The 51,305-nt window shown below is 45.5% G+C and carries 42 protein-coding genes and 1 tRNA gene; 23 read left to right on the forward strand and 20 right to left on the reverse strand.

The annotated features are described in order from the left end of the window. Positions 1 to 125: 125 nt before the first annotated feature. The gene (locus K0O23_RS17850; protein WP_219878819.1) at positions 126 to 1,511 is read right to left on the reverse strand and encodes an HTTM domain-containing protein; all 1,386 of its coding nucleotides are present in this window, start codon (positions 1,509 to 1,511) and stop codon (positions 126 to 128) included. Between the two features lie 291 nt (positions 1,512 to 1,802). On the opposite strand from K0O23_RS17850, the gene K0O23_RS17855 reads away from it, so the two are divergent. The 6 genes from K0O23_RS17855 (at position 1,803) to K0O23_RS17880 (ending at position 11,961) form a co-directional block, all read left to right on the forward strand. Next, positions 1,803 to 4,739, forward strand: a complete 2,937-nt coding sequence (locus K0O23_RS17855) for a WD40/YVTN/BNR-like repeat-containing protein (RefSeq protein WP_219878820.1) — start codon at positions 1,803 to 1,805, stop codon at positions 4,737 to 4,739. 449 nt (positions 4,740 to 5,188) lie between these two features. Beyond that, positions 5,189 to 7,912: a S8/S53 family peptidase gene (locus K0O23_RS17860; protein ID WP_219878821.1), complete on the forward strand. Its 2,724-nt coding sequence runs from the start codon at positions 5,189 to 5,191 to the stop codon at positions 7,910 to 7,912. A 456-nt stretch (positions 7,913 to 8,368) separates the two neighbouring features. Beyond that, the gene (gene dnaK / locus K0O23_RS17865; protein WP_219878822.1) at positions 8,369 to 10,300 is read left to right on the forward strand and encodes a molecular chaperone DnaK; all 1,932 of its coding nucleotides are present in this window, start codon (positions 8,369 to 8,371) and stop codon (positions 10,298 to 10,300) included. A 157-nt stretch (positions 10,301 to 10,457) separates the two neighbouring features. Continuing rightward, on the forward strand, positions 10,458 to 10,658 hold the full coding sequence (locus tag K0O23_RS17870) for a helix-turn-helix domain-containing protein (RefSeq protein WP_219878823.1): 201 nt from the start codon (positions 10,458 to 10,460) through the stop codon (positions 10,656 to 10,658). Next, positions 10,658 to 10,984 (forward strand): HipA N-terminal domain-containing protein, encoded by a 327-nt coding sequence (locus K0O23_RS17875; RefSeq protein ID WP_219878824.1) that lies wholly within the window; start codon positions 10,658 to 10,660, stop codon positions 10,982 to 10,984. The genes K0O23_RS17870 and K0O23_RS17875 overlap by 1 nt, the downstream gene beginning before the upstream one ends. Next, positions 10,981 to 11,961 (forward strand): HipA domain-containing protein, encoded by a 981-nt coding sequence (locus K0O23_RS17880; protein WP_219878825.1) that lies wholly within the window; start codon positions 10,981 to 10,983, stop codon positions 11,959 to 11,961. The genes K0O23_RS17875 and K0O23_RS17880 overlap by 4 nt, the downstream gene beginning before the upstream one ends. A 50-nt stretch (positions 11,962 to 12,011) precedes the next feature. On the opposite strand, the gene purE is transcribed toward K0O23_RS17880, so the two are convergent. Together purE and K0O23_RS17890 are read right to left on the reverse strand one after the other, a co-directional pair. Continuing rightward, positions 12,012 to 12,536 carry a 5-(carboxyamino)imidazole ribonucleotide mutase gene (gene purE / locus K0O23_RS17885; protein ID WP_219878826.1) on the reverse strand — a complete coding sequence of 175 codons (525 nt, stop codon included), beginning with the start codon at positions 12,534 to 12,536 and terminating at the stop codon, positions 12,012 to 12,014. A gap of 3 nt (positions 12,537 to 12,539) precedes the next feature. Then, entirely contained in the window at positions 12,540 to 13,670 is a 1,131-nt protein-coding gene (locus K0O23_RS17890; RefSeq protein ID WP_219878827.1) for a 5-(carboxyamino)imidazole ribonucleotide synthase, read from the reverse strand. 148 nt (positions 13,671 to 13,818) lie between these two features. Here K0O23_RS17890 and K0O23_RS17895 point away from each other — a divergent pair, with 148 nt between their 5' ends. From K0O23_RS17895 to K0O23_RS17910, 4 genes are all read left to right on the forward strand, one after another. Beyond that, the gene (locus K0O23_RS17895) at positions 13,819 to 14,442 is read left to right on the forward strand and encodes a MarC family NAAT transporter (RefSeq protein WP_219878828.1); all 624 of its coding nucleotides are present in this window, start codon (positions 13,819 to 13,821) and stop codon (positions 14,440 to 14,442) included. 278 nt (positions 14,443 to 14,720) lie between these two features. Further along, positions 14,721 to 15,338, forward strand: a complete 618-nt coding sequence (locus K0O23_RS17900; protein WP_219878829.1) for a MarC family protein — start codon at positions 14,721 to 14,723, stop codon at positions 15,336 to 15,338. A gap of 111 nt (positions 15,339 to 15,449) precedes the next feature. Further along, positions 15,450 to 16,490, forward strand: a complete 1,041-nt coding sequence (gene hemE, locus K0O23_RS17905; RefSeq protein ID WP_219878830.1) for a uroporphyrinogen decarboxylase — start codon at positions 15,450 to 15,452, stop codon at positions 16,488 to 16,490. 143 nt (positions 16,491 to 16,633) lie between these two features. Then, entirely contained in the window at positions 16,634 to 17,758 is a 1,125-nt protein-coding gene (locus tag K0O23_RS17910; protein ID WP_246597196.1) for a porin, read from the forward strand. Positions 17,759 to 17,918: 160 nt separating this feature from the next. On the opposite strand, the gene K0O23_RS17915 is transcribed toward K0O23_RS17910, so the two are convergent. From K0O23_RS17915 to K0O23_RS17935, 5 genes are all read right to left on the reverse strand, one after another. After that, entirely contained in the window at positions 17,919 to 19,718 is a 1,800-nt protein-coding gene (locus tag K0O23_RS17915; RefSeq protein ID WP_219878831.1) for a TrkH family potassium uptake protein, read from the reverse strand. After that, complete coding sequence (locus tag K0O23_RS17920) at positions 19,699 to 20,718, reverse strand: bifunctional heptose 7-phosphate kinase/heptose 1-phosphate adenyltransferase (protein WP_219878832.1); 1,020 nt, start codon at positions 20,716 to 20,718, stop codon at positions 19,699 to 19,701. The genes K0O23_RS17915 and K0O23_RS17920 overlap by 20 nt, the downstream gene beginning before the upstream one ends. After that, entirely contained in the window at positions 20,718 to 21,932 is a 1,215-nt protein-coding gene (locus K0O23_RS17925; protein WP_219878833.1) for a pyridoxal phosphate-dependent aminotransferase, read from the reverse strand. Before K0O23_RS17925 ends, K0O23_RS17920 begins: the two co-directional genes overlap by 1 nt. Positions 21,933 to 22,358: 426 nt before the next feature. Continuing rightward, the gene (gene recR / locus K0O23_RS17930; protein ID WP_219878834.1) at positions 22,359 to 22,967 is read right to left on the reverse strand and encodes a recombination mediator RecR; all 609 of its coding nucleotides are present in this window, start codon (positions 22,965 to 22,967) and stop codon (positions 22,359 to 22,361) included. Positions 22,968 to 22,980: 13 nt separating this feature from the next. Then, the gene (locus tag K0O23_RS17935) at positions 22,981 to 23,268 is read right to left on the reverse strand and encodes an ATP-dependent Clp protease adaptor ClpS (protein ID WP_219878835.1); all 288 of its coding nucleotides are present in this window, start codon (positions 23,266 to 23,268) and stop codon (positions 22,981 to 22,983) included. A 244-nt stretch (positions 23,269 to 23,512) separates the two neighbouring features. Between K0O23_RS17935 and K0O23_RS17940 the strand changes: the two genes are divergently transcribed. Together K0O23_RS17940 and K0O23_RS17945 are read left to right on the forward strand one after the other, a co-directional pair. Then, positions 23,513 to 25,696, forward strand: coding sequence for a S9 family peptidase (locus K0O23_RS17940; protein WP_219878836.1), 2,184 nt, complete (start codon positions 23,513 to 23,515; stop codon positions 25,694 to 25,696). Positions 25,697 to 25,946: 250 nt separating this feature from the next. After that, entirely contained in the window at positions 25,947 to 26,492 is a 546-nt protein-coding gene (locus K0O23_RS17945) for a hypothetical protein (protein ID WP_219878837.1), read from the forward strand. 320 nt (positions 26,493 to 26,812) lie between these two features. Here the strand turns inward: K0O23_RS17945 and K0O23_RS17950 are convergent, their stop codons facing one another. The 5 genes from K0O23_RS17950 to K0O23_RS17970 form a co-directional block, all read right to left on the reverse strand. Then, on the reverse strand, positions 26,813 to 27,577 hold the full coding sequence (locus K0O23_RS17950; protein ID WP_219878838.1) for a DUF6503 family protein: 765 nt from the start codon (positions 27,575 to 27,577) through the stop codon (positions 26,813 to 26,815). A 107-nt stretch (positions 27,578 to 27,684) separates the two neighbouring features. Beyond that, positions 27,685 to 28,350 (reverse strand): YceI family protein, encoded by a 666-nt coding sequence (locus K0O23_RS17955; protein ID WP_219878839.1) that lies wholly within the window; start codon positions 28,348 to 28,350, stop codon positions 27,685 to 27,687. 197 nt (positions 28,351 to 28,547) lie between these two features. Further along, complete coding sequence (locus K0O23_RS17960; protein ID WP_219878840.1) at positions 28,548 to 29,198, reverse strand: YceI family protein; 651 nt, start codon at positions 29,196 to 29,198, stop codon at positions 28,548 to 28,550. Between the two features lie 41 nt (positions 29,199 to 29,239). After that, positions 29,240 to 29,689, reverse strand: a complete 450-nt coding sequence (locus tag K0O23_RS17965) for a MarR family winged helix-turn-helix transcriptional regulator (RefSeq protein ID WP_219878841.1) — start codon at positions 29,687 to 29,689, stop codon at positions 29,240 to 29,242. 156 nt (positions 29,690 to 29,845) lie between these two features. Continuing rightward, positions 29,846 to 30,835: an enolase C-terminal domain-like protein gene (locus tag K0O23_RS17970; protein ID WP_219878842.1), complete on the reverse strand. Its 990-nt coding sequence runs from the start codon at positions 30,833 to 30,835 to the stop codon at positions 29,846 to 29,848. A 299-nt stretch (positions 30,836 to 31,134) separates the two neighbouring features. Between K0O23_RS17970 and K0O23_RS17975 the strand changes: the two genes are divergently transcribed. The 7 genes from K0O23_RS17975 (at position 31,135) to K0O23_RS18005 (ending at position 38,714) form a co-directional block, all read left to right on the forward strand. Next, positions 31,135 to 32,574, forward strand: a complete 1,440-nt coding sequence (locus K0O23_RS17975; protein WP_219878843.1) for a dicarboxylate/amino acid:cation symporter — start codon at positions 31,135 to 31,137, stop codon at positions 32,572 to 32,574. A gap of 208 nt (positions 32,575 to 32,782) precedes the next feature. Next, positions 32,783 to 34,141, forward strand: a complete 1,359-nt coding sequence (locus K0O23_RS17980; RefSeq protein WP_219878844.1) for a M16 family metallopeptidase — start codon at positions 32,783 to 32,785, stop codon at positions 34,139 to 34,141. A gap of 44 nt (positions 34,142 to 34,185) precedes the next feature. Further along, entirely contained in the window at positions 34,186 to 35,835 is a 1,650-nt protein-coding gene (locus K0O23_RS17985; RefSeq protein ID WP_219878845.1) for a M16 family metallopeptidase, read from the forward strand. Positions 35,836 to 36,016: 181 nt separating this feature from the next. Then, a complete protein-coding gene (locus K0O23_RS17990) occupies positions 36,017 to 37,018 on the forward strand; it encodes a c-type cytochrome (RefSeq protein WP_219878846.1) in 1,002 nt (333 codons plus the stop codon). 314 nt (positions 37,019 to 37,332) lie between these two features. Beyond that, complete coding sequence (locus K0O23_RS17995) at positions 37,333 to 37,482, forward strand: hypothetical protein (RefSeq protein WP_219878847.1); 150 nt, start codon at positions 37,333 to 37,335, stop codon at positions 37,480 to 37,482. Continuing rightward, positions 37,451 to 38,101: a T9SS type A sorting domain-containing protein gene (locus K0O23_RS18000; RefSeq protein ID WP_219878848.1), complete on the forward strand. Its 651-nt coding sequence runs from the start codon at positions 37,451 to 37,453 to the stop codon at positions 38,099 to 38,101. The genes K0O23_RS17995 and K0O23_RS18000 overlap by 32 nt, the downstream gene beginning before the upstream one ends. Positions 38,102 to 38,282: 181 nt before the next feature. After that, on the forward strand, positions 38,283 to 38,714 hold the full coding sequence (locus K0O23_RS18005) for an RDD family protein (protein WP_219878849.1): 432 nt from the start codon (positions 38,283 to 38,285) through the stop codon (positions 38,712 to 38,714). On the opposite strand, the gene K0O23_RS18010 is transcribed toward K0O23_RS18005, so the two are convergent. The 6 genes from K0O23_RS18010 to K0O23_RS18030 all read right to left on the reverse strand — a co-directional run bounded on the left by K0O23_RS18010 (position 38,711) and on the right by K0O23_RS18030 (position 44,897). Continuing rightward, positions 38,711 to 39,997: a DUF389 domain-containing protein gene (locus tag K0O23_RS18010; RefSeq protein ID WP_219878850.1), complete on the reverse strand. Its 1,287-nt coding sequence runs from the start codon at positions 39,995 to 39,997 to the stop codon at positions 38,711 to 38,713. The two genes, K0O23_RS18005 and K0O23_RS18010, sit on opposite strands and share 4 nt — an antisense overlap. Before the next feature lie 124 nt (positions 39,998 to 40,121). Continuing rightward, positions 40,122 to 40,709: a SixA phosphatase family protein gene (locus K0O23_RS18015; RefSeq protein ID WP_246597197.1), complete on the reverse strand. Its 588-nt coding sequence runs from the start codon at positions 40,707 to 40,709 to the stop codon at positions 40,122 to 40,124. A gap of 44 nt (positions 40,710 to 40,753) precedes the next feature. Next, positions 40,754 to 43,630 (reverse strand): tetratricopeptide repeat protein, encoded by a 2,877-nt coding sequence (locus K0O23_RS18020; protein ID WP_219878851.1) that lies wholly within the window; start codon positions 43,628 to 43,630, stop codon positions 40,754 to 40,756. Between the two features lie 158 nt (positions 43,631 to 43,788). Continuing rightward, positions 43,789 to 43,923, reverse strand: coding sequence for a hypothetical protein (locus K0O23_RS20345; protein ID WP_262902641.1), 135 nt, complete (start codon positions 43,921 to 43,923; stop codon positions 43,789 to 43,791). 65 nt (positions 43,924 to 43,988) lie between these two features. After that, positions 43,989 to 44,070, reverse strand: a tRNA-Leu gene (locus tag K0O23_RS18025). Positions 44,071 to 44,183: 113 nt separating this feature from the next. After that, positions 44,184 to 44,897 carry a phosphatase PAP2 family protein gene (locus K0O23_RS18030; protein WP_219878852.1) on the reverse strand — a complete coding sequence of 238 codons (714 nt, stop codon included), beginning with the start codon at positions 44,895 to 44,897 and terminating at the stop codon, positions 44,184 to 44,186. Between the two features lie 95 nt (positions 44,898 to 44,992). On the opposite strand from K0O23_RS18030, the gene thpR reads away from it, so the two are divergent. From thpR to K0O23_RS18050, 4 genes are all read left to right on the forward strand, one after another. Beyond that, positions 44,993 to 45,538 carry an RNA 2',3'-cyclic phosphodiesterase gene (gene thpR, locus K0O23_RS18035; protein WP_219878853.1) on the forward strand — a complete coding sequence of 182 codons (546 nt, stop codon included), beginning with the start codon at positions 44,993 to 44,995 and terminating at the stop codon, positions 45,536 to 45,538. A gap of 64 nt (positions 45,539 to 45,602) precedes the next feature. Continuing rightward, on the forward strand, positions 45,603 to 46,097 hold the full coding sequence (locus tag K0O23_RS18040; RefSeq protein ID WP_219878854.1) for a CinA family protein: 495 nt from the start codon (positions 45,603 to 45,605) through the stop codon (positions 46,095 to 46,097). Positions 46,098 to 46,132: 35 nt separating this feature from the next. Then, entirely contained in the window at positions 46,133 to 46,783 is a 651-nt protein-coding gene (locus tag K0O23_RS18045; protein WP_219878855.1) for a class I SAM-dependent methyltransferase, read from the forward strand. 576 nt (positions 46,784 to 47,359) lie between these two features. Next, positions 47,360 to 49,195 carry a M61 family metallopeptidase gene (locus K0O23_RS18050; RefSeq protein ID WP_219878856.1) on the forward strand — a complete coding sequence of 612 codons (1,836 nt, stop codon included), beginning with the start codon at positions 47,360 to 47,362 and terminating at the stop codon, positions 49,193 to 49,195. 560 nt (positions 49,196 to 49,755) lie between these two features. Here the strand turns inward: K0O23_RS18050 and K0O23_RS18055 are convergent. Next, the gene (locus K0O23_RS18055; protein ID WP_219878857.1) at positions 49,756 to 50,943 is read right to left on the reverse strand and encodes a hypothetical protein; all 1,188 of its coding nucleotides are present in this window, start codon (positions 50,941 to 50,943) and stop codon (positions 49,756 to 49,758) included. Between the last annotated feature and the right edge of the window lie 362 nt (positions 50,944 to 51,305).

Here is a 51,305-nt window from a genome sequence, read left to right on the forward strand (position 1 = left end):
CCTGGCTATTCAACTTTAGAAGAACATTGGTCAGGCATGAGCACAAGGCTGAAAACTATCTCGCCTTTGTCCTGCTAGCCTGCATGAAAATCATGCTAAGGTATTTTTGAGATAGCTTCTAGTGTTTATTTGCTTTTTGCATCAGGTACGGTTGTCTTATCTGCTACCCGTTTAGTCCAGGGCCAGCCGTCGGCTACAGGGCGCGGCGATACCCAGGCTTTTGCACCCCAGGTATACTTTACAGCGGCTAAATCTGTATTCGGGTCTACTATAGGATGCACAGGATATCCGTTTAAGCTTAAGTTAGAGAGTGCATACACCTTCGGGTTTTGGATTCCACGTCTTTGGTATTCTTCCTTCAGAAACTGTGCAAACTGCCAGATCATGTCGGGGTGCTTGGCCAGTTCTTTTACCTGGTCGCGGGTTAAGAAGGCTCTGGGGTTCACAAAATACTGCTGTTTCATTTCCGGGTCTGACACGGTATAGTAAGTGTTCCCGCTTTTGGTGCGCAGCATCATGCGCCACGAGAAACGATGCCCTTCTTCTGTCCAGTTTACATCGCCGGGAATAAAGAAATGGCGCAACGGAAATAGCAGCTGAAATGTAAGGTAAATCCAGAAGAAATTGGCAGCCAGCTGACGCTGCGGCATGGTCAGGTTTATACTTGCTTTAGCAATTGCCTCTTTATCAATCCTTACCCTAAAAAACCAGCGGGCAATTTGCTCAGGACTAAAGAAAAGCACATTGGCAGCAATCATAAAGTATGGAAACACGCCCACATGAAATACTGCCGAGTTAAAAATGTGAAATACAAAAGCTACCCAAAAAGCAAACATACGCGTGCGTGGCCACAACAACGCAAAACCTATCGTCAGATCAAACACTACCCCGCCCCAGCTTATCAGCCAGATTGTATAGTCTGTGTTTAAGTATGGCCCGATAAAATAGAAATGTGTTTTATGCGACATCCAGATACTTACCGACTTAGCTGCCAGCCAGTCGGGCTGAAGTTTGGCAATGCCCGCATAAAAGTATACCAGCACCAGCTGCGCCCTGAACAGCCACAGCGTCCATTGAGGTGCCACGTCCTGCTCCAATCCCGGTCTTCGTCGTACATCCCACGACAGCTTCCGGTGCGCCGGCATCAGCACCATCAGGCCACTTATCAGCCAGATCAGGTAGTGGTGGTTGAGGTAGTGTGTTTTTTCAGAGAAGAAGCTATAGCCAAAAGCCAGGAAGAACAGGAATGATGTAAGCTTATACCGCCAGCCTATCATTATCAAAAAGCCCAGCAGCGCCATCAGCAAGTATAAATAAACCATGCCCTGGCCTGGCAAAGGCTTAATCCACTCCAGACCAATGTACCCGAAGTTATAAGTTGTTTCGGTATAATGTTCCTGCACCCAGCCAATCAGCACTGCTCCTATTCCTTCGCAGAACATCAGCAAGCCGAAAAGTATACGAAAGTATACCAGCGGATAAATAGATATAGGTTTGAATAGCTGCTTCATCTACCAGCCTGAATAGGGAAGAATATATGCCATTGTTTACTCTCAGAGTATACTTTGGCGGGCTACCATTGTTCTGTTTATACCGGCTTATTTTGTGAGTGCTTGTTTGCTATGCTTAAATTATTTTCCATTGCATGCTGCAGTTGCATACCAGCAGTTAAACCTTCTTATGTATACTTTGTCAAATTGCCGAAAAAGACTTAGTCTCTATCATCTCTTTTCTAAATCCATCACAATTCATTAGCTTTAGACACATAATTACGAACCAACCTACTCACTAATAAACCAACTATGCATAAACGTATACTTTCAGTAGCACTGCTGGTGGCTCTTTCCGGATGCGCCGTGCAGGCTCAGAAGTCTTCTGCAAAGCAACCTGCGGCTACACCGGCCAAAGAAAGATTACAGGCCCACCAGACCAGACAGCAATTGCAGCAAACGTCGCTTGCCGGCAACCTGAAGCTCCGCAACATAGGTCCTACAGTGATGAGTGGCCGAATTTCTGACCTGGAGATATCACCTAAAGACCCAACTGTATTCTATGCGGCCTATGCCTCTGGCGGACTTTGGAAAACCACAAACAACGGTCAGTCGTTTGAGCCGCTTTTTGATGAGCAGGCCGTAATGACCATCGGTGACATTACCGTAGACTGGAATAACAATGAGACCATCTGGATAGGCACCGGCGAAAGCAACTCCAGCCGTTCTTCCTACTCTGGCGTGGGTGTGTATAAAAGCACCGACGGTGGTAAAACCTGGCAGCACATGGGCCTCGACGACACGCACCACATTGGCAAAATCCTTGTTCACCCAACAGACCCAAACACCGTTTGGGTCGCAGCTGTAGGCCATTTATATTCTCCAAACAAAGAGCGTGGCATCTACAAAACTACAGACGGTGGCAAAACCTGGAAAAAGACGCTTTACGTGGACGACAACACAGGAGCCATCGACCTGCAGGTAGACCCTAAAAACCCGAATAACGTGTATGCTGCTTTGTGGCACCGCGAACGCCGCGCCTGGAATTTTGTGGAAGGCGGCAAAACATCTGGTATCCATAAATCAACAGACGGCGGCAACACCTGGACTGACATCAGCACCTCCGGCAATGGCTTCCCTGACAATGAAAATGTGGGACGTATTGGTCTGAGCCTGTACCCTGGCAACCCGAACATAATCTATGCGCTTGTAGATAACTATGATCGCCGTCCGGTACAGAAGAAGGAAGATAAGCCCGAAATGCTGGACAACGACTTGTTTAAAGGCATGACAGGAGAAGAGTTCCTGAAACTGGATGACAAAAGCCTGAACGCGTTCCTGGACCAGAACCGTTTCCCGAGAGAGATCACTGCCAAAAGCATAAAAGCACAAGTAAAAAGCGGCGAACTAAAACCAGCTGCCCTGTACGATTACCTGACAGACCCGACTGCTGAACGCTATACTTCTGAAGTTAAAGGCGCTGAAGTATATCGCACCGATGATGGCGGTAGAAACTGGAAGAAAACCCACGACAGCTTTATTGACGACATGTACTCCAGCTATGGTTATTACTTTGGTGTAATTCGCGTATCGCCGCTTAACCCTGACAAAATTTACATACTTGGTGTACCATTGCTTACTTCTGACGATGGTGGCAAAACGTTCCGTAACATAGAAGGCGATAACGTGCACTCGGATCACCAGGCGCTGTGGGTGAGTCCTGATAAACCAGGTTACCTGATCAACGGTAACGACGGTGGCATTAACATTACTTATGACGATGGCAAGACATGGTTCTACGCCAACAACCCACCGGTAGCGCAGTTCTATTCTGTAGCCGTGGATATGGCTAAGCCTTACAATGTGTATGGTGGTTTGCAAGACAACGGCACCTGGATGGGCCCGAGCAACTACAAGTATAGCCTTGACTGGACAAGCCGTGGCAAGTACCCGTACGAGCGCATTGGCGGCGGCGACGGCATGATGGTGCAGGTAGACTGGCGCGACAACAACTTTGTATATTACGGTTCTCAGTATGGTAACTACACTCGCCTGAACAAAGCAACCGGTGAGCGTACATTCATCAAGCCAACACACAAGCTAGGCGAAACACCGCTGCGCTTTAACTGGGAATCCCCAATCCACCTGAGCCGCCACAACCAGGACATTTTATACTTTGGCTCCAACAAATTCCACCGCTCCATGAAAAAGGGTGAGGATATGGAAACGCTGTCCGGTGACCTGACCAACGGCGGCCGCAAAGGTGATGTGGGCTATGGCACCCTCACAAGTATAGATGAATCTCCGTTGCGATTTGGTTTGCTATACACCGGCTCTGATGACGGTGTGATTCAGACTTCTAAAGATGGTGGCTATACCTGGACGCGCATTTCAGACAAACTCCCTCAGAACCTTTGGGTGTCTACGGTAGTGGCCTCGGCGCACAAGCAGGACAGAGTTTATACTTCGCTGAACGGCTACCGCTACGACGACTTTACCCCATACTTATATGTAAGCGAAGATAACGGCAAAAAGTGGGAGCGCATCGGTGGCAATCTGCCAGCAGAGGCCATCAACGTAGTAAAAGAAGATCCGAAGAATCCGAACCTACTGTATGTTGGCACCGACCATGGTTTATACTTCTCCCTTGACAGAGGTAAAACTTTTATGGCCATGAGCAACGGTATGCCAGCTGTTGCCGTGCACGACCTGGTAGTGCACCCACGAGAAAACGACCTGGTGGTAGCCACGCACGGCCGATCGCTTTACATCGCGCCGGTAGACCACCTGCAGCAATTAACGCCACAGCTGATGCAGGAGAACCTGCACATCTTTGCCTTTAAGCCTGTAAACTACAGCGAGCGCTGGGGCAGCAAATGGGGTGCATGGGGCGAGGTAATGGAGCCAGAACTGGTCGTGCCATTTTATACTTCAGCAGCCGGTAACACAACCATCCGCATTAAAACTGATAAAGGCCAGGTGCTTAAAGAGCTGAAAGACCAAAGCGAAAAAGGACTAAACTATATAAGCTACAACCTGTCGGTAGATGAGGCTAATGCAAAAGCTTATGAAACTGCTTTGAATGCTGGCAAAAAGGAAGATGCTGAAAGTATAAAAGTTGCTCCTGTTGACAACAAGGTAATTTACCTGCAGCCGGGTAAGTATACTATAGAGGTAGAAACCGCCAATGGCACTAAGAAAACACAGGATTTTACTTTGAAAGCTCCTGAGAGACGAAGCAGAGGATAAGCTTTTCTTATTCTGCCAATTCACAAGAGACTGCTCTACCCGGGCAGTCTCTTTTAGTTTGCATAATCCCTATATACACTGCTTTGTATATTATTTTCTGGCAGATGTGCTAATTACTTTTGTTACTTTTTACATACATTTTTCCCTGGAATTTACTTAAGTAGTGCGTGCGAATCTGTCCATAACACCAGGTAAAGCCATAAAAAAGTTACATAAATTTAGTAAATGTAAATTTCCACAAGTTACTTTTCTTCAAGAACTTTCATTCTTTCTTCTGATCTAATTACAGACATTTACAAAACCAGAGAAGCGTAAGGCTGCTAAACGAGATCGGTATACTATCCTGTGTTAGTAAGGCAATAGCCCTAACTTAGCTGATTAAGATCTTATCCTCATACACTATTTATTACATATGTAACACGTTTAATTCTCACAAAACATCTCACCTTATGAAACAATTTTTAACTTTAATTACCGTCTTGTGCATCTTTGCTGGAAATGCTCTTGCACAGGTTACTATAGACCCTGAACTGCGCCAGGCGCTGCAGTCTGCAGTAGAACCTGTAGAGGTAGTAGTAACCTTCCATGGAGATAACGCTCCGACTGCTTCCAACATTCAGCTACTGAACAGCTTGGGTATTACTTCAGGTGTTACTTTCCAGACTTTGCCGATTGCCGGTGTGCTGGCAACAGCCCTGCAGGTTGATGTTCTGGCTCAAAACTCACAAGTGCGTTCGCTGTACCTTAACAAGCAGCTGACATACTACAACTACCACGATACTAATTTAACCGGTGTGCAGCGCCTTAGACTGGATATGGAAATGACTACTAGAAACGGTGGTTTTCCTGTTTCCGGAAAAGGCATTGCAGTTGTAATTAACGACAGCGGCATTGATGGCACGCACGAAGACCTGAAGCTAGGTAAAAACCTGAAGCAGAACGTATTGGGAACAACCAACCTCAGAGGTTTTACTACCCTATCTCCCCCTACCTGGGCTGAGAATGTTCCGAACACAGACACTAACTCAGGCCATGGTACACATTGCGCAGGTTCTGTAGGTGGTTTAGGCACTATGTCTAACGGCAAGTACGCAGGTGTGGCAAACGGCGCTGACCTGATTGGCTATGGTTCTGGAGGTGCGCTTTTCATCCTGGACGCTATAGGCGGCTACGATTATACTATCCTGAACCAGGCTCGCTACGGTATCAGAGTAATAAGCAATTCGTGGGGAACATCTGGTGCATTTAATCCCAACAACCCAGTTAACGTTGCCTCTCTTAAAGCATACAAAAACAATATCATCTCAGTTTTTGCAGCAGGTAACTCTGGCCCAGGCGCTGATACACACAATCCTTATGCTGTTGCCCCATGGGTTATTTCGGTGGGTGCCGGCGACAGATTCGGCAGGTTAGCAGGCTTCTCTTCAAGAGGCGTAAAAGATCACAAAGAGACGCTTAGCTATGACGGCAGAACTTGGACAGTTGAAAACAGACCGACCATCGTAGGTCCTGGCGTAGATGTGGTGTCTACCAGAGTACTTGCCCCTGTTTCTTCCTTGGCAGCGGAAAAAGATGCAGCAGTTTTATCTGCTTCTGAGTTACCGTATTACACACACATGAGCGGTACGTCTATGGCTACTCCGCATGTAGCGGGCATTGTGGCGCTTATGCTGGATGCGAATCCTGCCTTAACAGCTGAGCAGGTAAAAACCATTCTGCAGAAAACAGCCACTAACATGCCAGGCCGTGAGCCATGGGAAGTGGGTGCTGGCTATGTGAATGCTTATGCCGCTATTGATCACATCTTCAGAAATACCTCCTTTGGAGCTCAGTTGAATATGAGCAGAAACTTTAACAGCAATATCAACTCTTCTGTAGACGCAGCAACATACCGTATTGACTACAACCCTATTACAGCCTCTACTAATGAGAAAACATTTACTGTTGCACAGGGCATTACAGCTCTTGAAGCAAAGATGAATGCCTATGGCCTTTTAGGAGAGACTGGTAATCCTATTGGCCTGAGCCTTATTGACCCTAATGGAAAAGAATACAGATCTGGTATCTATCTAGCATTTACACTTTATACTGACCGTGTAGTTGCTGTTGCCAATCCAATACCTGGAACTTGGAAAGTTAGAATTTATGGCTTGAACGGAGTTGCTGTTCCTGAAACTATAAATGTAAAGGTTACTCAGTCTAAAATGTTAGGCTCTACAGGATTAAGTGATATCGCGAACCACCCTGCCAAGTCCTCTATAGAGTTAGCAGTTTCTTCTCGCTTAGCAGACGGCTTAAGCGATGGAACTTATAAGCCAGATGCTCTTCTGAAGCGTATTGAATTAGCTGATTACCTAATGATGGGACAGGGTGTACGTCAGTTTATACCTACTACTGGAGCTACTTCTTTTAGCGACGTAGCTACTGGCCAGGCATTGTTAGTAGAATCAGTTACTGCAAAAGGAGCAGCCCTTAGAGACAGATTCCACACTCTTAATGGATTGATGACTGCATCTGCCGGTAAATTCAACCCTGATGGAAGTGTGAATAGAGCCAGCCTTGCGTACTCTTTAGTACAGGCTCTTGGTCACCAGGAAGAAGCATTGAAAAGAAATGGCCAAACACCTACTGTAACTGTTAACGGCACCAAGTATGAGATTGAGGATGCAAAGAACATTCCTGCTGGTCTGGAAGGATTTGTAAGTGTCGCACTTGATCTGAATCTGATCAATGCGTACTATTCTTTAACACAAGGTCCGTATGATCTACAGCCAACACTGCACGCTACATTCAAACCGTTAACAAACGTTACCCGTGCTGACTTTGCTGTAGTTGCTACACGCACATTTGATAGCTGGAATGCAGCTACACCAATTTTTTCAGTTTCTTCCTCATCATCTATGCAAGTAGCTACTGAAACTAAGTCATTTAGCTATCCTAATCCATTCAATGCAACAACTACCATCACTTATTCGGTTGCTAACGATGGCCCTGTAGCCATAGAGGTGTTTGATATTATGGGTAAAAAAATCCAGACACTTGTTGCGGAAACTAAAAAAGCCGGCAATCACCTGGTTAGGTTCGACGGCAGCAGCCTGCCGAGCGGCACCTATCTGTACCGCATCAGCACAGGCAATCAGACTTATACTAGCAAGATGCTTATAGCAAGATAAGCTGCACTTCTTATAGACTAAACACACGAGGCTCTTCATATTGAAGAGCCTCTTTTTCATTAAAATAGCTAGTACTAAGAGAGTATTTTACGTGACGGCCTTAGTATCTAGTGTAGTTTGATGCCATTACCAGTATGGTCAACAAAAAGATTTACACCCTCTGTAAATACAAGCCTCGATCACTCTACTGTAATGAAGCCAGCAGATCTCTCTGCGAAAATACCCTCCCCTCAGGCAACTCTCATACAAAGCTTGCGGTAAACCAAAGATGTTGCCTTGCAATAATGTCGTGCTGGATTATAAAGTATGGTTCTTTATCAGACAAAAACCGGAAGTATAATCGCACCTTGTGACATAATGACATAAATAATAGCCTGAATTTGCCTTGGCACAAGGGTTGTTATACTACTGGCAACAGGAAAAAATTAAATAGGAACTATATAATAAAACTATAGAATGGGAAAAATAATTGGTATTGACTTGGGTACAACCAACTCTTGCGTTGCCGTAATGGAAGGTAACGAACCGGTGGTTATACCAAACAGCGAAGGCCGCAGAACTACTCCGTCCATCGTTGCTTTCTTGGATAACGGAAACGGCGAGCGTAAAGTAGGTGACCCGGCTAAACGTCAGGCGATCACAAACCCGCACAACACGATTGCATCTATCAAGCGCTTCATGGGCCATAGCTACAATGAAGTAAGCGAAGAGGCAAAGCAGGTATCTTACAAGGTACAGCAGGGCAGCAACAACACGGTACGTGTTCAGATCGGCGACAGAGAGTATACTCCGCAGGAGATCTCGGCTATGGTGCTTCAGAAAATGAAGGCTACTGCGGAAGACTACCTGGGCACAACTGTAACAGAGGCGGTAATTACCGTACCAGCTTACTTTAACGATGCGCAGCGTCAGGCTACGAAAGAGGCCGGCCAAATTGCAGGCCTTGAGGTAAAGCGTATCATTAACGAGCCTACAGCAGCAGCGCTTGCTTATGGTTTGGATAAAAAACACAAAGATCAGAAGATCGCAGTGTTCGACCTTGGCGGTGGTACGTTTGATATCTCTATACTTGAGCTTGGCGATGGTGTGTTTGAAGTACTCTCTACAAACGGTGACACGCACCTGGGTGGTGACGACTTTGACCAGAAGATTATTAACTGGCTGGCAGAAGAGTTTAAGAACGACGAGGGTATAGACCTGCGTAAGGACCCAATGGCGCTGCAGCGTTTAAAAGAAGCTGCTGAGAAGGCAAAGATCGAACTTTCTTCTTCTAACGAAACCGAGATCAACCTGCCATACATTATGCCGGTTGATGGTGTTCCAAAGCACTTGGTTCGTAAACTGACTCGTGCTAAGTTCGAGCAGCTGACGGACGATTTGATCCGTCGCTCTATGGAGCCTTGCAAGAAAGCGCTTCAGGATGCAGGACTTTCTACTTCAGACATCGATGAGGTAATTCTTGTGGGTGGTTCTACGCGTATCCCTAAGGTGCAGGAAGAGGTTGAGAAGTTCTTCGGTAAGAAGCCTTCTAAAGGTGTAAACCCGGATGAGGTAGTTGCAGTTGGCGCCGCTATCCAGGGTGGTGTGTTGACTGGTGAAGTTAAAGACGTACTTCTACTGGACGTAACGCCGCTTTCACTTGGTATCGAGACAATGGGTGGTGTGATGACTAAATTGATAGAGTCTAACACAACTATCCCTACCAAAAAGTCTGAGACTTTCTCTACGGCATCTGATAACCAGCCGTCTGTGGAGATCCACGTACTGCAGGGTGAGCGCCCAATGGCGAAGGACAACCGTACCATTGGCCGCTTCCACTTGTCAGACATTCCGCCAGCGCCACGTGGTGTTCCTCAGATCGAGGTAACATTCGACATCGACGCCAACGGTATTCTGCATGTAACGGCACGTGATAAAGCTACAGGCAAAGAGCAGAAGATCCGTATCGAAGCTTCTTCTGGTTTGAGCGAGCAGGAAATCGAGAAAATGCGCCAGGAAGCAGAAGCCAACGCAGAAGCTGATAAGAAGGCGAAGGAAGAGATCGAGAAGCTGAACACAGCCGATTCTATGATCTTCCAGACCGAGAAGCAGCTAAAAGAGTATGGCGATAAGCTATCTGCTGGTAACAAGTCTAACATTGAGAACGCATTGGCAGAACTAAAAACTGCGCATGGCTCTAAAGATGTAGCCGGAATCGACAAAGCTATCGAGAACCTGAACAATGCATGGAGTGCAGCCTCTCAGGAGATGTACAACGCAACGCAGGGTCAGGGAGCTGATGCAGGTGCAGGTGCTACTGGCGGCAACGGCCAGCCAGGCGGCCAGCAGCAAGCTGACGACAGCGGTGTAACTGATGTTGACTACGAAGAAGTAGACGGCAATAAATAAGCTGAATAGAATAAAGTTTAAAGTATAAAAAAATCCCCTATCGATTTCGACAGGGGATTTTTTTATTAGTAGAACAGGCAAAATATTGCCCATTATACATAATATCATGAGAAATAAAGTATATCTTTACTAAAATAGGCAATATATTACCTGTATTATGAATTTAAATGAGCTTGCTATAACTCTAAAACACCGGCGAAACATACTGCAGCTTCGTCAGGAAGATGTAGCCGAAATAGCGGGCATATCCTTAAGAACACTTCGGGCTATAGAAAACGGAACCGCAAACCCCTCTATAGAGACATTGCAAAAATTACTGGAGGTGTTGGGACTGAAGTTTAAAATAGAACCTAAATAATGGGCAGAAAGGGCTTTGTATACAACAACAGTACTCTGGCAGGCATCTTAGAGGAAACGCCGGAAGGCTATACTTTCACTTATGATAAAAGTTATTATCTAGATGTTAAGCAGCCTGCCATAAGTTTATCTTTGCCTAAAACAGCAGTAGTGCATCAAGCAACGGTTCTGTTCCCTTTTTTTAACGGGCTTCTTTCTGAAGGTATAAATAAACAGACTCAATGCAGGCTATTACAAATAGATGAGAACGATGCATTTGGTTTGTTACTTAAAACCGCTCACACAGAAACCATCGGAGCAATTACTGTTAAAGAAATAAGAGAATGAAGTGCCTTGGTTGTTTAAAGGAAGTAGCACATGAAGGATACTGTAAAAAATGCCAGCGGGAGCTTTTTGGTGGTGCTAAGGTGCAGCCTCACTTGTCTTTCCCATCACCACATTCATTAGATCCAAGCCACTATCAGCAGCAAACCACACGCATATCCATTTCAGGTGTTCAGGTAAAGTATAGCTTAAAATTAGAAGCTGACAAGCTTATACTTAGTGACTCAAATGGGCAATTCATTTTAAAACCAACCCCTTTCGGAGTGTTTCAGAACCTTTCTGAAGCCCCTGCTAATGAGCATTTAACCATGCAACTTGCTCGCCAGGTTTATAAACTGCCTATACCGCCTAATGCCCTTGTTCGCTTCTTAGATGGCTCTCTGGGGTATATAGTAAGGCGTTTCGATGTTCAGGAGAATGGCACTAAATTATTACAGGAGGATTTTGCCCAGATCTCCCAACGATCAGAACAACTGCACGGCAAAAACTACAAGTATGATTTTTCTTATGAAGAGATTGGAGAACTTATAAAACACATAATACCCACCTACCAGGTTGAGTTGGAAAAGTATTTCAAGCTAATCCTGTTCAATTATCTGTTCTCGAATGGTGATGCGCACATCAAGAACTTTTCTGTAATGCACAAAAACGAAATAGGGTATGTGCTCACACCATTCTATGACCTGTTATGTACCAGAATTCACTTACCCCATGAAAGCGACATGGCGCTGATGCTGTTTAAAAATAACAGATTTAGCAGCACGTATGAGAACTACGGTTTCTATACTTACAGGGATTTTGAGGAGTTTGCAGATATTTTGGGCATCAGACCAAAACGTTTTCAGAAAATAGTGGAAAGCATGCTAAGCAACGAAAAAGCAATTATTGCCATGGTAAATGCTTCCTTCCTAAACCAGGATATTAAAGAGCTATATATACAATCATACTTTGACAAGAAAAAACGGATGGTCATGTACTAAAAAAGCCGCTACCTTTATTGGCAGCGGCTTCTATACTTTATGGAAGATTACTAATCCATATCCCTATCCCCTCTTTTCAGCTCCTCCACAGAGCGCATCACTTTATCTTTCAATCCAGTTTTATACTTCTCCAGTTTATCAGCCACAGCAGCGTTTGATGTACCAATAATCTGAGCTGCAAGTATACCCGCATTCAAAGCGCCATCCAGAGCAACTGTAGCAACAGGCACACCACCCGGCATCTGAAGTATAGATAGCACCGAATCCCAGCCATCAATAGAGTTGCTAGATTTTACAGGAACGCCAATTACAGGAAGTGTAGTGATGGAGGCCACCATACCTGGCAAATGTGCTGCACCCCCGGCTCCGGCAATAATTACTTTCAGTCCGCGCTTTTTAGCATTTTCAGCATACTCGAACATGCGATGCGGCGTGCGGTGTGCCGACACGATTGTAAGCTCATAGGGCACTCCAAGTGTTTCAAGTATTTCGGCGGCGGCGTCCATTACTTTAAGGTCGGACTGGCTGCCCATAATAATGCCAACTAAAGGCTGTGTTGATGTTTGCTCGGCCATGGTTTATGCTTTTACTTTTATTACGTCTTTAACCTGATCGGCACGTTGCTGCGCCTCTTCTAAATCTTTACCCAACACAGTAATGTGTCCCATTTTTCGGGCAGGGCGTGTGTATTTTTTACCGTACAGGTGAATGTATACGCCCGGCACTGCCAGAGCTTCCTGCAGACCTTCATATTTTGCTTCGCCATCGTAGCCGGACTCGCCCAGCAAGTTTAGCATAACAGCTGCGCTCTGAATTTCGGTAGAGCCCAGTGGCAGGTTAAGTATGGCACGTAGATGTTGCTCGTACTGTGAAGTATAATTTGCCTTAATGGTATGATGCCCGCTGTTGTGCGGACGCGGAGCAACCTCGTTTACCAGTATCTGCCCATCTTTGGTTAAGAACATTTCCACGGCAAGTATACCTACCATATTAAAGCTTTCAATCACGCGGGTTGCAATTTCGATGGCTAAGCGCTGCAGCTTATAAGGCACATTGGCAGGCGCAAAAAGGGAATCCACCAGGTTATGCTCCGGATGGAAACTTAGTTCTACTACCGGAAAGGCTGTTACCTCGCCGCTTTCATTGCGTGCTACGATTACTGATATCTCTTTCTCGAAGTCCACCAGTTTCTCCAGTACCGACGGTTCTTCAAAGGCTTTTGCTGTATCTTCTGCTCCTGTTAGCCTGGTTACCCCACGGCCATCGTAGCCTTCGCGGCGCAGCTTCTGGAATGCCGGTAAAAAATCCATGTTATCCTTCAGCTCGGCTTTGTCTTTCAGAAGTATAAAATCTGAAGTCGGGATGTTGTGCTTCTTGTAAAACTCTTTCTGCAGGCCTTTGTCCTGTATAGTGCGTACGGTCTGGGCATCAGGGTATACTTTAATTCCCTCCTGCTCCAGTTTCTCAAGCGCATCGGCGTTTACGTGTTCTATCTCGATGGTAAGTATATCGCAGTTTTTACCAAAGTTGTAAACCGTATCGAAATCGCGGAAACTGCCCACAAAAAACTCGTTGCAGATGTGCTTGCAGGGCGCATTCTCGTCGGGATCCAGCACTAAAGTATAGATATTAAAATCGAGCCCGGACTGCATTAGCATTCGTCCTAACTGTCCGCCGCCAAGTATGCCCAGCTTTACTTCTCCTTTCATAGGTATGATTGGTTTGGTTGATCTATCCTCAAAAATAAGGATTATACTTTAATCAACCTCTATAAACAGCCTTTACAGCCAAAGCTTTGTTTTACATCTAATAAAACCTATATTTAAGGCTATACTTTTTTTTGCCCTCACTCATTTTATGGAAATCATACTTGCCACATTTTCTGCTCTGTTCTCTGTTGTTAACCCTTTTGGGGCCATGCCTGTTTTTCTTACACTAACACAAGATGATACTCCAGCCAGCCGTAACCAACAGGCGCTAAAAGCATGTTTATACATGGTGGGCATTCTGGCGGTATTTTTTCTGGCGGGGCAGTATGTGCTAAACTTTTTCGGCATCCGTATCCACGACCTGCGCATTGCCGGCGGATTAATGATCATGAAGGCAGGTTTTGATCTGCTTACACCGGGTGCCAGTAAAAAGAAAATCTCTCCTGATGTGGTGGAAGAAGGGCAGCAGAAAGAAGATATTTCATTTACGCCGCTGGCCATGCCCATGCTCTCTGGCCCAGGGGCTATTGCCATAAGTATAGGTCTGTTTACCACATCGCTTTCTTACCTGGATATGATGATGATCCTGATCGGGATTATTATGCTAGCCATTGTTAGTTACATCATCCTGCGTTTCTCGCACCAACTGACCCGCTACATGGGTAAATCCGGCTTGGCCGCCCTCTCCCGTATTATGGGGTTTATTGTACTCTCTATTGGCGTGAACTTTATTGTATCCGCCTTGTTTGCGTTGCTCTCTACAGAGCGGTAGTAAATAAATAGTCTCCTCTTCGTAGGGACAGGTCATGACCCGATGTGGTCAACTTAAGCAAAAAGCTGTCATTTCGAGCAACGCGAGAAATCTATCTGGAATTAGTACAGAAGGAATTTTATAAAGATCTCTCACAGCTACGCTGGTCCCTTTCGACTCTCGTCTCAGGCATGTCGAGATGACAGTTTAACCTTTAATAATTAACCAATCCACAACAGCGGCTTAACCTACACATAACAACAAGGCTATACTTTTGCAGGCGAGTACAACCTAAAACTATGGAAATTATACTTGCCACATTTACGGCACTTTTTACGGTGGTAAACCCCTTTGGTGCCATGCCTGTTTTTCTTACCCTTACCCACGATGACACCCCTGTCAGCCGCAACGAACAAGCCCTGAGAGCCTGCATTTATATGGCGCTTATACTGTCAGTGTTCTTCCTGGCAGGCCAATACGTGCTTAACTTTTTTGGCATCAGGTTATCGGATATCCGCATCGCAGGCGGACTTATGATCATGAAAGCCGGTTTTGAACTCTTGACCAGCAAAGCCCACCGCGGTAAAAAAGTATCGAAGGGAGTGTTACGAGAAGGCCTAGAGAAAGAAGACATCTCGTTTACGCCACTGGCTATGCCTATGCTTTCAGGTCCTGGAGCTATCGCGGTAAGTATAGGCATGTACTCCGGCAGTATCTCTTATACTAACTTAGGACTAACTATACTTTCGATATTACTTGTTGCTGCTGTCTCGTTTGTTATACTTGCTTTTTCGCACCAGCTTATTGCTTATATGGGAAAGGCAGGGCTTTCTGCATTATCGCGCATCATGGGTTTTGTTGTACTGTCCATCGGGGTAAACCTTACATCCACAGGTATACTTTCCTTGCTTAACTAAATGTCTTGTATCGGCTTTAGGCAAAACAACGTTAAAAATCGGTATGTATCTTACAGATTGATGATAACAATCACCTTCTGACAATCGGCAATTTTAACTTATCTTTGCACCATGCAATTAAAAAACGATCTTCTTATCAGAGCTGCCAAGGGTGAGGTAGTAGAGCGCACCCCGGTTTGGCTTATGCGCCAGGCAGGGCGTATTTTACCGGAATACAGAGCAGTACGCAATAGCCTGAGCGGCTTTAAGGAACTGGTTGAAACTCCGGAGTTTGCTGCCGAAGTCACCATACAACCCGTTGACATCCTGGATGTGGATGCTGCCATTATCTTCTCTGATATACTCGTTGTGCCAGAAGCGATGGGATGCACGTACGAGATGATTGAGAAACGCGGCCCGTTGTTCCCGAAAACCATCCGCACCGAAGAAGATCTGAAAACACTGCGTGTTGCCGACCCGCACGAGCACCTAAACTATGTACTGGAGGCAATTAAAGTAACCAAACGAGCACTTAACGGCCGCGTGCCGCTTATCGGCTTTGCCGGCGCCCCCTGGACCATACTTGCCTACATGGTAGAAGGTAGCGGTTCTAAAACGTTTTCGCATGCGCGTGGTATGCTGTATACTAACCCGCGTTTGGCGCACCAGTTGCTGCGCATGATCACTGATACAACCATTGCATATTTAAAAGCTCAGGTTGAGGCAGGCGCTAACTTAATCCAGATATTCGATTCGTGGGCAGGTATACTTTCTCCGGCTCATTACCGTGAGTTTGCCTTGCCTTACATTTCTGAGATCTGCGATGCGATCAACGAAGTTCCTGTTACTGTTTTTGCCAAGGGCGCTTTCTTTGCCCTGGAAGACTTTAGCAAGCTAAACTGCGAAACCATCGGCCTTGACTGGAACATGCAAATAGCCAAGTCGCGCCAAGAGATTGGACCTAACAAAACACTGCAAGGCAACATGGACCCATGCCTGCTGTATAGCTCTTTTGAAACCATTGAGCGTGAAACTAAAAACATGCTGAAGGAGTTTGGCCCACACCGCCACATTGCTAACCTTGGCCACGGCGTATACCCTGACACCGACCCTGAGAAAGTGAAATGCTTTATACAGACGGTTAAGGAATATGGCAGCGTGATCAGGAGTTAGAAAAGGTAGAGATAAATTCAGTTTGTAAATTTAAAACTGAATTTTTGACTTTTTGGGTGCTTAATCCAGTAAGTAGAATAATCTGCTTTTGTACTTCTGCAGAGAAAGTATTTAAAATCATTATTGCATTAAATGGTAATAATTTGACAGGAGCAAACAGTAACCGGGTAATTAAAGGTATAACAGTTATACTTCTCGTTATTACGCTTTTTCCGGGTATGAAGGCTTTTGCTCAGCAAGACTCTATACTATCCGCAAGTCCTGAAGTAACTTTTTCAGGATTTGCGGATATCTTTTATGCCTATGATTTTAACAAACCAACAGAAAATGACCGACAGCCTTTCCTATACAACCATAACAGGCACAATGAGTTTAACCTGAACCTTGCTTTAATAAGAGCCTCTATAGAACATACGCGCTATCGAGGCAACATTGCCATACAGGCAGGTACCTATGCCATGGATAACTATGCCGCTGAAGAAGATTTATTGAAGCATATTTTTGAGGCTAACGCAGGCATCGCTTTAAATCCCAAAAGAAGCTTGTGGATGGATGTAGGAATCTTTGGCTCCCATATTGGCTTCGAAAGTGCCATATCTTCAGATAATCTCACGCTTACACGCTCTTTACTTGCAGAAAACTCGCCTTACTACCTTTCTGGCGCCAAGGTAAGTTATATACCAAATGCCTACTGGACATTTGCAGCACTTATCGTTAATGGATGGCAAAGAATAAAGCGTATACCCGGCAACTCACTACTCTCTTTCGGCACGCAACTAACATATAGTAAGAACGACAACAATACTTTAAACTGGAGCACCTTTATAGGCACCGACGAACCTGATGCTACCCGCAGGATGCGCTACTTTAATAACCTTTACGGGCAGTTTAACTTAAATGAGAGGCTTACACTGATCACTGGATTTGATATTGGGGCTCAGCAAAAGTATAAAGGCAGCAGCTCGTACGATATATGGTACAGCCCTGTAGTAATTGCCCGGTATCAAATAAACGAACAGTGGGCAACTGCTGCAAGAGCAGAGTATTATTCCGATGAAAATGGCGTAATCATTTCTTTACCTGTTGCTGAAGAATTTAAAACTGCCGGCGTATCAGTAAACGTAGATTACGCCCCGTTTAAAAACATACTTTGTAGGGCAGAAGCCAGATGGCTGAAAAACCCGCACCCAATTTTTGAATATGAGGGTGTGTTAAGCAAGTCCAATGTAGCGCTGGTTGGTTCGTTAGCCTTTCAGTTTACAAAGTAAGGTTGGCTCTGTGTAAGGCCAGGATTAACTGATACTTAAAAGTATGAGCCACGCTACTAATAGTGTGGCTCATACTTTTAAGTGCCTCCGGTTTTATACTTTATGAGTACGGCGGCAGTTTGTTCTTTACCTTTCTACCTTCTTACCTCTCTACCTCTTCCTATCCAACTGCCAGGTGCGTGTCCGGATACCTGTGGTTGGTTGACGGGGCTCTGGTACTTAAAGCAAGTGCTAAAGTTAGCGTACCCACCCTGCCAATGTACATCGACATGATGATAACTGTTTTGCCGGCATCTGATAAACCTGCTGTTATACCTGTACTCAACCCAACGGTTGCAAAAGCCGATACCTGCTCAAAAGCCAGGCGCATGATATCGTATTGTGCATCGGTAATGGAGAGTACAAATATGAAAAAGATGTTGAGGATTGCGGCAAAGGTAAAAATAGAGAAGGCCTTGTAAGACACATAATGCGGAATAGTACGGTGCCCGATCTCCATATTGCGTTTATTGCGGATAGTTGCCAGCACCGAAATAAGTATAACCGTGAATGTTGTTGTTTTGATACCCCCGCCTGTAGACCCCGGCGATGCCCCGATAAACATCAGGAAAATGAACATCATCAGGGTAGGTACGTTCAGTGCAGAGATATCTACCGTGTTAAAACCTGCCGTACGGGTAGTAACCGACTGGAAAAATGACGTAACTAACGCTTCCGCAAAGTTTAATTCAGACAAAGTGTTAAAGTACTCCAGCAGAAAGAAACCAACCGTACCCAGTAAGATAAGTGACGCTGAAGTATAAATTGTAATCCGGGAAAGCATTTTCCAGTTCTTCCAGGGAGCATTTAAGCGGGCACGCATTGCCTTCGGAGACAAAACATCCAGAATGGTAGGAAAACCGATACCACCAAAAATGATCAACATGGCCACGATCATATGCAGCACATAAGACATTCTAACTGGCTGAGTATACAAGCCTTCAGGGTATAAGGAGAATCCAGCATTACAAAATGCTGATACAGCATGGAAAATAGAGTAAAACAGCTTCATACCAAGGTTCTGGAACTCAGCTGCAGGCCCCCAAGATGCAAAAATCACGAAAGCTCCGATTGCCTCAATACTAAGTGTAAGAAATATCAGCTTCTGAAGTAGGCCTTTTGTGGAGTATAAAGACTCGCTCTCGAGCAGTTCGTGCATTGCCACGTGTTGCCGTACTCCCACTCCCTGGCGCATAAGCGAAGCGAAAAAAGTAGCAAAGGTAAGTATACCCAAGCCTCCCATTTGTATGAGCATGAGCAACACAATCTGCCCTGCAAAGGTAAAGTATGTACCTGGGTCTACTACTGCAAGCCCGGTTACACAAGAGGCACTGGTGGCCATAAACAGCGCATCTATAAAGCGCATGCTCTCCGGCGCATTTGTCATTTTGGGCAGCATAAACAGCCCCGTGCCCATCAGTAGCAGGAAAACAAAGCTTAGCAGGAAGGTAATAGAAGGTTTAACCTGCACTGCTTTAAGGTGTACTTTGGTCTCGAGTAACTCAATAACCAGTAGCACCAGCATGTAAAGCGATACCATTACCCTGTACAATTCTACAGATAAGGGTATACCAATCCCCTCGAATACATTATAAACCACAGGGAAACCAAACACATAGGTTCCTATCTGGTTTATAAACACTATAGCCATCAGTAAACCTTCAAACCATGTTCGTTTGATAAACTTAATTCGCTCAAAGGCATAAAGTATGCGCAGGAAATAAATAATTACGAAAATAGCCAGTATGGCATCAATGGCATAGAATAGCATGTGCAGCCTTACAGGGCTCTCTACTACACCATGAGCATAGATCAAAAGTCCCACCGCCAGCACCGACAGCACATAGGTTGTGCGGCGCATGATTGCGTAGGCCGTTAGCTTACTGCCGTAAAGTACCCTGTTAAGCGTTTCTGTATTCATGCTTCTCGTAAAGCTGTATATTCTTTGCCTCTTCTAGTAGGCGATCTTTATTTACAGGCACCACGCCTACCTGCTCACATACCAAACCACCACCCAGGTTACTTAAGCCGGCTAAAAACTGCGGCGAGGTACCAAGCGCCATGCAAAGAGCGGCTATACTAATTACCGTATCACCGGCTCCAGATACATCGGAGATAGATCTGCGGTGTGCCTCAATATAGGTTTTCTCATCGCCGTCGGCAATAAACACACCTCTCTCTGACAAGGTCACCAGCACCTGCTCAGTTTGCAGGCTTTTCTGTAAGGAGACTACTGCTTCTTCAAAAGCATGAAGGTTTTCATCGGCAAAATCAACTTTAAGGCCTTCGCGCAATTCTTTCAGATTTGGTTTGAACAGCGTGCAACCTTTGTAGCTCAGGAAATTCTTCTTTTTAGGGTCTACCACACTTGGTATACTTTGCTCGTTAGCCAGTTCTATAAAGCGCTGAATATTCTCTTTAGAGAAAACACCTTTGTCGTAATCCTCAAAAATAACCACATCGGCTTTCTGTAGCAGCTGTATAAAACGCTCCTCCAGATGACGTTCTTCGTGCTCTACCAAATTAAGCTCAATTTCAGAATCAACGCGTAGCAGCTGCTGTGCTCCGGCAATAATACGGTGCTTAATAGTGGTTACACGTTCCGGACTTTGCACAATGCCCTCCGTAGACAGGCCTTTCTCCTCCATCAAGCGCATGTAATCCATGCCATCCTGGTCGTCGCCGATAACAGAGCATAACAAAGGGGTTGCGCCCAAAGCCTGTATGTTAAGTGCCACGTTGGCAGCACCGCCTAGTCTTTTTTCACGTTTTACCACGTTTACAATAGGCACAGGCGCCTCCGGCGAGATGCGCGTAGACTTACCCCACAGGTAAGAGTCGATCATCACATCACCCACAATCAAAACTGTCAGCTTATCAAAAGCCTCAAATAGTTCCTCTATACTATTGATCTGATTCATTACTGTAGTTTTGCCAGGCTGTTTTTAATGCGGCGAAGTGCTTCTACTAATTTATCATCGGAAGTGGCGTAAGAGAAGCGGATGCATTGCGGAGCACCAAAAGCCTCGCCGCTTACTACTGCTACAAGTGCATCTGTAAGTATAAACATACTCAAGTCCAGGGCAGAGTTGATCACCTTACCATCATAACTCTTACCAAAGTATGAGCTGATTTCCGGGAAAATATAGAAAGCACCTGCCGGCACATAGGTTTGGAAACCCGGGATATCCCGCATCAGATCCAGCACCAGGCTACGACGACGACGATAGGCCTCCGTCATTTCTAAAGATGAAGCATTACCACCTTTAAGGGCAGCAGCAGCGGCTTTCTGGGCAATAGAGCAGGTACCGGATGTGATCTGGCTCTGCATTTTATCGCAGGCAGCGGCAATGTCTTTATGCGCAGCCAGGTAACCAACACGCCAGCCTGTCATGGCATAACCTTTCGAGAAGCCGTTAATGGTAATTACGCGATCACGCACAGACTCAATATTGGCCATGCTAGCATGTTTGCCTTCGAAGTTGATGTACTCGTATATTTCGTCGGCGATGACATATATGTTCGGATGTTTCTCCAGTACCTTTGCGATCTCCTGCAGTTCTTCCTCACTAAAAACGGCACCAGTCGGGTTACACGGCGACGAGTACATGATCAGCTTGGTATTAGAGGTAATGGCGTTTTCCAGCTGCTCTGCCGTTACCTTGTAATCGTTCTCCAGACGGCCCATCAACGGCACCGGCGTACCTTCTGCCAGCTTCACGATCTCTTCGTACGATACCCAGTAAGGCGAGAAAATGATCACCTCATCGCCCGGGTTAGTAAGACACAGTACCGCGTTGGCTATACTTTGCTTGGCACCTGTGGATACTACTATATTTTCCGGAGCAAAATCCAGGTTGTTATCGCGCTTAAATTTCTTAGTTATTTCTTGGCGCAGCTCCGGGTAACCGGCTACTGGCGTGTAAAAGGTAAAGCCTTCATCGATGGCCTGTTTAGCGGCATCTTTAATATATTGCGGTGTCTGAAAATCAGGTTCGCCAAAGCTCAGGTTAATCACATCGTGCCCCTGCGCTGCCAGTTCACGGGCTTTTTTAGCCATGGCGATTGTCTGTGATTCTGACAATGCAGAGATTCTATCTGAAAGTATGGCTTTCGCCTCTTCGAGTTCGTGCATAAGTAATTGTAATTAAGCCGGCAATTTACTCATAAAGCCACAGACTTTCCAGAAAAACAGTTGAAGGTTTGTTTTGTGTTGAAGGTATAGGCTGCTAGCTTGTGTAGATGTGTTTGCAGTACTGGGTCCAACCACACCTGCCCCCCTCCCGAAGCAAGTCCGGGATCTATGACTTGTTTAAGGCGTGGAGTTTTACTTACTTTTTCTGCTATCATTATAGTTACAGCTAATTTTCTCTCTGTCATCTTGTAAAGATCTTGGTAGAAGGGAGGTTAAGCGCCGGCTACAGAGTTTATACTTTTGCTATAGTAGCAGCAGAATTCCCCGACTTAGATAAGGAGGGGCAGGGGTGGTTGGATACATTGCAGTTGAAAACAAAAAGCCCCAGCTTCGCAGCAAGGGCTTTCTTAATATTATAGTTATACTTTATACTTTGCCGTAAACAGTCCGCTCAACTATACTCCGGCCAAGGGTAATTTCATCGGTATACTCCAGTTCCCCTCCTACCGGCACGCCACGGGCAATTGTGGTGATGCGCACATTATGGTCACGGAGCTTGCGGGTAAGATAGAAAGCTGTTGTATCGCCTTCCATAGTTGGGCTAATGGCCAGCAGCAATTCCTTTATCTCAGAGTTTGGCAAACGCTCCAGCAATGAATCGATGTGCAGGTCTGATGGGCCGATGCCTTCGATTGGTGAAATAACACCTCCTAACACATGGTATAGGCCTTTATACTGCGAGGTATTTTCAATAGCGATCACGTCACGGATATCGCTTACCACGCAAAGCAGACTTCTGTCGCGTAACGGGTTGGAGCAGATGCTGCATATCTCAGTGTCAGAGATATTGTGGCACGTTTTGCAATGCTTCACCTCTGTGCGCATCTTTACCAGGGCCTCAGCCAGCGAAAACGTTTCTTCAGACTCTTCTTTTAACAAGTGCAGCGCCAGGCGCAGCGCTGTTTTTCTTCCAATACCGGGCAGCTTTGCCAGCTCCTCCACGGCATTCTCTATCAACTTCGACGGAAAATTCATTAAACCTCCTAAACTATTCTATGTCCGCCGACAGGTCTTTCTGATGCAGCGAAGTACACATGCCTTTCAGCTCCTCAAAAGAACCTACTTTAACCGTGCACTTGCCTTTATAATGGATTAACATGGTACACTGCTCTGCTTGTTCTGCCGTGTGACCGCATACTTTAATAAGCGTTTCAATTACGTGGTCAAACGTGTTCACATCATCGTTGTAAACTACCAGGTTGCGCAGGTCGGTTGTTTCCTCCAGCAAGGCAACGTCAAAATCTTCTTTATGTAAAATATCTGTCTCCCAATTCATAGTACAAAATTACGAAATACAAAGCACTAAACGAAGCAATACTCTAAGTATAAACCATTTCGGTTAGCGGTACCCATACTTGCAACAGGTATTGTTTTTAACAATCCCGGAGGGTCTATGATTCCTTTAATCACAAGTTAAATCAGGATATTTTAACATGCCAAAAAGGCGCAGTTTTTGCTCTGTAAGCTTATTCGTGCTTTCTTGCATATCGATTAAACAGAACAAATCATACCTAAGCTAAATGATACTATCTAACCGTTTTAAAGGACTGGCATTTATACTTGCTTTTGTAGCTGCCTCTGTGCAGTTGCAGGCCCAGAACAAAATGCTGACCATGAAAGACGCCATCATTAACCCGGCGCTTCAGCCTGAAAACCTGCGCCAGCTAAACTGGGTAGCCGGATCAGAGGATTATACTTTTATCAAGCAAAGCAACGGCGAGCAGATGCTGGTGCGTGGTAATGCTGGTACAGGTAAACAAAGCGAGGCGCTTTCGCTAAGCAAACTGAGCAGCGCTTTAGAGGCAGCCGGCGCTAAAAAGCTAACTGGCTTCCCGGCGGTGCAATGGACTGATGTCAACACCATGGTTCTGAACACGCAGAACACTATTTATCACTACAACCTGAATACCGGCAAAGCAACTGCGGTTACAAAGTATACTTCTGAGGCTGAGAACTCTGAGTTGGACCCAACCCTGCAGCGCGTAGCTTATACAAATGGTAACAACCTTTATGTGTCTGCCCCGGGTGCTGCGGATGTAGCCGTTACCAACGAGGCCAACGAAGGCATTGTAAACGGCCAGGCAGCACACCGTTCTGAGTTCGGCATTACCAAAGGCACGTTTTGGTCGCCAAACGGAAAGCAGCTGGCTTTTTACCGCATGGACCAAAGCATGGTTACAGATTATCCATTGGTAGATGTTGCTCCGCTTCCGGCAAAGCAAAACGCCATTAAATACCCTATGGCAGGCGGCAAAAGTCATCATGTAACCGTTGGTGTATATAACCTCGATACCAAAGCTACTACTTATCTAAAAACCGGTGAGCCAGCTGAGCAATACTTAACCAATATTACCTGGAGCCCCGACGGCAAGCATATTTACATTGCCGTAGTTAACCGCGACCAGAACCACATGAAGCTAAACCAGTATGAGGCTGCTACCGGAAATTTCGTAAAAACCCTGCTGGAAGAGAAACACGAGAAGTATGTGGAGCCGGAGCATGGTTTATACTTTGTACCGGGCAAAGCCAACCAGTTTGTAAGAGTAAGTGAGCGCACAGGTTTTGATCATTTATACTTGTACGACACCAACGGCAAAGAAATTCGCACGCTAACGAAGGGCAACTGGATGGTGACTGACATTTTAGGCTTTAACCAGAAAGGTGATGAGTTATACTTTACTTCTACTGCCGAAAGTCCTTTAGAGCGCCACATCTACAGCGTTAACCTGAATAACGGCAAGAGCAAGCGTATCTCCCAGGAGAAAGGCACCCACAACGCCAGCCTTAGTCCTACCGGGAAGTATATCATTGACAACTTCAGCAACCAGACTACGCCACGCAGAATTGCTATACTTACCAACAACGGCAAAGTAGCGCAAACCCTGTTAACTGCTAAAAATCCTCTTACAGACTATAACCTGGGCGAAGCTGCCATGGTAACGCTTAAGGCAGAAGACGGCACCGACCTGTATGGCCGCATGATCACGCCTCCAAATATGGATAAAAACAAAAAGTATCCGGTGGTGGTGTATGTGTACGGCGGGCCACATGTGCAATTGGTTACAAACAACTGGTTGGCCGGCGCTAACCTTTGGATGCACCTGATGGCGCAGAAAGGCTACATTGTGTTTACCCTGGATTCTCGTGGGTCAGGCAACCGTGGTCTAAGCTTTGAGCAGGCAATGTTCCGCCAGATGGGTACACCAGAAGTAGCAGACCAGTTGAAAGGCGTAGACTACCTGAAATCGCTGCCTTACGTGGATGCTAACCGCATGGGCGTGCATGGTTGGAGCTATGGAGGATTTATGACTACCTCGCTGATGACCCGCACTCCGGATGTATTTAAAGTTGGAGTAGCCGGCGGCCCGGTAATCGATTGGAAATACTACGAAGTGATGTACACAGAACGCTACATGGATTCTCCGGAGCAAAACCCAGAGGGCTATGAAAAAGCCAACCTGCTAAACCACGTGCAGAATCTGAAAGGTAAATTATTGATGATACACGGCACCGTAGACGATGTAGTAGTATGGCAGCACAGCCTGCAGTATTTAAAAACTGCCGTTGACAAAGGTATTCTGCTGGATTACTTTGTTTATCCAGGTCATCCGCATAACGTTAGAGGCAAAGATCGTGTGCACCTGATGCGTAAGGTAACGCAGTACTTTGATGAAAATTTGAAAGTAACTGAAGCTAGTCTTTAATTTATACTTTTGTAAGAAGCTGCACCACCAAAGTGCAGCTTCTTATACTTTTAGACTTTGTTAACGTAGCTGTAACTTAACAAAGGACAGTTTGACAAAAGACTGTTTCGTATCAGGTAGCACGATTTTTATGATTTAATGATAGAGGACTTGATGACAAAAGATTTCTGAAAAGTTTTACTTATGATAATATTTCCTTTGTCACAGTCTTTTGTAAAACAGTCAAAGTATAAGACAATAGCAAACTACCATGCCTGCACCATCTGCATCTTTCAAAAAAGCTGTTAAACAACTTAGCGATAAAGAAAAGGAAGCACTCTTGTTAAAGGCCGTGCGCCGCGATGCCGAGTTGTACGACATGTTTTCTTACGAACTGGGCGAACTGACGCTGGAAGAGGTGTATGAGCAAAGCGCTGACAAGATACATGAACTGCTGATAAATGCTAATGGCCGCAGCCTCACAAAAGCATTGGCAAAAGCCCTGCGTAAAGCAGTTAAAGAGATTGCCCGATTCAAGCGCATCACCAAAGACCCTAAAACGGAGGTAGACCTGCACCTTTATACGCTGCGCCTCATCTTCAGCAATTTTACCGCGCAGTTCGACAGCTATTACAAGGTATTCTATACCTCAACTGCCAGACTCCTGCTGCGCACCATACAGCTTATCCGCAAAAACCTCCACGAAGATTACCATTTGGAATATAAGCAGGAACTGGATGAGTTTCTGGAAATGATACATGAACGTAATAAACCTTTATCGTTTGAGTTACCTAAGGAGTTCGAGACCGATGATTAAGGGGGTTTTAATAATCTAAGGGATTGGCTACAGCACTATCGTCTTATATACCGCCAGTTTGAGCGCAGCGGTAACTGGTGGTAAAGTATAGCAGCAGTTTTAAACTGCTTTGCTTCGGAGAAGCAAGGACCATAAAGGCTTTTGATACGCTTTATACTTTGGCAAAAGTAGAACCCACCCCCAGCCCCTCCCAAGAGGGGAATCTCTCAACTTATACTTTTCTGCTTGCGCAGAAAACCAATTGCAAATTGGAATCATGTACAGCCACAAGCTAATCTGACGTTAAACTTGCGGTATGATCGTTACTACAGCTAAAACCTCTACAACCCTGAAACCTGTATTTCCTCCAGATTAATCTCTGACACTTTCTTTAAATTACCTGCCTCAAAAGCCTTATCGTAGTTCTCGAGTGCGAACTTTTCTTCAGAAGTATAGTTCATGTAATCCTGGAACAACACCCCTCCTACCTTTCTTGGATTTACAGCCTCCCGGAAACGACTGCCTTCTGTGCCGTCTTCCTCTTTAAAACTATAGGCCAGGTAATCCATAGTATTCTTCTGCTGATGAAACCAGTACACATACACATCCTCATAATCTTCGCCGCCACCTTCCTGCGCGAAGGTCACTTTTACTTTATGATAAGGTTCGCCATTAACAGTAGCTTCTCCCAGATACTCTTTCTGTACAGCGGCATCGTTTAAAAAGTATGGAAGCAGCGCAAAGTATATCACCCCATTTACCGATGAAGTATAAGCTTTCTGTCTCTCCTCTGGCAGCTCTATTTCTGCATCATCTGCGGTGCGTTTAAAGCCGCTGTTGCTCATCACGTCGTGTATGCGCTGGCCTGTAGAGTCTTCGGTAAAAGTGCGGCTGTAAACAAAGGCGCCATTATCGCGGAGCGCACGGTATTGCCTGTCTCTGAACTTAAAAGTAACAACAGCTTTATCGAGGTGCTGTCCGCCATGGGCTGCAATAGCCTGATCAACTATTTGGTGGGCGTCAGGTGTTTCTTTTTCGCTGCAGGCAGCTATAAAAAGGATGCAAAGTATAAACCCGGCGTAAAGTATGGCTTGTAGCTTTTTCATTTGATTAATCAGTAATAAAAGCCAAAGGTAAAAAGCTATAAGCAAATAAAAACAAAAAGCCGCTTTGGAGTTTACTCCTAAAGCGGCTTTTTACTGATTTATCTTATTTATTTTGTAGCTGTTATATCTAGATTAAGTCTGAACTCATCTGAGATAGCTTTATCGCCTAAATCCCCGAAAAAAGTCTCGGAACCAAAGCGCACATCAAATTTAGAGCGATCTACGGTTACATCGGCTTTTGCATTAACGGTGTTATCGCTAACTGTAATAAGAGCCGGAAAACTGATTCGCTCAGTTTTATCTTTAATGGTAAGGTCGCCCTGCACCTCATGGTTTGGCTGCCCCGCGGCTGCATCGGCAATTGGGGTTACACCTGTAATTTTAAAAATGGCTGTAGGATATGTTTCCACGCCAAAAAAGTCATCAGATTTCAGATGCCCCACCAGTTTATCATTCTGCTCCTGATCAGTCAGGTCTTTATTGGTGATGCTTCGCATGTCCATCACAATCTCGCCGCCGGTCAGGTTGTTGTTGCTGTCTACAGTAACGTTGCCGCTTTGCAGTTTTATTTCACCCTCATGCTTGCCCAATACTTTTTCGCCATGCCATGTAACTATGCTCTGGCCCTGGGCCACCTGGTATACTTCGCCCTCTTCGGTTGCGGTGGCTTCGGTTGCTACTTCAGTGTTTTCTGTTGTTTCAGAGGTTTCCCCGCCACAGGCTGTCAGAAACAATGCTGCTATAAAACTGAGGTAAAAAGTTGTTTTTCTCATGATGTTTTTCTTTTGGTATGGCTACAAGCTATATTAAATGTACATACATTAAATAGTTAAACGCATTATCATACTTAAGGTTTTAAATTAGCTAACCCGAGATTTATACTTTTTGAGTGGCTACAGACGAAAACCGCCCCACACTGTTACCAGCATGGAGCGGAAATCGAATATTTATACTTTATGCTTAGCTGTAATTACTGCTTTGCAGTTACATCCAGTGTTACTACAAAATCGTCGTAGATGGCTTTATCACCCAGGCTGTCGAAAAAGCTGGTAGAGGCATAGCGCACATCATACTTTGCACGGTTGATAGTTACATCTCCTTTGGCAGAAGCTACACCATTTTTAACAGAAATCGTTGCCGGGAAGCTAACCTGGTTTGTAATGCCTTTTATAGTAAGGTCGCCGGTTACCGTATGGTTTGGCTGGCCTGCTGCAGCTTTCGCGATTGGCTTAACACCAGTTATCTTGAAAGTTGCGGTTGGGTGCTTATCTACGCCAAAGAAATCGTCGTTTTTCAGGTGGCCAACAAGCTTCTGGTTGTACTCTGCGTCCTTAATGTCAGAACAGGTAATTGTGTTCATGTCAATCACGAACGTACCGCCTGTTACTTTAGACCCTTCGATCAGCATCTGGCCGCTTTTCAGGGAGATATTGCCCATGTGCTCACCGGTTACTTTTTTGGCATGCCATTTCAGGTCGCTTTTAGCAACATCTACTTTAAAGGCACGCGCCTTTGCAGGGGCAGCAACTTCGGTTGCAGTGGTTGTATTTGGTGTATTTCCGGCTGTAGCTGTAAACATTACAGCAGATGCCAGTGAAGCAAGAATTACTAACTTTTTCATCTAATCTATTTAAGGTAATTATTTAAACTCTTTTTTTTTGATTATCCCCTGATCTTATCCAGCAGATCGCTGAGTGTTTGCGCCTCCTGGTCCGTCAGGTTCTTAATGCCGGTCACTTCGCCGCCTTCAATGCCCTCCATTTCTCTTAGCAAGGCAAGACCTTTGTCAGTGATCAGTACATCCACAGTTCTGCGGTCGGATGGGCATTGCTTGCGCGTTACCAGGCCCTTTGCTTCTAGCTTATCTACTATGCGGGACGCGTTAGACGTTTTGTCGAGCATGCGATCGATAAGCAGGCTAATGGTTGCCGGCTCCGGATGTTGGCCGCGTAGAATGCGCAGTATATTAAACTGCGGCAGTGTAACACCATAGGGCTTAAAAAAAGCTGCCTGCTGCTGCTGTAGCCAACCCGAGGTATACACTACATTAATAAAAGCCTTCTGATAAGCATTCTTAAAGGTCTTCTGCTTGATTTCGTCTTCAATCTTCATGCAAGTAAAGTCTGTCATAATGCTGATGCAAATATATGTACATACATTTAATGTACAAACACATCAACAGAATTAGTTTAAAAAAGTTTCAAGAATTTAAATAATAACCATGCTCTAAATATAAGGCTTCTTTTGGAATGGCTTGTTAAGCTGTGATTATTTAAGGTATAGAATGCCGTTTTGCTCTTTTACAAGCTTAAAAGGTTCTTCTGTTAGCATCAAAAACCCGTCCAGGTTGGCAAAATCAAAGCCGCTGCTTAGCTGCATGGCGCTCCAGATGCCCAGCGATGTTTCTATCATAGATCCGATCATGGTCATAAGGCCATGCTTTCGGGCTAGCCTAAGCAGGCGCACCGCGTTCAGGTACCCGCCTGCTTTCATGAGTTTGATGTTCACGCCATGGAACTCTTCGCGCAGCAGCTCAAAATCTGCTTCATCGGTTACAGACTCATCTGCAACAATAGGCACGGGTGTCTGGTTTTTGATGTGAGCATAGGCAAAACCCATCGAGGCGGGCATGGGTTGCTCCATAGAAATTACGCGCCCCCTGTCCAGCGATTTAAGAAAGGTCATTAGTTTATCCGGATCTGTCCAACTCTCGCAGCCTTCCAGCATAAGCAGCCTCTCTGATACGCGCAACAGGTTATGAACCAGTTCAGTATCCGTATCTGGCGTTACTCTCAGCTTTAAGCAGCAAAACCTGTTTACATGCTGGTCCTGCATAAAGGCCAATGCCTGCTCCGGTTCTATGGCTGGCAACGAGAAGCAGGTAGGCTGCTGATGCGGCGGACGCTGCCCCAGCAGTTGGTTTACCGGCATGCTGTGCACCTGGCAATAATAATGCAGGTACGCAGACTCTACGGCAAAGCGAAGCGAGTTAATGGGCTGGTGCTCCAACAGCAGTTGCAACAGGTCGTCCATACTTTTAACCTGGGCCAGGCCAGCCATCAGCAGTACCTGGTATTGCTGCAATAGCAGTTCCGGCGTCTCTGCAAACCGTAGTTGCGGGGCCGCCTCACCAAACCCGTTAAAATTACCATCAGACACCTGCACCAGAAAGTTGATCCTTTCCTGCCCCGAGCACCCTGCCGTTTTCATTTTATACTTTAGGGTCAGGTGCAGCGCCTCAATGTGCCAAGTAAGCATATAACATACTATTTGTAGATCTAAGTCATACTTCACAATACGTGTAAATTGCCTTATTAACCACCTCAAACTGCACAATTTACGATACTAGTGAGGCATACTTTTCCGGATCGTTAAAATTTATTTTTAAATACGCCATGCTGCTGTTTGCCAATGTGTGTTTTGCATCTATATTTGCTAAATTTTTATAGGTGTATCCATAGCCATTTTTATTTATTCTGGTTCTTTTGAGCAAGGTTTTGATCTAGTATATACTTACCTGCCAGGCCCCTGAGACCAGCTGCCTTTATGTTCATTTTATGAAGAAATCTTTTCTGCCTTTGGCTACGCTGGTTTGCATTACCATAGCGGCCATACTTACTGTTTTGCAACAGTATGAAATCATCAATTTGTCGGCTGATGTGCTGACTTCGGTGCGTTGGGCTGGCATTGGTGTATTGCTGATGTACGGTATTCAAAAGCGTTCACTAACAACCTGGATCCTGATAAGCATGGTGGTAGGCGCCGAGATCGGGTACGACTTCCCTAGCTTTGCCACTAACCTGAACGTGCTCAGCAAAGTATTCCTGAAACTGATCAAGACCATTATCGCGCCGCTTATATTTGCCACGCTGGTAGTAGGTATAGCCGGCCACTCTAACCTGAAACAGGTAGGAAGTATGGGTTGGAAGGCTATTGTATACTTTGAGATTGTAACCACACTCGCCCTTTTCATTGGTCTGGCTGCTATCAATATCAGTAAGGCCGGCGAAGGCATCAGCATGAACCTGGCCGAAGTAAACGATGAGATTGCCCCGGCTGCCAAACAATCGGCCTCTGACATTATACTTCACGTGTTCCCGGAGAACGTAGCCAAATCCATCGCTGAAGGGCAAGTCCTGCAGATTGTGGTATTTAGTGTGCTGTTTGCGATTGGCCTGGCCATGGTAAACGAGAAAAAGCGCAAGCCTATGCTCGACTTCTGCGAAAGTCTTTCTGAGACTATGTTCAAGTTCACGAACATTATCATGTACTTTGCACCAATCGGTGTAGGTGCCGCCATTGCTTATACTGTTGGCCACATGGGCTTAGGTATCCTGGTAAACCTGTTCCAGTTACTGGCTACACTGTATGTCGCGCTAATTGCTTTCGTGTTACTGGTTTTACTTCCAGTTGCCCTTATTGCCCGCATTCCTATAGTGCGCTTCCTGAAGGCTATTTCGGGCCCGGTTTCTATTGCCTTTGCCACAACAAGCTCCGAGGCTGCCCTGCCACGCGCCATGGAAGAAATGGAAAAACTGGGTGTGCCGCGTAAAATCGTTGCCTTCGTAATGCCTACCGGTTACAGCTTTAACCTGGATGGCACTACTTTATACTTAGCGCTTGCCGCTGTTTTTGTGGCGCAGGCTGCCGGTATTCCGCTTAGCTGGGAACAGCAACTGGTAATGGTGTTTACCCTGATGCTAACAAGTAAAGGTGTGGCTGGTGTGCCACGCGCCTCCCTTGTTATACTTTTAGGTACAGTAGCCTCTTTCGACTTGCCGGTTTGGCCGGTGTTTGCCATACTCGGAATTGATGAGCTGATGGATATGGCACGCACCTCTGTAAACGTTACCGGTAACTGTCTAGCCACAGCCGTAGTGGCCCGTTGGGAAGGTGAATTTAACCCAGAGCCGGAAATTGGTTTAGTAGAAACTACGAATCCTGAGATAGTTGTTGAAACAGCAGAGAAAGAAGAAAGAGAAACTGAGCTGGTATAATTATAGTTTTATAGATTTGAGGAGGCCACAGTTGTACAAACTGTGGCCTCTTTGATTTTATACCTGATTCTCAAGTGGCATCTAGACCAGGTTAGCAGGTACAAAGCACCCATCCAGCACAATTTTTGACAGTAACTGCAGTTTTTTGTAATTTCATGCATATAAAATTGCCTTTTTACAGTACACTACTTCTAAAAAACTCCAACATATGAAAAACAGAATAGTAGCGCTCCTGCTGCTCCTGCTTTTTGTCGTTTCGCCGGCAATGGCACAGCAAAGCAGCCAGAAAGACAAGATCCTGCCCTACCCTATCCACCAGAATAAAATGGCCAATGGCCTTAACGTGGTAACAGTACCTTACAACAGCCCCGGACTTGCAGCCTTTTATATTGTGGTGCGTGCCGGCTCGCGCGAAGAGGTAGAGAAAGGAAAAACAGGCTTTGCCCACTTTTTTGAGCACATGATGTTCCGGGGCACCGACAAGTATAGCAAAGAGGCTTACGGCGACATTATGAAAGAAATGGGGGCCGCAGCCAACGCCAACACCTCCATCGACAGAACCGTGTACCATATGACAGGCAACGCCGAGATGCTGGATAAAATGTTCGAGATCGAGGCAGACCGCTTCCAGAACCTGAAGTATAGCGTGCACGACTTTAAAACAGAGGCTGGCGCCGTGAAGGGAGAGTATACAAAGAACTCAGCCAGCCCGTACCAGCAGCTTTACGAGAAAACCGTGAGCACCGCTTTTAACAAGCATACCTACTCGCATACTACCATGGGCTTTTTCGAGGATGTGGTAGATATGCCAAACCAATACGACTACTCACTAATATTCTTTGATCGTTTTTACCGCCCAGAGTATACTACCATCGTAGTAGTTGGTGATGTAACGCCGGAGCGTGTAAACAACCTGGCACAGCAATATTTCGGAGACTGGAAGCGCGGCAACTATAAGCCCAACATTCCCACCGAGCCAAAGCAAACCCAAACGCGCTACGCACATGTGCAGCAGCAGGGCTTTCCGCCATACTTAAGCCTAAACTTTAAAGGCCCGGCCTTCTCCGACAAAGACAAAGACCTGCCTGCTTTAAGTATACTTTCTACTATACTTTTTGCTGAAAACTCTGACCTGTACCGAAAACTTGTAGTTACAGAGCAGAAAGCACGCTTTATTGGTGGCGGTCCGCAATTTTCCCGCGACCCCAACCTTATCTCGGTGGCAGCATCTGTACTTAAAGCCGAAGACATGCAGTATGTGAAAGATGAGTTGATGAAGGCACTAAATGAGGCCAAAACCAAGCCAGTGGACGCCCAGAAACTTGCCGATACCAAATCACGCATCAAGTATGGTTTTGCCATGAGCATGGACAGCCCCGATGCCATAGCCAACTCGCTGGCCCGTTTTATCTGGCTAACCGGCGACCCGGAGTCTATCAACAACCTGTATGGCGTTTTTGATACCATTACGGCCCAAGACCTGATGAATGTGGCTAAGAAGTACTTTGTAACCCAGACGCTTACGGTTGGCACCATTGCCCCTACCGAGAAGTCACCGGTTAAGTAAACCACAGTTAAATAGAAGTTTATCGAAACATCAAGTATAAAAGTATGAAAAGATTAGCTGCATATATATTACCTGTGGTCTTGCTGGCATGCGCTTGCGCCCAACAGCCGCAGGTATCCGAACAAACCACTACCGATACCTCCACTACAACTCCTGCAACAGCTAGTGCAGCGCCATCTGCCTACGATGCCAACCTGGCCTTTGGCCCGGATAAAGTGGTGGAACTCAAACAGCCGGAGTCGAACAAGGTTATCATCAAGCTGATGTTCAAGAATGGCTCCATGTCCGACCCAAAAGGGAAAGAAGGCCTGACCTATACTACAGCCCAGATGATCACGGAATCGGGCACCAAAGACATGACCGTGTCGCAAATAAAGGATAAAATATTTCCGTGGGCGGCTGGCTACGGAGCCAACGTTGACAAGGAGGTAACCACCTTTACCTTTGCCGTGCACCAGGATTTCCTAAATGATTTTTATCCGATCGTGCGTGGCCTGATGCTTAATCCTGCCTTTGCAGAGGAGGATTTTAAACGTGTAAAATCAAATCAACAGAACTTTGTGGATGAGGTGATCAGAGCCTCGTCTGACGAGGAGTACAGCAAAAAAGCGCTGGAAGACCTGCTATTTAGAGGCACGAATTACCAGCACATGGTAGAGGGAAAAACGACCAGCGTACAAAATATAACACTGGAGGATGTAAAAAACCATTGGCGCAACATGTTCACCAGAAACAACCTGATGATCGGGATTGCCGGCAACTACAGCGCTGACTTCCTGAACAAGCTGAAGGCAGACATGGTACAATTATCGGATGCAAAGCCAAACATTCCCATGGCTGGACAGCCAAACAAGCCGAATGGTGTGCAGGTAGAGATCATCCAGAAAGATAATGCGCTTGGATCGGCCATTTTCACAGGTGCACCTATGCCAGTTACACGCTCTGCCGATGAGTTTGCAGCGCTAATGGTAGCCAATTCATACTTAGGCGAGCACCGCAAAAGCTATGGCAAGCTTTATGATAAGATCCGCACTACCCGCTCCATGAACTACGGCGATTACTCCTACATTGAGTGGTACGACCAAGGCGGTTCTTTTCAGTTGCCGAACCCGGGAGTACCGCGTACGGCTAACTATTTTGCCCTCTGGATACGGCCTGTACAGATTGGCGAAGGCCTAAAGCAGCAGTATGCCGAACTGAAGGACATTAACGTGGGTCACGCACATTTTGCCCTGCGCCTGGCCATGCGCGAAGTAGATAACCTGATCCAGAACGGCATGACGCAGCAAGACTTTGAGCTTACCCGTAAATTCCTGCGCTCTTACATCAAGCTCTACATCCAGACACAGGAAAAGCAGCTGGGCTTTTTAATGGACTCCCGCTTTTATGGCCGTCAGAACTATATCGAAGAACTGGATAAGCTATTGGCTAACCTGACGGTGCAGGACGTGAATAATGCTGTGAAGAAATACTGGCAGACAGAGAATATGTACATCACCATCGTAACCGACGATAGCGAGGCCGAACCACTAAAACAGGCATTGCTGAACAACACGCCATCACCGATGAGCTACTCGAACCTGGTAAAAGAGGGGCTGCCAAAAGAAGTTCTGGCTGAAGATGACCAGATTGCCAACTACAAACTGAATGTGAAAGACGTGAAGATTGTAGATAGTAAAAACACATTCAAGTAAAATAGATTTACCTGATATTGATACTTTAAGGAAGCCGCAGGTTTATACTTGCGGCTTTTTTTACGCATTTTACTATTAATCAGGCAATTCTCACTAAAAACACACTTTAACAAAATCAAAAAAATTAACAATTATCATATTTTATATTACTATTGTCCATAAATCCAAAAAGAACCTAACTATGAAAAAAGCCCTGAAAGTTTTAGGCATCGTGGTAGTTGCAATTGTTTCTATTGCAGCAGCTGGCATACTTTATATGCAGTATGCTTTCCCGAATGTAGATGCCGCCCCAACAATCTCTATTAACAAAACTCCCGCACTGATAGAAAGAGGCGATTACCTGGCAAATCACGTTGCCGTGTGTATCGACTGCCACTCTGAAAGGGACTGGAGTAAGTTTGGCGGCCCAATTAAGCCAGGTACTGAAGGCAGAGGTGGCGATATATTTGACCATACGATTGGCTTTCCGGGTACATTTTATGCCAAAAACATTACCCCGGATAAAGAAACTGGCCTAGGCAACTGGACCGATGGCGAAATTTACCGTGCCATGACCAAAGGTGTAAGCAAAAACGGCGATCCGCTCTTCCCGGTAATGCCTTATAACTCCTTCAACCAAATGTCGAAGCAGGATGCTTATGCCATTATTGCTTACATCAGAACTTTGAAACCGGTAAAGTATAAAGTAGCAGACTCAGATCCGGATTTCCCGATGAACCTGATCATGCGCACAATGCCTTTAAAAGAAGACGCCAATATAGAAGAAGCAGCCATTACAGACGAAGTTCTGAAAGGTAAATACCTGCTAACCATAGCCTCTTGCGCTGAATGCCATACACCTGCAGTAAAAGGCAAGCCTGTTGAGGGCAAGTACCTGGCCGGAGGATTCGAGTTTCCTTTTCCGAATGGGGCTGTTGTACGATCTGCCAATATTACACCAGATAAGCAAACCGGCATAGGCACCTGGACCGAAGATATGTTTGTACAGCGCTTTAAAGCATATAATACACCAGAGGCAGCTAAGCAAAAAGTATCCCCAGACGAAATGAACACTGTTATGCCCTGGGCAATGTATGCCGGCATGAAAGATGAGGATCTGCGCGCTATTTACAAGTATCTGAAAACGCTGGAGCCTAACAAAAACAAGATAGAGCGCTTTACACCTGCCCCTAAGAAATCTTAGTTAAAAATATAAACCAACCCATTTACAGGCAAACGCCACCTTTTATAACAAAGGTGGCGTTTGTTTTTGCAGTATGTTTCTCACAAAACCATAAACAGTTTTGCAACAGGCAGCTAAGCTCCGGCAGTTATCTACAAATTGTCGCGACAGCGATCTAACCTTTGCTAAACATTACTTCAAATAAGGGCAGTCAAATTAAAAAACCTAAAACTATCACTATGCAGGCAACCTACGCTAAAATATTGTTAACGCTGTTGTGTATAATAAGCACCGCTACTTTTATGCAGGCACAAAAAGGGCGCCTTAACCCCTAAATGCGCAAAGAAATAAGCGCCTATAACCAGCAAAACATACTTCCGGTCATTTGGGAACAACGCTATAAACTCGATGCTGAGATTACCGTTAACGACAAAACTGAAATTGACAGGCTGCATGCTGAACAAAAAAATACAGGAAAAGCGTAAGGCGCTCCATAAAAAGTATAAAGGTGAGCGATGTGCAGGCAAAGCACAGTTAACAGATGCACAGAAAGCTGAGATAAAGAAAATGCGTGAGCAGCAAAAGCAACTGCACCAGGCGGCAGCCGCTATTGCCTTAAAGTATAAAACACAGTTAGGACGTATAAAAGAAAGTATAGCTGATGAACGCGCCACCTGGGAAGCCGACTTGAAGGCCATTGCAATAAAGTATAACCCGGAACTGGCAGACAAATCTTTAGACGAAACAAAGCGTGGCCACCATGCAGCTAAGCTTGCAAGGTATAACCGACTGATAGTGCCCGTGAACTTTATACTTTGGGATGCCACTCAGGATCGCGATGTTTTTATCGAGCCAGGCAGCACGGTTTACCCGAACCCTACCAGCAGCACCAACACCATTGAATACATTGTGGCAAAAAACGGCAATGTAAAAATAACGCAGCTTGATGCCAAAGGAAATGCACTGCGCACCCTGCTTAACGAGCCAAAAGCAAAAGGCCATTATACATTGGATGTAAACCTGAACAACCTGCCAAATGCCACTTACTACTATATAATAGAAACGGCTTCAGGCTCTGAAACGAAGCGCATACTTAAGCGTTAAAAACGGCCAAAATAAAGTAAAGCAGCAGAGGCAGTGACGAATCGCTACCTCTGCTGCTTTATAAGCCATTCATTGTCAAAGATATATAAATCACAGAAAAGTAAAATATATTTACCTGATTCTGCAACCAACCTTGGTCTTAAAAGTATAAGAAAGTGCGAAGAACTCTACACCCATTTATATGCAGGCAATTTATACGCAGACAGATAAGAAGGTTGAGCTTGCTGATTTAAGTAAACGCGTAGTTGCTTTTACGGTTGATGTACTGCTTTTACTCTCCCTGATCGGTTTGATTGATTACTTAACTTACAGCAGCGACGAACAAGCTTACTTACTTAAACCAGAGCGGATTCTGGACTTTTCGTTAGGTTGGCTATACTTTGCCGGCATGGAAATATGCGCCTGCCAAGCCACAATTGGCAAGTACCTGCTTGGCCTAAAGGTAACAACAACAACAGACAACAGGATATCCTTTAAGAACGCAACCATACGTTATTTTGCAAAGCCAATCTCAGTGGTAATGGTTATGATGCGTTTTATTGTGGAATCAAAACCTGTATCCAGAAGAACGTTCCATGATAAGCTGGCTGATTCTGTAGTAGTAACACTTTAAGGGCTTTTCTGTGGCTTTTCTCCTTTGTAATCAAGCATTGTAATATCGAACATGGGATCCGCATTCCATTTTTCATCTTTGATGCGATCAAATAAAACCGACTGGAGTGCCTGCTTCACCTGTTCGTCTGAGAGGGAATCGCTGCGATTGTAGAGGTACAGCTCACATATAACCGGGTTAAGATTTGGCAGAGTGCCCCGGGTAAAGCGGGAATTCACTTCAATGGTTTCGACGTATTCTACCTCTTTTAAAGTATTGCGGATGGTTTGGGTTATCTGTGTGGAGATGCTTCCTTTCTGCAGATTAGGTTGCTTGTTAAATTGCCAGTACATTAGCCCGCCCAACACAGCAACCGACACTAGTAAAGATATTCTGAAAACATTCTCTTTCCCATCGGCAAACCGTGCGCCTTTAATCGTAACCCTACCCAGATATCTGAAAACCAATGCTGCAGAAAGCTGAATACCTGCCAATTGCAGTATCAGCAAAAACAAGCCGCTTTGCACCATTTGCCAATTGCCAAAATTCAGGGCCATACCAATCAGGCCAGTAGGTGGTGCCAGCGAGGCAGCCACCAGAACGCCTACTGCAGCGCCAGGCACCAGGCTGTCGCGTTCTGACTGCACCAGGTTAATGCCGCCTGCAAAACCCGCCACCAAGGGCAGCAAAATGGTCATTTGAGAAATATGGCTGATATCTACCATTAAAGATGTGGCATGCTGTTGCTTAAACACATAGGAAAGTATAAACGACACAAGTATACTTAAGCCAATTGCCATAGCATAGCGCTTTAAACTCTGCAACAGCAGCCCGCTTTTACCAGCCGCCGCCGCAAGGGCGGCATTCATGGCTGGGCCAGCAAAAGGCGACACCAGCATAGCTGCCACCAGCAGGAATGTTGTATTGGTATAAAGCCCGATCCAGACAAGTACCCCCCCCGACGCGGCATAGCCCATTAGCCCAAACTTTGATCCTACACTCTGCAGGCCACCTAAAAATATCTCGAAAGGACTACGGAAAGTTACATCAGTTACCTGGTCGGGAGCTTCGTCTTGAGGCGGGTAAAGTGAGATGACACCACGGGGATTAAGCGTGATCTCTGCCTCTTCGATATTATCGATACTTCTTATAAAACTATCAACTGTATTGTTGTTCAGATGCACCCGCACCAGTTCACCGGTATCCAGCTGCTCTATGCTAAGGTTTTTCCCTTTGAGTTTTTCTGCCTTATTTTTTACTTCCTGTCCTTTACCTGCCGGTACTTTAACGGTTAGTGTACGCATACAATTTTTATTGATGTATACTTACCTACGGTAGTTTATGCTACAGATGTTTACCTGGCACCCCTAAAACAAAAATCCCCTGCCTTTAACTGGCAAGGGATTACATGTAATATACTTTATTCTATTAATCTGTGTTCTTGCCGAAACGTACTGTCTCCACAGTTGAAGCGCCATCCGGGTTTATTGTTACTTTAAACAAATAGTCATACTGGCTGTCTGAGATATCTGATACGGGGCGCTTGCTACCTAAAGCCTCCATCAAAGGCAAAAGCGTGTTTGAGTGCCCGGCAACTACTACTGTTTTTCCAGCGTGCTGCTCCTTTAGCTTGTTTCCTATACCGTTAAAATCGTGTGCTTCGTAAACCTTTATCTCCAGGTTACGGGCAGCTGCCATAGGCTTTAGCGTATTTTGCGTACGCTTATACTTGGTGGCATAAAGTGCGTCGATTTTCTGGCCTTCCAATTCTGCGCGTAGTGCCTCGGCTCTGGCCTCACCGTCCGGCGTTAAGCCTGGGTCCTGGTCTGACGGATTTGAGATGTCTTTTTCGGCATGGCGCACCAGGTACACAGTAGTAGGCAGTGTGTTTACCTCGTTAGGCAGAGGATCGGCAACGGCAAAAGCGCCTTCGTTTGCGGAGGGCATATTGCGGCAGGCTGCGGTCCCCAAGATTAGCAGCAAAACCCACACATGCAGGAGTAAACGTAACTTCATAATGTTGTTGATTGATTTAGGTTAGTTGTAGTTTGTATTGCTATTTACAATGTTATGCGTTCTTTACCAAAATTTTGTAGTGCCGCCGCCTCTTTTGTTTTGCCGTTTTGCTGCAGCAGATTAACAAGGCTGTTGCGAACTTCAAGTTGATAGGGTTGCGTTTTAAGTGCCTCTTTGTAAGCTTTGATGGCTTTTCTGGATTTACCCTTCGCCTCCAGAATTCTGGCTTCTGCAAATAGGCGCAGGGCCAGTTCCTGCTGTGTTACGGCCTCAGGTAGCTTTTTAAGAAGTTCTTCTGCTTTGCCGGTTAAGCCCAGGTCGGCATAGAGTCCGGCTAGCTGGTAAGCCTCTCCCCTAATGTTTGCTTTACCGTCGAGTAAAGGTTGAGCTGCGGCAGCTGCTCCCGTTTTATCCTGCTGCTGCAGTTTATAGTTTGCCATCCGCAGCATATAGTCTGCACGAGGTGTGCCCGCTGCACTAAGTATGCGCTGAGCCTCTTCTAATGTGGCAAACGCATCTTTATACTTTCCCTGGGCGGCCAGTACATCGGCATATTGCCTGCGAAGTTCATATTGCTGGGGTTTTGAGGCTACCAGCTTTGCCAGTGCCTGCTCTGGCTCCGTTCCCTTTACTGATGTTCCTTTTAACCAGGTGGCAAAAGCAAGTGCCTCGTCGCGGCGGTCGCGGAGGTAAGTTGATACTGTTGGCCCATCTTTTACATAGCGCTCTGCCATGGCAATTGCCTCCGGCACCATGCCATAGCTTAGGTAAAATTCCCTAAAACGCTGGTTGGCCTGCGCGCGCATCAGCAGGTCATCTTCCAGTTCAAGCGCTTTAGTATAAAGGCCGATCTGTTCTGCAATTGCTTCCTGTTGCTTCAGTTTACCGTCTCTTCTTTGGGCTTCTACTAACTCTGCCTCAACCAGATAGATAGGTGCGTAATTTGCATCTACGGCTTTTGCTTTCTGCAGCCACTCTTGTGCTTTGCCATACTCCTTTTGCGCCTGTTTTACGCCAGCATAAGCAATAAGCGCTGGCTGGTATTTTGCGTCCCAAACCAGAGCGGTGTCGAGCAATGCAGTAGCCAGTGTATAGTCTTTGCTGTTCTGCGCCTTCTCGGCCAGGTTGAGGTGTACTTCGGCCCAGTTGCTGGCCATGGCTTGTTTATTGCCTGCCAGGTAGGCACGCTGCCTTGCCACCAGTTGGTCCAGGAAAGTATAAAGCTCAGAATCTTTGGCTTTAAGATCGGCGGTGGTGTTAATGGATTTGTGGTTGAGTGGATGTACTTTAACAGGCTCGAAGTATGCCGGATAGGTTTGGGCCAGGTACTCGTGCTCGTTGTTGGCAGAATAGTAGTCCAGGGTACGGCCTTCTTTCATAGCATTATAGTATAGGCGCCGCACGGCACGGTTTTCGGCATCGGTAAACACACGCCCATGAAACTGATGCACATACTCATGCAGTACCACATTGCGTTCCAGGTAAGAACCACGCACGACATACTCTATCGCCGCTGCCCCACTGCCCACTCCTCTGATGTCCATCCACTGGCGGTTATCAAACGTAGTTGCCTGTCTGAAGTATGGCGAACCCATTGCAATGGTTAAATCCACGTGCAAAGGCGGAATCACAAACTTCTCGTTTTGCTTAGACAGGAATGGGAAGTATACAATGCTCTCATAGAGCTGCGACCACACCATTTTCTTCACCTCATCTCCGGGGTAGTACGTTACGTCCGGAAACACTTTGGCAAAATTCACCGGGTCTTTGATCTCTGTTGTCTGGATGACGTGCTGCAGCGAATCATAATTGTGCAGGTAAGTAAGCTGCCTTTGTTTGATTACAGCCGCCAGTGCGTTATGTGCAGGTCCGTAGTGGTTCTTTTTATGGAGAATGCGCCGGAAAATGCTTTGAGCGGAATCAAGGCGAGTAGCACGATCCATATCGAAGGCCATGTAGTAAGCAGAGCCCTTCAGCATAAGCGGTAGCACCGAGTTTTTATACTTTTGCTGCACCTTTTCGATCTCGGTTAAGGCCTGCTGTATCTTATTTTCTGATATCAGCTTATCTGCCGCCTTTAGTTCCTGTCGTACCTGCTCATCTTCAGGTCGTACATAATCGGCATAGGTTAGGTTGGTGTGGCCATTACCCCAGTGCCAGTGCGTTACATAGTGCAGCGGGTTCAGTTCCAGAGCCAGTTCCCATTGGGCAGCCATATTGTTTAGCTGGGTGGCATCTACGCGGCGCCAGATAGCATAACCATAATTAAAGCGTGCATCGGCGTTAAAAGGATTTAGGGTAAGGCTGGTAATAAGTGGTTTTTCGGCCAGCTCAGGCTTCTGGTTCCAGAAGTATACATCAGATTCCAACAGGTAGGCATCTGCGTTTTTGGGGTTCCAGGTTTGTACTTTCTGCGCCCAGGCGAGTGCCTCATCATACTTTTTCTGCAGCATCAATATCCGGCCGATGGCTAAGGCAGCAGCCTCGTTTTTAGGGTCGGCCTGCAGTACTTGCTGCGCGGTGGCTTTGGCTTCTTGTAACTCCCAGGCCTGTACCTGTAGCCTTGCTTTCTGTAGAAGCGCGTCTTTATACTTTGGGTTAAACTTCAGAGCCTCCCCAACCAATTTTTCAGAAGCGTCAAACTCGTTGTTAAGCATCGCCAGTTTTGATTGAGCCAGCTTTACGGCCGCAGATGGGTTAGCCTGTCCAAGTATCTTTCTGGCCTCCTCCCATTGCCCTAGTTCCAACAGCTTTTCTGCTTTAGGTGCAGGGTCTGTATTGGCTTGCTTTAATGCCAGCTGCCGTTCCTGATTCAGTTTTTGCCGGATGGCAGATAGATCGTCGGGGTGCTGGGCAAAGGCTGGCCATGCTAAAAGTAAACCAGGCAGCAAGTATAAAACGCTTTTGAAAAGAGGTCGCATGTGCAATAGTTAAGGTCAGGGCTATCTTGTAAGCGCCATATGGGCAGCCACAAAGTATAAGCTTATTCCTAAAAATAAACACTAAATCCTTTTGATGAAAGTATAGCTTGGCTTATTTGATGTTTTATAGTAATTGGGAAAGCTGTAATACTGATATGTTAAGCCTTTCTCTCGAACCTGGCAATGTATGCTTTCTCCAGGCGGCACATCAGATGCACCGATAGTATAAGCCAAAGTATACCCATGGTATAACCGCCCAGCACATCCGTAGCATAATGCACTCTACGGATCATCTGAATTAGCTAAAAAAGCAGAATGCCAGCCTCGTGTGAAGCTGGCATTCTGCTTTAAAATAGTGTGCGCACGGGGAGATTCGAACTCCCACACCCGAAGGCACAGGCTTCTGAGACCTGCACGTCTACCAGTTTCGCCACGTGCGCGCTGGTCACTACATTAAATTAATTCCCAAAACCCTTTAACCCTTTGTTCATTGGGATTACAAAGATACGGCTGAAATCTTAACCTGCAATATATTGAACTAAAAATATTATTCTCAACCAAGCGGATCTTCCTCCACCACAGGGTCGATTTCTTTTTTAGAGAAGCGTTCTATTCTGCGCAGCGTGCCAATGCCGATCACCACCCACAGGAAACCCGCCGCAAAGCCGGCCATCACATCAGTGGCATAATGCACTCTAAGGTATATCCGGCTAAAGCCTATAAACAGCACAAAAACAACCAAAAAGGCAACCAGCACATTGCGCCAGGCCACATTTCTAACGTTATGCCATACCAGGTAAATCAACAGGCCATAGAAAGATGCAGCCACCATGGAGTGACCGCTCGGGAAACTGAGACCCGACGCATCTACCAACGGCATAAGTGGCCGGGGCCTGTCGAAGAAGTACTTTAGCACCACATTTAAGGTAATACTGCCCAATGCCACAACCGGTACTTTTAAAGAATACCAGCGGTGTTTCCGGATAAAAAGAAAATACCCGACAAGCGCTAATGCAGCAGGTGTTAAGAAATGTCGGGAGGCAAAGAAAGTAATGAATTCTATAAAGCTGCTGAACGCTGGACTTGATATGTCTTTCGCAAAACTAAAGGCAGCCTGATCTATACCTAACTCACCGCCTGCCAGAACTTCGCTGCTCAGGTACAAGAACACAACTACGCAAACCAGGAAAATAGCCCAGACAATTAAGAGCTCAATTGTAAAGAGCGCCATGGCCGCCACCAGTCTGTTATAAAACTGCTTTAACATTTTAAAACTTTATTATCAGGTTACTCCTCTTAATCGAGGAGAGTACAATTTTGAATCTTGTACGTAAATCTTTAATCAGGTGTAAGTATTTAACTATGAAAGATACTATCAGGTTGTTTGTAGCGGCTATTCTGCCCGAGACACTTAAAGACAAATTGCAGGAGCAGCTTATACTTTTTGAGCATCCACATGTCCGTTTTGTACCCCGCCAGAACCTGCACCTCACCTTATACTTTATCGGAAACGTGCCGCTGTCGCAGCTGGAAACTATAAAGCAGACCATTAAAGAAACAGCCAGAAGGCACCTGCCATTTACACTGCACTTTGCACAAACCGAACCCGGCCCGAAAGCACGTAACCCACGCCTGGTCTGGGCCAGGTTTGAAGCCGATAATACTTACCTGGAGCTAAGCCGTGAGCTTGCTAAAAAATTATCGGGTGCAGAACCGGCTAACCAAAAAGTTATTCCGCATATTACCCTGGCCAGATTCCGGAAAGATAAACCTGCACCAAAAGACCTCCCAATTGTTACTTCGCCGCACGCTCTTGAGTTACAAATTGATGGTATTGCGCTCTGGCAATCAGAACTGGCATCGCCGCACCCAGTTTATACAGTATTGGATGCTTACCCGCTTGGCTAAAACCTACAACTAACAATTTAAGTATGATAGGCACATTCAATCACTGAAGCTTAAAACGCATGCTATGAACCAGACAGACCTCACCAAACTGATGATGGAGCTAAAAGACAACGGCCTGACTGTGGCTTTTGCAGAGAGTTGCACGGCGGGACTGCTTGCCTCCGAGTTTGTAAAAGCCAAAGGCAGCAGCGATGTGCTTAAAGGTAGCCTGGTGGTGTATCAGCCGGAGGTAAAAATAAAGCTGCTGGGCGTGAAAAAGGAAACGCTGGAACTCTACACAGCCGAATCGCAGCAGGTAACAAACGAATTGGTAATGGGCCTAAAAAAGCTGCTGAATGCTGATATAAGTATAGCCACAACTGGCCTGGCCGGCGAGGGCGGCTCCGAAAACCCTGAAAAACCCGTGGGCACTATGTTTGTATCTATACTTTATGATGGCAAGGCCGAGGAATTCAGAGAGGTTTTTAAAGGCAATACTGAAAGCGTGCGTAAACAGCTGGTAGATTATATTTTCGAGAAACTGCAGGGCATTGTCCAAGATCATTATAATAACAGATAAGCCTTACCTTTGTAGCCGTTAACAAATTACTTGATTTGCCCAACCTACCAGACAGCGGCTTCGATAAGGTAGCACCATTCTACGACGCATTAGCCAGACTTATTTACGGTGATGCCTTGCAAAAAGCACAGTTATACTTGCTGCCTTTTATACCTGACAAAAGCCGTGTACTGGTAATTGGCGGAGGCAGCGGATGGCTTTTAAAACAGCTTATACTTACCGGCAAGCAACTGGATATTTTATACGTAGATGCTTCTCCACGCATGTTAAATAAAGCAGAAGCAAAGTATAAAAGTCTAGTTCAGCCACACTCCTGTCAGGTTATTTTCCGCCTGGGCACTGAAGCCGCCTTAGCACCTCACGAGCAGTTTAATGTCATTATCACTCCTTTCCTGCTCGATCTTTATCCGCCACAGCGGCTGCGACGGCTTATGCAAAAACTTTCTGGTTCGTTGACTGCTGGGGGGCTGTGGTTATTTGCCGATTTCTGCCCAGTGCAATACCCTATGCCGTGGTGGCAAAAAACTTTAGTTTGGGGTATGTATACTTTCTTTGGAGCTGTAAGTGGTGTACAGGCTAAAAAGTTGCCGGAGTATGATTTTCATTTTGACTCATTAGGTTTGCAGAAGATTGCTTCGGAGAGTTTTTATAGCGAATTTGTGCAGGGGAAGGTGTTTATCAGGTAGTAGATAGTACTGTCTGGCGTTTTCCTCCGCGCTTTAGTAGTTTGATGTTTAAAGCATGATTTCTTTGGATACTTAATAGATGAGAACCATTTGCTTTTTTCTCATCAAAGAAAGGCTTTAAGTTTTAGCCAGCTTTTCGCCTCGCCGGCTGGGCCTCACTTTTCTCCTTGATGAGAAAAGTAAGCAAAAGAATCAAGACGCTGCTTTCTCGAGGGCCCCTACCCCCACTCGCTGAACGCTCTTTATCGAGGGCCCCTACCCCCAACAGTGGACCGTCGTTTAGTGCACCTGGCAAGAGCCGTTGTTTCATTGCAAGAGTATAAAATCCACCTCACTCCTCTCTTATTGTCATCCTGCTAAGGATCTTGGTAGAAGGGAGGTTAAGCGGCTGCAGTCATGAAACCCACCCCTGTCCCCTCCGAGGAGGGTAATTCTCGCTACTGCTTTAGCAGAGGCTCAAGTTCCATTGCCACAGCCATACCTCGAACAGGTCGCGACCTGTCCCTGCAAGTTACCGCACCCTTGCTCACATCCCCTACAATCCCTATATTTAAAATTCAAAGTATACACCCAATAATGAAAAACATAAAACGGATCATACTTGGACTAGCCTTAGGCATAATAGCTACTCCAGCGGTTGCACAACAGAAAACAGACTACAAACTATCGTTCCCGAATGCGGTTCACCACGAAGCAGAGATTCAGGTTACTTTCTCCAGCGTTAAAACCGATACGCTACAGGTACTGATGCCGCGCAGCTCACCGGGCCGTTATGCCATCCATGAGTTTGCTAAAAACGTGTACAATGTACGCGCTACCGATGCACAGGGCAAACCACTGCAGATCTATAAAGCAAACACCAGCCAATGGAATGTAGTAAAGCCACAGGGCGATGTAACGGTTAGTTATACTTTATTTGCCGATCATGCTGATGGTACCTACGCCGGTATCGACGAAACCCACGCGCACCTAAATGCCCCGGCCACACTTATGTATGCTAAAGGTTTTGAACAGGCACCGGCTTATGTAACGTATAATGTACCGCAAAACAGCAACTGGAAAGTAGCTACGCAGCTAAAACAGGAACAAGGCAACACCTATTTCGCCCCTAACTTCCAGTACCTGATGGACAGCCCTACCGAACTCAGTAACTTCGATTTTGCCGAGTGGACAGTAAACGACAAGGACAAGCAGAAGACCATACAGGTAGCTTTACACCATACAGGCACCAAGGCACAGTTTCAGGAGTATGTAGACAAAACAAAAAAGATAGTGGAAGAGCAACAGGCCGTGTTTGGCCAGTTACCAGACTTCGACTTTGGGCGCTATACGTTTATTGGCTGTTATATGCCGCAGGCTGTAGGCGATGGCATGGAGCACCGTAACTCTACCATACTTACCAGTTCCCGTCCGTTGGCCACAGCTATGGGGCCGCTACTGAACACTGTATCGCATGAGCTTTTCCATGCCTGGAACGTGGAGCGCATTCGTCCCAAAAGCCTGGAGCCGTTTAACTTTCAGGAGGCTAACATGAGTGAGGCGCTTTGGTTGGCAGAGGGTTTTACCAGCTACTACGGCGACCTGACCATGGCGCGAACAGGGATTTATGATGTAAAGAAGTATGCTGCAGATCTGGCCGGCGATTTAAATTATGTGCTGCTGTCGCCTGGGAGGGAGTATCATAGTTTAGTAGAGATGAGCCAGCAGGCACCGTTTGTAGATGCAGCCCGCTCCGTAGACCCTGTAAATCGCCACAATACCTTTATCTCCTACTACACTTATGGTTTGGTTACCGGCTTGGCCCTGGATATGACGCTGCGCCAGCAGTACAACAAAACCCTCGACGATTACATGCAGGCGCTGTGGCGAAAGTATGGCCAGCCGGAAAAACCTTATACTCTGACCGACCTTGAGGAAACTTTGGCAGAAGTATCAGGAGATAAAGCCTTTGCCAGCCAGTTTTTTCGGAACAGCATATACGGCAGCCAGTTACCAGACTTTGCACCGCTGCTGGCCAAGGCCGGTTTAGAGTTAAGACAAGCAAAGCCAAACGAGACTACACTAGGCCTCATCTCGCTGAAATACGAAAAAGAGGGTGCCACTATCAGCAACGGCACCTATGCAACCTCTGCAGCCTATAAAGCCGGCCTGGACCGTGGAGATGTGATCTTAACGATAGACGGACGTAAGCTGAAATCAGAAAAAGACCTGAATAAAGTGTTAGGGAAGCACAAACCCGGTGATACGGTTCCGGTTACCTTTAAACGCCATGGCCAGACCCGCACTACTAACCTTGTGCTGGAGGGAAACCTGACGCTGGAACTGGTACCCTACGAAAGTATAGGCAAGCAGCTCACTCCGGAAATGCAGGCTTACCGTACGGCATGGCTGGGGGCCAAAGCAGAACGATAATCAAGCGTCAGTTATCAACAACCTGTTCTGTATTTATTCTACGGTATTAACTCAGTAAACATCAGAGAACCATTTAAAGAATGGTTCTCTGATGTTTACTGAGTCAGCATTACTACCTTTCAACCATCCTGTTCCTAACTATCTTATCTAAGGGAATATTAACCAATGGGCAGATAGTGATGGTTAGTAAAAAGTATAGTCCCAAAGCCCTTGGATAGACGTCCACATTGAAAGCTCCTGTGACAGTTAGCTCTGGAGCAATAATACCGGACAATGCTATCAGCAAATAAAACAGACATAATTTTAGAAAGACATTCTTGTTATGTAAGGAAGTATAGACACAAATCAAACTATAAGGAAGAAGAACGCAAAATAAAAAAGCCCAAGTATAAACCAGCAAGGTCCATCCCATCGTAATAAATGCAAAACCAATTTCAAAACCATATTGTGGATTAAAAACAGCGTTTATTATCGCCGCAAATAAGCTTGTAAGTGGAGGTGTAACCATTATACTAATGGCAATTAGTCTTACCGTTAGATAGGGCCAATGATTCCTTATATTAGTTACAGTCATTAGAAAGAGTACTTAAAGGTAATATGCCATCTCTCACATCTTTTACTTTTACCCAGTCTGGTCTGTATTGTGTGCCAGGCACAATTGTAGCTTGACCATCAGCACCAGGTTGATTAACATAATCTCGAATTCCTTTTTGGAAGGATTCCCAAAGTAAATCAGCCATTTCAAATGCAATACCGTCATTACCTAGAGCTGGTGCTGAAGTAATGTAATTTGAGAATGTAGTGAATGGATCAGTTATGCGATCAACACCCTTAACATAAAAGGTATAACTACCATCTGAATTAGATGTATAGCCAAATTCCCTATTCCCACTTACTGGATGAAACCCATTAACAGGATCTTTTATTGTAGAAAATATCCAACTATTAGGAGTAACTTTTGAAACAACAACAGAACCATTATCGGGACCGCCAATGTTAATACTAACAATTGCCCCTCGTGGGTTTGTAGAGTTCCAAAGCACTCTATCATCAATATTCCCGTATACTAAGGGTGAAAAACCAGAATAAGCTGTGTTAACGAAAGTATTGATGTTAGTTCGCACTTTATACAGCAATTGTTCTGGTGTTAGCCTTTGACCATTGATCACTGGAAGTTTTGTAATTTTCACACTAAAGAAATCCATATTTACAATAGAGCTGTAGGCATTATCGATATCCAAAACCTTGCCTACATAATTAGAACTAGTAGGAATGCCCAGCAAAGTGTTTGATGTTGTTGATGATTGCTGTACAATATTATAAACTTTTGCTTGTAAGTCTTGGTCAACTTTATGCTTTGCCAATGCTATCCATTGCTGTACTAACTCGCATGGAATGTCATTTCCAAATAAAGCTAAAGGTTTGTTTTCTACTAACTCATTTAATTGCCAAATAGCAGGAACAACCACCAATGGAGGCGAAACTACTCCAACTTTTATAGGAGTTGGTTCTTCATAACCCGTTGATCCACCAGACCCTCCACCACCGCCACCATCATAAGGATCTGATGGTATATAAGTTCCCCCGCCATAACTTGGTGTGTATCCTGGCTCGACACTAGCGTTATCACATTCTTTAACGTATATATCCAAATAAATAACTCCGTCGCAATTTAATCCATACCCTCCTTCAGCAGTATCATTAACAGAGCCACCTACACATTCATAGTTATACTCAAAGTAATCCACACAATAAGTAGTTGAAGATTCAGTAGCAATAAGCTGTTGCTACTGATTCCCATTAACCCAATTGTTTGTTTTAAGCAAGTTACCCTCTAAATTATAAACTTTAAGAATGCCTGTGAATTTCTTAAAGTCTAAAACTCCTTTCTCAGAGTAATATAATTTATCTTCAGCCTCATAAACATAAATGTTTCCAATATAACCACCGTTTACTTGTCGCAGAATTAGGTTGGAAAATGATTTACTAGAAGCTATCTCAAAAATAGGAATTAGCGCTTAAACTTGTTTGTTAGTTTCTCATGGAGCTAACAAATGAGCAGTGGGAAAAGATACAGGATCTGATTCCAGATCCTGTGAAACGGGCTGAT

The organism is Pontibacter aydingkolensis, assembly GCF_019443125.1.
In the GTDB taxonomy this organism is placed as follows: Bacteria; Bacteroidota; Bacteroidia; order Cytophagales; family Hymenobacteraceae; genus Pontibacter; species Pontibacter aydingkolensis.

Excerpts from the sequence above, each read along its gene's own strand:
- K0O23_RS17850 (WP_219878819.1), bottom strand. The coding sequence starts at position 1,511 with ATGAAGCAGCTATTCAAACCTATATCTATTTATCCGCTGGTATACTTT.
- K0O23_RS17855 (WP_219878820.1), top strand. The coding sequence starts at position 1,803 with ATGCATAAACGTATACTTTCAGTAGCACTGCTGGTGGCTCTTTCCGGA.
- K0O23_RS17860 (WP_219878821.1), top strand. The coding sequence starts at position 5,189 with ATGAAACAATTTTTAACTTTAATTACCGTCTTGTGCATCTTTGCTGGA.
- dnaK (WP_219878822.1), top strand. The coding sequence starts at position 8,369 with ATGGGAAAAATAATTGGTATTGACTTGGGTACAACCAACTCTTGCGTT.
- K0O23_RS17870 (WP_219878823.1), top strand. The coding sequence starts at position 10,458 with ATGAATTTAAATGAGCTTGCTATAACTCTAAAACACCGGCGAAACATA.
- K0O23_RS17875 (WP_219878824.1), top strand. The coding sequence starts at position 10,658 with ATGGGCAGAAAGGGCTTTGTATACAACAACAGTACTCTGGCAGGCATC.
- K0O23_RS17880 (WP_219878825.1), top strand. The coding sequence starts at position 10,981 with ATGAAGTGCCTTGGTTGTTTAAAGGAAGTAGCACATGAAGGATACTGT.
- purE (WP_219878826.1), bottom strand. The coding sequence starts at position 12,536 with ATGGCCGAGCAAACATCAACACAGCCTTTAGTTGGCATTATTATGGGC.
- K0O23_RS17890 (WP_219878827.1), bottom strand. The coding sequence starts at position 13,670 with ATGAAAGGAGAAGTAAAGCTGGGCATACTTGGCGGCGGACAGTTAGGA.
- K0O23_RS17895 (WP_219878828.1), top strand. The coding sequence starts at position 13,819 with ATGGAAATCATACTTGCCACATTTTCTGCTCTGTTCTCTGTTGTTAAC.
- K0O23_RS17900 (WP_219878829.1), top strand. The coding sequence starts at position 14,721 with ATGGAAATTATACTTGCCACATTTACGGCACTTTTTACGGTGGTAAAC.
- hemE (WP_219878830.1), top strand. The coding sequence starts at position 15,450 with ATGCAATTAAAAAACGATCTTCTTATCAGAGCTGCCAAGGGTGAGGTA.
- K0O23_RS17915 (WP_219878831.1), bottom strand. The coding sequence starts at position 19,718 with ATGAATACAGAAACGCTTAACAGGGTACTTTACGGCAGTAAGCTAACG.
- K0O23_RS17920 (WP_219878832.1), bottom strand. The coding sequence starts at position 20,718 with ATGAATCAGATCAATAGTATAGAGGAACTATTTGAGGCTTTTGATAAG.
- K0O23_RS17925 (WP_219878833.1), bottom strand. The coding sequence starts at position 21,932 with ATGCACGAACTCGAAGAGGCGAAAGCCATACTTTCAGATAGAATCTCT.
- recR (WP_219878834.1), bottom strand. The coding sequence starts at position 22,967 with ATGAATTTTCCGTCGAAGTTGATAGAGAATGCCGTGGAGGAGCTGGCA.
- K0O23_RS17935 (WP_219878835.1), bottom strand. The coding sequence starts at position 23,268 with ATGAATTGGGAGACAGATATTTTACATAAAGAAGATTTTGACGTTGCC.
- K0O23_RS17940 (WP_219878836.1), top strand. The coding sequence starts at position 23,513 with ATGATACTATCTAACCGTTTTAAAGGACTGGCATTTATACTTGCTTTT.
- K0O23_RS17945 (WP_219878837.1), top strand. The coding sequence starts at position 25,947 with ATGCCTGCACCATCTGCATCTTTCAAAAAAGCTGTTAAACAACTTAGC.
- K0O23_RS17950 (WP_219878838.1), bottom strand. The coding sequence starts at position 27,577 with ATGAAAAAGCTACAAGCCATACTTTACGCCGGGTTTATACTTTGCATC.
- K0O23_RS17955 (WP_219878839.1), bottom strand. The coding sequence starts at position 28,350 with ATGAGAAAAACAACTTTTTACCTCAGTTTTATAGCAGCATTGTTTCTG.
- K0O23_RS17960 (WP_219878840.1), bottom strand. The coding sequence starts at position 29,198 with ATGAAAAAGTTAGTAATTCTTGCTTCACTGGCATCTGCTGTAATGTTT.
- K0O23_RS17965 (WP_219878841.1), bottom strand. The coding sequence starts at position 29,689 with ATGAAGATTGAAGACGAAATCAAGCAGAAGACCTTTAAGAATGCTTAT.
- K0O23_RS17970 (WP_219878842.1), bottom strand. The coding sequence starts at position 30,835 with ATGCTTACTTGGCACATTGAGGCGCTGCACCTGACCCTAAAGTATAAA.
- K0O23_RS17975 (WP_219878843.1), top strand. The coding sequence starts at position 31,135 with ATGAAGAAATCTTTTCTGCCTTTGGCTACGCTGGTTTGCATTACCATA.
- K0O23_RS17980 (WP_219878844.1), top strand. The coding sequence starts at position 32,783 with ATGAAAAACAGAATAGTAGCGCTCCTGCTGCTCCTGCTTTTTGTCGTT.
- K0O23_RS17985 (WP_219878845.1), top strand. The coding sequence starts at position 34,186 with ATGAAAAGATTAGCTGCATATATATTACCTGTGGTCTTGCTGGCATGC.
- K0O23_RS17990 (WP_219878846.1), top strand. The coding sequence starts at position 36,017 with ATGAAAAAAGCCCTGAAAGTTTTAGGCATCGTGGTAGTTGCAATTGTT.
- K0O23_RS17995 (WP_219878847.1), top strand. The coding sequence starts at position 37,333 with ATGCGCAAAGAAATAAGCGCCTATAACCAGCAAAACATACTTCCGGTC.
- K0O23_RS18000 (WP_219878848.1), top strand. The coding sequence starts at position 37,451 with ATGCTGAACAAAAAAATACAGGAAAAGCGTAAGGCGCTCCATAAAAAG.
- K0O23_RS18005 (WP_219878849.1), top strand. The coding sequence starts at position 38,283 with ATGCAGGCAATTTATACGCAGACAGATAAGAAGGTTGAGCTTGCTGAT.
- K0O23_RS18010 (WP_219878850.1), bottom strand. The coding sequence starts at position 39,997 with ATGCGTACACTAACCGTTAAAGTACCGGCAGGTAAAGGACAGGAAGTA.
- K0O23_RS18015 (WP_246597197.1), bottom strand. The coding sequence starts at position 40,709 with ATGAAGTTACGTTTACTCCTGCATGTGTGGGTTTTGCTGCTAATCTTG.
- K0O23_RS18020 (WP_219878851.1), bottom strand. The coding sequence starts at position 43,630 with ATGCGACCTCTTTTCAAAAGCGTTTTATACTTGCTGCCTGGTTTACTT.
- K0O23_RS20345 (WP_262902641.1), bottom strand. The coding sequence starts at position 43,923 with ATGATCCGTAGAGTGCATTATGCTACGGATGTGCTGGGCGGTTATACC.
- K0O23_RS18030 (WP_219878852.1), bottom strand. The coding sequence starts at position 44,897 with ATGTTAAAGCAGTTTTATAACAGACTGGTGGCGGCCATGGCGCTCTTT.
- thpR (WP_219878853.1), top strand. The coding sequence starts at position 44,993 with ATGAAAGATACTATCAGGTTGTTTGTAGCGGCTATTCTGCCCGAGACA.
- K0O23_RS18040 (WP_219878854.1), top strand. The coding sequence starts at position 45,603 with ATGAACCAGACAGACCTCACCAAACTGATGATGGAGCTAAAAGACAAC.
- K0O23_RS18050 (WP_219878856.1), top strand. The coding sequence starts at position 47,360 with ATGAAAAACATAAAACGGATCATACTTGGACTAGCCTTAGGCATAATA.